The sequence below is a fragment of the Burkholderia sp. AW33-5 genome (assembly GCF_053427615.1).
In genome coordinates, this window is the sequence record NZ_JBSAXA010000029.1 from 1 (window position 1) to 56,504 (window position 56,504).

The window sequence follows — 56,504 nt, forward strand, 5'->3', positions numbered from 1 at the left end:
CGTCGACGTGGAGGTCGACAACGAAGCCACCGAGCTGTCGGTCGAGCTGAGGCCCGTGGACAGCGAGTTAATGCCGGTCGAGGTCGAGGTCGAGAGCGACGAAATCGAGCTGGTTGCCGAGGACAGGCCGGTCGACGTGGAGGTCGAGAGCGAAGCGACCGAACTGTTGGTCGAGCTCAAGCCCGTGGACAACGAGTTGATGCCCGTCGAAGTCGACGTCGAGAGCGAGCTGATCGAGCTATTGGCCGACGACAGACCCGTCGACGTGGAGGTCGACAGCGAAGCGACCGAGCTGTCGGTCGAGCTGAGGCCCGTGGACAACGAGTTGATGCCCGTCGAGGTCGACGTGGACAGCGAGCTGATCGAGCTGGTTGCCGACGAGAGGCCGGTCGACGTGGAAGTCGAGAGCGACGCCACCGAGCTGTTAGTCGAGCTGAGGCCCGTGGACAGCGAGTTGATGCCGGTCGAAGTCGAGGTAGACAGGGAGCTGATCGAGCTGTTCGCCGATGAGAGGCCGGTCGACGTGGAAGTCGACAGCGACGCCACCGAGCTGTTGGTCGAGCTGAGGCCCGTGGACAGCGAGTTGATGCCCGTCGAGGTCGAAGTGGACAGCGAGCTGATCGAGCTGGTTGCCGATGAGAGGCCGGTCGACGTGGAGGTCGACAGCGAAGCCACCGAGCTATTGGTCGAGCTCAAGCCCGTGGACAACGAGTTGATACCGGTCGAGGTCGACGTGGACAGCGAAGCGATCGAGCTGTTCGCCGACGACAGACCCGTCGAGGTCGAAGTCGAGAGCGACGAAATCGAGCTATTCGCCGACGAGAGGCCGGTCGACGTGGAGGTCGACAGCGAAGCGACCGAGCTGTTGGTCGAGCTGAGGCCGGTCGACAGCGAGTTGATACCGGTCGAAGTCGAGGTCGAGAGCGAGCTGATCGAGCTATTCGCCGACGAGAGGCCGGTCGACGTGGAGGTCGACAGCGAAGCCACCGAGCTATTGGTCGAGCTCAGGCCCGTCGACAGCGAGTTGATACCGGTCGAGGTCGACGTGGACAGCGACGCAATCGAGCTATTGGCCGACGACAGACCCGTCGACGTGGAAGTCGAGAGCGACGAAATCGAGCTATTCGCCGACGAGAGGCCGGTCGACGTGGAAGTCGAAAGCGAAGCGACCGAGCTGTTGGTCGAGCTGAGGCCGGTCGACAGCGAGTTGATGCCCGTCGAAGTCGATGTGGACAGCGAGCTGATCGAGCTGGTTGCCGACGAGAGACCCGTCGACGTGGAAGTCGAGAGCGAAGCCACCGAGCTGTTGGTCGAGCTAAGCCCCGTCGACAACGAAGTGATGCCGGTCGACAACGACGAGATCGCGCTGCTGGACGACGACACCGTCGTCGACAGCGAATCCACGACGGAATTGGTCGCGAAGAGCTGGGAGCCGTTGATCGCGTCGGTGCTGGTCGGCGTGATCTGACCTGCCGCGACATTGGTGATTTGACGCGTGGTGCCCGTGCTCGCATTGCCGACGCTCACCACGCTGCTCGGATTGCCGCCCGCGAACGTGGTGGTCACGCCGCCGACGGTACCCGTCGGCGTCGCGTTGGGCGCTGCGGTGACGGAGCCGCTGCCGAGTGCGACGTCGCCGGCGTTGTTGGCGATGGCATTCGGGCCGATTGCGACCGAGTCGGTGCCGAGCGCCTGGCTGTCGGCTGCCGTCGACTTCGCGTGGAAGTACTTGATGCCCTGGCTGTTGATGCTGTCGATCGCCGAGCCGACGCTGCTGGCGGTCGACGTCGTGCCGTTCGCGTTGTACGTCGTGTACGACGGAGCGGAAACCGTGCCGGTTGCCGGGTTGTAGCTCGCGCCGCCGCCGAGGGCTGCGGCGGTGCTGTTGCCGAGATTGTCGGTCTTGGTCGTGACCGTGCTGAGGCCGGTGGACAGCGAGCTGATACCCGTCGACGTGGAGGTCGACAGCGAAGCGACCGAGCTGTTGGTCGAGCTCAGACCCGTCGACAACGAGTTGATACCCGTCGAGGTCGAGGTGGACAGCGAGTTGATCGAGCTGTTCGCCGACGAGAGGCCGGTCGACGTAGAGGTCGAGAGCGAGTTGATGCCCGTCGAGGTCGACGTGGACAGCGACGAAATTGCGCTATTAGCCGACGACAGACCGGTCGACGTGGACGACGACAGCGAGGTCACCGAGCTGTTGGTCGAGCTGAGGCCCGTGGACAGCGAGTTGATACCCGTCGAGGTCGACGTGGACAACGACGAAATCGAGCTATTCGCCGACGACAGACCGGTCGACGTGGAAGTCGACAGCGACGCGACCGAGCTGTTGGTTGCGCTGAGACCCGTAGACAACGAGTTGATGCCGGTCGAGGTCGACGTGGACAGCGACGAGATCGAGCTGTTCGCCGACGACAGACCGGTCGACGTGGACGACGACAGCGAAGCCACCGAGCTGTTGGTCGAGCTGAGGCCGGTCGACAGCGAGTTGATGCCCGTCGAGGTCGAGGTGGACAGCGAGCTGATGCCGGTCGAGGTCGACGTCGAGAGCGACGAAATCGAGCTGTTCGCCGACGACAGACCCGTCGACGTGGAAGTCGAGAGCGAGGCGACCGAGCTGTTGGTCGAGCTGAGCCCCGTCGACAGCGAGTTGATGCCCGTCGAAGTCGAGGTCGAGAGCGAGCTGATCGAGCTGTTCGCCGACGACAGACCGGTCGACGTGGAAGTCGAGAGCGAGGCGACCGAGCTATTGGTCGAGCTGAGGCCGGTGGACAGCGAATTGATGCCGGTCGAGGTCGAGGTGGACAGCGAGCTGATCGAGCTATTCGCCGACGAGAGGCCGGTTGACGTGGACGACGACAGCGAAGTCACCGAGCTGTTGGTCGAGCTGAGGCCGGTCGACAGCGAATTGATGCCGGTCGAAGTCGAGGTGGACAGCGACGAGATCGAGCTGTTCGCCGACGAAAGACCCGTCGACGTGGAGGTCGACAGCGACGTAACCGAGCTGTTGGTCGAGCTGAGGCCCGTGGACAGCGAGTTGATGCCGGTCGAGGTCGAGGTCGAGAGCGACGAGATCGAGCTATTCGCCGACGACAGACCCGTCGACGTCGAAGTCGACAGCGAAGCCACCGAACTATTGGTCGAGCTCAGCCCGGTCGACAGCGAGCTGATCCCCGTCGAAGTCGACGTGGACAGGCTGGCAATGCTCGACGTCGTCGTACTGGCGACCGCATAAAGCTGGCTGCCGTTGATCGCGTCCGTGCTGGCCGCGCTGACCAGGCCGGCGGCGACGTTCTGAATGCGCCGCTCCGCCCCGGCCGCGCCGACGCTGACCACACCGGCGGCGGAACTCGCGCCGGCGTAGGTGCCGAACGTCTGGCTGCCGATCGTCGTGCTGCTGACGGAACCCGTGCCGCCGGTCGCCGTGTTCGCGGTGCCGTTCGTGACGGCATTGGAACCGAGTGCGACCGAACCCGCCACGCTGGCGTTGGCGTTGGTGCCGAAAGCCTGGGCGTTGGTGGCGCTGGAGACGGCGCCATCACCGATCGCGGTACCGAAGGCGCCATTGACTGTCGAGCCACGACCGACGGCGATACCCGACGTGGCGGTCGATCCGACGGACGATTGTCCGCCGATCGCGATGCCGTCCGATGCGGCCGATTGCGCACCCTTGGTTGCGTTGCTGCCGATCGCGATCGAACCCGCACCGGATGCGATGGTCGAGTTTGCCTGCGACAGCGGCGTCGTGCCGTTGCCGCCCGCGCCGCCGATTGCGACCGAGTTCAGCGCGTTTGCGGTCGAGCCGAAGCCGAGCGCGGTGGAGCCGGTGCCGCTGGCGGTCGTTTCGAGACCTGTCGCCACACCCCACAGGGCTGCGGAGGATTGCATGCCGGTCGCGACGGCGCCGTTGCCAGTCGCTTGCGCAAACGAGCCGTATACCGTGACGCCGGTGAAAAGGTTGCCGTTGGAGTTACAGCCTGCGACGACCGAATAGGTGCCCGAACCGTCCCCTGCCTGATTCGACGTGCCGCCCGGGTTCACGCGGCCGACCGCGCCGTTGCTTCCCGTGAAACAGGTCTGCTGCGTGTTGAGCGTGTTGGCCTCCGCGAGCGCGGGGAGGCCCAGTGCGAGCACGGCGGCGGCCGCGACCACGATGGCGGACTTGTTCGGCTTGCCCCGTGCCGAATCATGTTCGGATGCAGCGACCCAGGCGCCGAGGGCTTCGTTCCAGATCGAGCGGTATGTGCGGTTCATGTCCTACTACCTCCAAATAAGCACGCCACACACCGGTCTATTTCGTTAGATGAATCTGCCGTGCGTTCGCGCGAATCTCAAAATTGATGGGCGGAGTTTATTTGAGGCGCTATTTTGAGATTTACAAACAGTGATAAATGGAGCATTCGAAAAGTTAAAAGATGGTTAATGCATCGCGTTTTGATGCATTAGACTGTAAGAGATTTGAAAATACGCGAAATGTCGAGTGAAGGTTGCTGTCGGGTGCGAGGGGTGCTAAGAAAATATATAAAAATCAATGGAATACGTGTTTATTGTGTGCCGTGCCGCACATTGGATGTCACGAAAAGTAAGACAAATGAAAAAGCAAACGTTTGCGTCAAACGTTAGTTTTTCTATGCTGTAATGTTTGATGGACGCTGGCTCGGATCGACCGAACAACATTGTTAATTTGTTAATTTTAGATTTAAAGCAGATTTTCAATTGCATTTGCCGGGTTTTCTTAAAAATCAAAAAGCATGAAGAAAGGGTTGTTCGGCTATGCTGGTTTGCGCATTTCGCCGGCCGTGCTGGCCCGTGGGGCGGGCCTTCCCCGGTGGCCAGCGTCACAAAGTTGTAAAAAAGTGCTACAGGCGCATTGACCCGACTATTGGGATTCCTGTTTGGAATCTGCTCTATTGACGAATTTCATGTGATGGGTTCGGAGGCGAATTGGACGACGAGCCGGATCGTCCACGACGACGGTCGGAGACGCCCAAGTTGCGGACGCCGGGAGCAGCGAGCAGGAAACGTCAGATTTGAGCCACGGTCACTCGACTCTGCTGGCCAGGATGGGCATTCCGCGGGAGGAAAAACGACGACGCAAGCGCGTCGGACGAGCGCTTTCGCGTGGATGGGTGCGCGTTGGCCGGCGTGACGCCGCGCGCGAACCGAGAGACGCGAGCTGGAGGGTTGCTCGTTTTCGTCCGAAAGGGGGTGTCGCCGTGCGGATCACGGTCGTGGCCGTACGGCGAGGTTGTGCCGCCCGGGTCCGGGCGACGCAGTACATCGTCCCGGACGAGGCGCCGCCTGAAACCTGCGGCCGCGGCCTTATTTCTTCAGGAATCGCAGCGCGAGGCGCGCCATGCGCGGCACGAACATCGGGCGCAACAGCCGTTTGTCGTACCCGGCCATCCGGCGGTCGTTCTCGCTGAGGCACATTTCGATCAGTTCGCGCGGGTTGAGCGCATCGCCGATGTCGGCGGTGCTCGTCGCCGGAAAGTTCGCGTCGTGCGCGACGCCGTCCGCGTCGATCCCGCGCGCGATACCGATGCGTTCCCGGATCAGGAACGCCCACACGGCCGCGACCCGTGCGAAGAACCACGGCCGGCGCCACCACGGCAAACTCCGCCAGTACCACGCATACCAGTTCACGAAGAACAGGATGTGCCGGCCTTCCTCCTGGATCACGGGTTCGAAGGTGTCGACGAGTTCGGGCGGGAAATAGCCGGAGCGCTGCGCGGAGCGGAACAGGCCGAACGCGAAGAAGCTGTCGATGCACTCGCTGAAGCCGGTCACCATCCACGACCACTCGGGGTCGTTCGGCGCCGGATAGGGCGGCTCGGGGGCGAGCGCGATGCCGTATGCCTGCACCAGCTTCGACAGCACGACCTTGTGCCGGGCTTCCTCGGCGCCGTCCATCTCGAGCGCCCGGCGCAGCAGCGGATCGCCGACGGTCGCCGCGAAGGTGGCGACGCGGATCGACGCACGGCCTTCGGTCTGCACGGCGATGTCCCAGATCGGCAGCGACGTGAGCCGCTTGAGTTCGTCGGGCTTGAGCGGCGGCCAGTCGATGACGGCCGGTTTGTACGGGTTGTGCGTATCGAGCAGCATGCGGCAGAACATCTGCCTGTGCGCATCGGAACCGATCCTGACCGGACCCTGAAGCTCGAAGGTCCAGTTGCGCATGGCGTGATCTGCCGCTGCGTGGTCTTCCTGCAGCGTGTCGGACATGGCTGTTGTTATGCGATTACGAGTCGAAAGATTCTTGCATAGCTTTCGTAATCGCGTATTTTCGAGCCGGCCCGCGCTGCCGTGCGCTGCGCTCAGGCCTGCGTGTCGATCCAGAGGCGTCCCCAGCGGGACGCATACGCGAGCGCGTGCTCCTCTTCGAAGAAGAAGTCGATCGCGTCGAACGACACGGCGCGCGGCGACGGACCGCCGCTTGCCTTCTCGATCGTCAGGTTCGCGGCGAACAGCCCGTTCGGCAGCCGGGCGGCAGCGGGGGCGACTTCGTAGCCCTTGTAGCGGATCGTGCGGTTCATGGCGTGCGCATGGAAGGTTCGGGCTTTCAGCGTACGAAAACCCGCGGCGCGCGTGAACCAATCTTTCGGCCAATGCAAATCACGTGGCGGGCAGGATCGTTATCGGCGCGGGGAGACGGCATGAAGCAGGCGGCGACGGTGCGATGCGCACCGCACCGTCGGACACGCGTGCCCGCGCGCGGCGAACGTCGTCGGCCGGGCGCGGGCGGCGGGGAGGCTGGGGTTACTGGTTGGCGATCTTCAGCACGGGCGCGAGCGCGTCGACCGATGCGGCATGCGTGGCCGCGCGATGCGACGCGAACGCGAGCGCGAATTCGGCTGCCTGCGAGCCAACGGTCTCGAGCTGTGCGACGACCTTCGGATCCGAGCAACTGTCGGCGCTGTCGAAGCGCGTTTCGAGCGTGTTCACGGTGGCGCCGAACGGGGTCGGCCAGCCTCGCAGCGCGTGGACGATCGACCGCAGCGACGTCAGCACGGTGCCGGCGGCCTGCCAGCCGTAGGCCGTGACGATCAGGCCGACCGCGCGGCCGTCGAGGTACGGGCGCTCGTCGGCGCGCAGTTCCTCGAGCGTATCGAGCGCGTTCTTCACGAGGCCGGACACGCCGCCGTGATAGCCGGGCGTCGCGATGATGATCGCGTCGGCTTCGCGCACGGTGTCGATCAGTTCTCGCTGCGCGTCGGTCAGCGTCTTGTGTTCGGGGGCGTAGTGCGGCAGCGTATGCAGGAACGGGCCGTCGAACAGTCGCGTGCGTGCGCCGGCGGCCTGCGCGCCGCGCAGCGCGAACGACAGCGCGCGTTCGGTCGACGACGCGGCTCGGGTGGTCCCGCCGATGCCGACCACGAACGGGCGGCGGTGTTGATCGAATGCAGTCAAGGGGCGCTCCTTGGGGATGGCTTGCCCGGCTAAGCACAGGCTTAAAACCAGATGGTAACGACCCCGCCGCCACTCTGAAAACGACTTTTCGTTCTATCGATATGCCATGCACACGGGTCGAGCGTGCGCGCGGCGACGCAGATCGATAGCAGAAATGCTTGGTTGGGACGGCGTGCCGCGCTCGATAAGATGGGCCCGTCTCCTCCATGATGTCTCTACTGACATGGGTTGGCCCCGCCACGCGGATGCAGGCGGGGCTTTTTTTCGTCCGGCGCCGGAAAGCGGGGCGACGCGTGGGCGTTTTGCGGCGTTACGCGAACACCGGCCGGAAAAAGCTGCGCTCGTAGCTGACGATGCAGCGCGTTTCCTCCGCATACCGGAACGCGGCCTGGCAGGCGGGATCGGTTTTCGAGCGTTCGCGGTAGCGCTCGTATTCGGCGAGGCTCGGGAACGAGAACATCGCGAGCGCGATGTTGCTGGCGCCTTCGGAAGGCAGGAAGTAGCCGTGGTGCGTGCCGCCGAATTGCTCGACGAGCGGAATCCACATCTTGCCGTAGGTTTCGAACTGCTCGAGTTTGTACGGATCGATGACGTAGCGAAGGAAGCAGGTGACCATGGGCGCTCGCGGTGCTGTGGAGGATCAGCGAGTCTGGAGCGCGTCACGGGGCGTGTCAACGAGGAGCCGGCCGCGCTCGCGCCGGCTTCGTGCATCGCGGGCAAGGTTTCGCGCGTGCCGGCTTGCGTCGACGCCGATGCGTGCGTCACGAACTGCTTGCGGGCGCAACGATCGGTGAATCCGGTCACTTGGGCGAAGGCGTCGAACCCGTGGGCATGCACGCCGTCGCGCCATCGTTGCGCTTCGGTCTCGCGTGATGTTCACGACATGTTTCTTGCGACGCCTCGCGGCGCGCCGCTGCGGCCCGATTCGTCGTGCCGGCGTGGCCTGTCTCAATCGTCGTGTGTGTGCGTGTCGCTGCCGCCGCGCGCGAGGCGCCATGCAATCGTGCCGAGCACGCCGACCGCAACGACCAACGCCACCCACAGCACGTAACGGCGGATCGCATCCTTATCGGCGGCCGGCTCCGGCGGGGCCGCCGAAACCGGCAGTGCCGCGCCGACGCGCGCGGGCCGCACTTCCGGCGCCATCCCGACGAGCAGCGCATCGCGGCCCACGGCCGACGACGACAGCGACGCATTGCCGACGCCGAGCGTGAACGGCGGCGTGCCGCGCGCGACGAAGGTCAGGGCGGCCGGATGCCAGCCGACCGCGACGGCAGGCTGGCCACCGCCGAGACCGCCGTTGCGCATGTCGACGACGATTCGCCATGCGCGATCCGGATTCGACGCGAACGCCAACGGCGGGTTGCGCTGTTCGCCACCCTTGCCCTGCAGCCGGAACAGCACCGCGTCGGCAACGTCGCGCCACGGCGTCTGCGCGCCGGGGCGACTCTGTAGCGTTGCGCGCGCAACCGTATTCGGTTGTGGAAGGTCGATGCGCACGCGGTCGACCGGATAGGCGCCGTCGGTGTCGAACAGATACTCGCCGGGCGTGCTGCCGGCGCGCACGTGCACGGCTTCGCGCCATTGGCGCGGCACGGCCGCGCTGTCCGCCGTGCGTGCATCGTGCGGTTGCGTTTCGATCTCGATCGACCCGATCGTGGGTGCGCCGTCGAGCCAGTCGAGCCGCAGGTAGCGCGGCGCCGTGCCTTCGAGCGCGATGCGTTCCTGCATCAACATGTCGCCGCCGCGCCCCACCTTCAGCAGTTGCGTGCTGCCGAGCGAGCGCCAGCTGCGCAGATCGTCGCTCGCCGCGACCGCGACACGCCCCTGGAAGCTGTCGTCGCTCACGTGCACGAGCAGTGCGTCGACTTCGCCGTCCGCGTGCGACAGGTCGACGAGATCGGCCGCATGCTTCGCGCGCGCCGGCGCGGTGACGGCCGCGCGCAGCGAGCCGTCCGGCGCAACCGACACGCCGAGCGGCGCAGGCCCGTCGTCGGCGCGCGCCGGCGGCAACGGGAACCAGTGCACCGGCGTGCGCGACGGCGGCACGGCCGCCGCCGCCGGCGCATCGAGCGAGTAAGGCACGGGCTCGCCGGTGCCGTTGAAGATGCGCACGTCGCCAAGATCGTCGCGCCGGCTGGCCGCATAGACGGCCTGCGGCACGGTGAGCTGGTAATACGCGGCGCTGCCGTCGAGATCGAGCGAGAAGCGCTGGGCAACGCGTTCGGCGCCGGGCGAGCCGTCGGCCGCCGCGAACGACGTCAGCAGGCTCAGGCCGAGCAGGGCTGCGAGTCGTTTCATGATTGGCGTTCGTCCCGTTGGGCCGCGGCCTTCGGCGGCAGCGGCGAGAAATAGCCGATCAACAGCAGCAGGATGCCGATGCCGATGAACGACACGATGCGTTCGATGCCGGTGACGTGCGACAAGTCGAACAGGAACAGCTTGATCACCGTGAGCGCGAGCAGCGCGGCGCCGACGAACCACAGCGGACGCAACCCGCGGCGCGTGGCCCAGATCATCGTCGCGAGCGCGCAGAGCGTCCAGTACACGGAAACCGACGCCTGCACGAGCGTCGATTCCGCCATCGCGTCGAATGCGTACGGCACGCCGGTCCAGTGATGCAGCGTGCGCAGCAGGATCGCGTTCAGCCACAGGAAGGCCGTCGCGCCGGCCGCGCCGAGCAGCTCGACGCGGTAGTTGCCGAACGACCAGCCGAGCTTGCGCGCGCGCACGAACCACGACGCCGCAAGCGCATAGACCACCACGAGCACGAGGTCGAGCGGATTGAGCAGCGGGACGCGCGCCCAGCTGCCGCCGTCCTGCGTGAAGTTCGCGTAGAAGGTCCAGATCCACATCACGACGATCAGCGGCAAGGACGCGAGCGCGCACACGCGCGCGATGCCGTCGCGGCGCGTCAGCCACATGCCGGCGAACGCGAACAGGCTCCAGCCGACCATGAACACCTGCTGGATGCCGAACGACGACAGCACGGCGTCGATGTCGTAGGCAAGGTGGAAACGGTGATGCAGCGTGCGCAGCAGCAGCGCGTTGAACCACAGGAACACGGTCGCGAGCGCCGCCAGGTCGGCCGCGAGTGGATGCCAGCCGACACCGAGCGTCTTCAGGCGGCGCAGCCAGGTGGCGAACGCGACGAAGATCAGCAGTTGCGCGACGTCGAGCGGATTGAGCAGCGGCAGCCAGAACAGCGGCGACGCATCGCCGTCGCTCGTCACGCTGGCGATGCTCCACAGCCACAGCAGCGCGGCGAGCGGCGCGGCGCCCCACACCTGATACGCACGCGGGAACGCGGCGACGGGCCAGCGCAGGCGGGAGCCGGGGCCCGAAACCAGCAGAAGCAGCGCGCCGAAGCCGTAGGCCCACGCGCTCCAGCTCCACGCGCCTTCGGGCACGAACGCGCGCAGGCGCCAGAAGCCTTCGAGCGAGAACAGCCCGCACAACGTCCAGAACATCAGCGTGTGCAGCGGCGCGATCACCGGCGTGAGGGTGACCGCCACGGCCGACGTGCCCGACTTGCCCGTCGCGCCCGTGACCTGACCAGCGGCCGCCGTGCCGCGCGACTGACGCAGCAGCAGCGCATAGCAAGCGATGACGGCGATCGGCCACGTGAACGCGCCCATGCCCGACAGTGGGGCCTCATGCGCATCGAACGCGCGCAATGCGAGCAGCGCGAGCACGGGCGTCAGCGCGAGTGCGGGCCATTCGGCGATCGGCCAGGCGAGCTTGCGGCGCGCGACGTGTGCAAGCCATGCGGTGCCGGCTGCGAACAGCGCGGTCGCGTCGACGACGAAGCGGTCCGCATGCAGATCGACGTGGCGGCTCGCATAGACGAGGATCTCGTGCAAGCCGCTGCTCAGCCACCACAGCAGCCCCCAGGCCGCGGCCGCCGCGCCGACGTCCGGCATCCATGCGTGCCACGCGCGCGCTTCGTCGCGCCCGTGCAGCCACCAGCCCGTGAACAGCCCGGCGAGCGCGATTAGCAGCATTGCGATGTACGGGCTGTTGAGCACCGGCAGCGCGTTCGTGTCGGTCGGCCCGAGCAGGCTCGTGAAGAATGCGCCGGCCGCGGCGATCTGCATCAGCAGGCCGAAGCCGAACGGCGCAAGGCGTTTCTCGCGCACGCCGACCCACACGATCGCCGCGCCTTCGATCGCCCACGCGGCACTCGTCGTCGGGCCCGAAAATGCGAGCGGCACCGCGAGCGTCGCGAAGATCACCGCCAGCGCGAGCATCGCCTCGAACAGCAGCGCGAGACGATCGCGGCGCCGCGCGAGCCATGCGGCGACCGCGACGTAGAACGCCGACAGCGCGACCGCGCTCCACGCGAGCCCGAACGGCATGCCCTTCACGAGCGATGCCTGCAACGCCGTGGCGACGATCGGCGTGCCGAACACGAGCGTGCCGTCGACGTAGTGGCGCAGCGCCAGTTCGCGTTTCACCGCGTACAGCAGCGCGATGCCGACGTACATCAGGAAGAACAGGATCAGGAACGGCTCGGTGGTCGCGAACAGCGCGGGGCGGTATGCCGTCACGCCCCACGCGGAGCCGATCGTGAACGTGAACACGAAGCCGAGCAGGTTCAGCGGACGCCACGCCTTGAACCATGCGATCGCGAAGATGCCCGCATTCAGCAATGCGTAGTAGCTGAACAGCGCGACATGGCTGCCGTGGCCGGTCGACAGCAGCACCGGCGCGAGGAAGCCGCCCGCGCTGCCCATGAATGCAAGCGGCAGCGCGTTCTGCTTCACCGCGAGGAACGCGCTCAGCGCGCACACCGCGACCATCAGCGGGAACGCGGCGCCGACCGGCAGCAGCGCGTAGAGCTTGGTCGCGGCGAAGATCGTCAGGTACAGGATGCCGATGCCGCCGCCCTGCAGCACGAGGCCGTATGCCGCGCGGCGCGCACGCACGCGCCAGCCGATCGCGAGCAGCGCGGCCGCGGCGAGCGCCGTGCCGGCGAGGCGGAATTCGATCGGCAGCAGGTTGTTGTCGGCCGCGTACTTGAGCAGGAACGCGACGCCGAAGAACAGCACGATGATGCCGACGCGCACGACCGTATTGCCGCCGAGCAACCAGTCGCGTGCGGCGCGGAACGCGCGTTCGGCGATGCCGGGTTCGCGGGGTTTGGGCGGGGCGGGCGGGGTGGATGGTGAAGTCGTCGCGGGCGGATTCGTCGGCGCGCCGGCAGCGGCGGTCGCTTCGCTCGTCCGCGTGGCGACTGCCGGTGCGGGGGCCGGGATGGACGTCGACGGCGGCACACCGGCGCGCGCACCGGTCGGCTGCACGGACGGCCGCGGCGGCATCGAGGCGGGTGCAGGCGTGACCGAGGCGGGCGTCGCCGGTGGCATTTGCGCGGCGCTGGCCGTGGCGGCACCGGCCTTCGCGCCCGCGAGCTGACCACGCAATACGTCGAGCTCGCGCGTGAGCGCGTCGACCGTCGCTTCGAGGCGCGCGACGCGATCGGCGAGCGGCACGGGAGCGGGCTGCGGTGTTGCGGGATTGGCGTAAATCGCGAACGCGTCGGGTAGCGCGTCGCCGCTCTTGCGCTTGCGTTGCTGCAGCGCGTGACCGATGCAGAACCCCGCCGCCGCGCCGAGCAGCGTGCCGCTGGCGGCGGAGAAATCCCCGAACAATGCGGCGATACCGCCCACGATGAAACCGATTGCGGCAAAAGCCCAATTCATCGCCTTGCTCCCTCTCTCATTTCGTTATCGTCCTTCGATCGGTGCACGGCCCGATCGAGGCTGTTTCAGTATGGCCGGCAGGCGAACCGGCATGCGCACGCCGTCGGCGCGGCGCCACGCCCAAGGCGCGCGGCGACGTCGCGATCAGTGCGATTGCCGGCAATGTATCACAATGGCCATGGGGGATTTTCTGGGTTGCGGGCGGGCGGCGAAACGTGCCTGTCGCACGTTCGCGATGCGGGTTTTCGTACGATCATTCTTTTCGCACGAAGAGGACGGGCGACGCCGTCCGATCGGACGTGGAATTGTCGCAAAGCGACGCGCGGCTTCCGCGGGTTGGCGCAAAACGGCGTCGTTCGCGCGTCGCGCTGCTGCGCACAAGCCGCGCCCGGGATGCCCGCCGTTATTGGCTGAGCGCGTATTGCGCTGCCGCAATCGAGTGCCGCCCGGCGCTGTGCCCCGCGTGGCGGGGCTGCCGGGTGTGTCGTATTTGCGCAAGCGTTTGTCGTAATTCGTCGGCAGGTCGGGGTTTTTTCTGGCAACTATGTAGGCACGCTATGACACGCGTGAGTCCCCGCTACACGAGGAGAAGGTTTCGATGGATGCCCCCAAGGTCGTGGTCGAAGGTCTGTGCAAGGTATTTGGAAGCAACCCGCAGCAGGCGCTCGACATGCTCGCTGCCGGCGCGACGAAAGACGATGTGCTCAAGCGTACCGGTCAGGTCGTCGGTGTGCACAACGTATCGTTCGACGTGCAGGAAGGCGAAATATTCGTGCTGATGGGCCTGTCCGGCTCCGGCAAATCCACGCTGATCCGCCTCGTGAACCGGCTGGTCGATCCGAGCGCCGGCAAGGTGCTGATCGACGGGCTCGACGTCGCGTCGGCACGCCGCTCCGCGCTGACCGCGCTGCGCCGCAAGGACATGAGCATGGTGTTTCAGTCGTTCGCGCTGATGCCGCATCGCAGCGTGGTATCGAATGCCGCGTTCGGCCTCGAGGTCGCGGGCGTCGGCAAGAAGGAACGCGAACGCCGTGCGATGGAGGTGCTCGAGCAGGTCGGCCTCGCACCGTTCTCGCACAAGCTGCCGTCCGAGCTGTCGGGCGGCATGCAGCAGCGCGTCGGCCTGGCCCGCGCGCTGGCCGTGAACCCGTCGCTGATGATCATGGACGAGGCGTTCTCCGCACTCGATCCGCTCAAGCGCCGCGAAATGCAGGACGTGCTGCTGCAACTGCAGAAGGAACAGCGCCGCACGATCATGTTCGTGTCGCACGATCTGGAAGAGGCGCTGCGCATCGGCAACCGCATCGCGATCATGGAAGGCGGCCGCCTCGTGCAGGTCGGCACGCCGCAGGACATCATCGCGAATCCGGCCGACGACTACGTGCGCGCATTCTTCGACGGCATCGACACGAGCCGCTATCTGACGGCGGGCGACCTGATGCAGACGGGCGCCGTGCCGACCATGTCGAAGTGCGATGCCGCGAACGTCGCGGCGACGCTGAACGGCAGTGCCGAATACGCGTTCGTGCTCGACGCCGCCCGCAAGATCCGCGGCTTCGTCACGCGCGACGCGATCGGTCAGGACACGCCGTCCGTGCGGCCGATCGAAAGCATCCGGCGCGATGCGTCGCTCGAACATGTCGTCGCACGCGTCGTCGCGAGCCCGAATGCGCTGCCCGTCGTCGACGACGACGGCTGCTACTGCGGCTCGGTCGACCGCGCACTTATCCTGAAGGCCATCACGCGTTCGCGAGGCTCCCATGTCTGAAATGATTCCGCTCGGTAGCTGGGTCGACCAGTCCGTTCACTACCTGCTCGACCATGACGCGGCGACGTTCGATACGATCGGCCGCGCGATCGAGGGCCTCGCCGCATTCGTCGAGCACAGCCTGCAGGCGATCCCGATGTGGCTGATGATGGCGATCTTCATCGGTGTCGGTCTGTGGCGCGTGGGCTGGCGCTTCGCACTGTTCACCACCGCGTCGCTGCTGCTGATCTTCGCGACGGGCTTCTGGGACCAGACGGTCATCACGCTCGGCCTCACGCTGTCGTCGACGATCATCAGCCTCGTGCTCGGCATTCCGCTCGGCATCTGGGCGGCGAAGAGCAAGTGGGTCGCCGCGATCGTGCGTCCGATCCTCGACCTGATGCAGACGATGCCGGCGTTCGTGTACCTGATTCCGGCCGCGATGCTGTTCGGTCTCGGCCGCGTGCCGGGGATCCTGTCGACGGTGATCTTCGCGATGCCGCCGGCCGTGCGCCTGACGAGCCTCGGCATCCGTCACGTGAACCGCGAGATCGTCGAAGCCGGCCAGGCATTCGGTTGCACGCCGTGGCAGTTGCTGTACAAGGTCCAGTTCCCGAACGCGCTGCCGTCGATCATGCAGGGCGTGAACCAGACGATCATGATGGCGCTGTCGATGGTGATCATCGCGTCGATGGTCGGCGCGGGCGGCCTCGGCAACGACGTGCTCGCAAGTATCCAGCGCCTCGACATCGGCCTCGGCTTCGAAAGCGGTCTGTCGGTCGTGCTGCTGGCGATCATTCTCGACCGCATCACCGAGAGCTTCGGCCGCGCGCCGGGCACCGTGAAAGCACCGCTGTTCTCGGGCCTGAAACAACTGTTCCGCGCGAAGGCCACGCCCGCGCAAGCGTAAGTAACCGGCGGCCGGTTCGCCTTCCGGCCGCCTCCCCCGATTCGATACCGGCTTCCGTGGCGTGTGCCACGGGGCTGGCTGCGTGCAACCTGCTCAATTCGCCAGGAGCCCGATGTGACGTCCGCCGCCGCTGCCGCCGTGCCCGCCGCTTGCGTTTCACCGGTTTCGTCCCTTGCCCATTTCGGCTTCCTGACGCTGCCGAACTTCTCGATGATCGCGTTTTCGAGCGCGGTAGAAGTGCTTCGGATGGCGAACTACGTCGGGCGATCCGATCACTACAAGTGGTCGATCTATTCGCTCGACGGTGCGCCCGTGCATGCCAGCAACGGCATCGCGGTGCGTCCGACCCAGGCGCTCGACTACACGAACCTGCCGGACGTGATGATCGTGTGCGGCGGGATCCACATCCGCAACGTGGTCGACGACGGCGCGCGCGACACGCTCGCGGCGCTCGCCGAACGCGGGCTGCCGCTGGGCGGCATCTGCACCGGTGCGTATGCGCTGATGTCGGGCGGTCTGCTCGACGGCTATCGCTGCACCGTGCACTGGGAGAACCTGTCCGCGCTGCATGCGGAGTTTCCGCAGGTCGGATTCGCAGACGAGCTGTTCGTCGTCGATCGCGACCGGCTCACCTGCACCGGCGGCACCGCGCCGCTCGACCTGATGCTGAACCTCGTCGGCATGCGTTTCGGCCAGCAGCTCGCCGCGCAGGTGTCCGAGCAGTTCATCCTGGAGCGCATCCGCAGTTCGACCGACACGCAGCCGATTCCCGTCGATGCGCGCGTCGGTTTCTCGCGCGCGGAGCTGATCGAGGTCGTGCGGCTGATGGAGGCGAACATCGAGGAGCCGCTGTCGCTCGAGGAACTCGCGCGGCTCGTGCGACTTTCGCAGCGGCACCTGCAGCGGATGTTCAAGGTTTATCTGAACGTGTCGCCCACCCACTATTACCTGACGCTGCGTCTGAAACGCGCGCGCGACCTGCTGCGCACGACCGACGCATCGATTGCGCGCGTGACGACGACGTGCGGATTCCATTCGCCGTGCCATTTCAGCAAGGCGTATCGCGCGCAGTTCGGTCACGCGCCGAGCTACGAGCGACGGTTGCCGGGGCGCTGACACGACCCGCGCGAGACATTCGGTCCGCGACGCCGCCGGGATCTCGGCGCGCGGTTTCAACACTCGATCCCGCCCCATGAAAAACGACGTCACTTTGAGGAGAAGACAGATGAAGCGCCTATTGATCGCAGCGGCATGCGGGATCGGGATTGCAGCACCGATGTCGGCGGTTTATGCGGCCGACCCGCCCGTGTGCAAGAACGTGCGCTTCGCGGACGTCGGCTGGTCCGACATCGCGGCCACCACGGGTCTCGCATCGACGATGCTGCAGGGGCTCGGCTACACGCCGACCAAGACGATCGCGTCGGTGCCGATCACGTTCGCGGGCATCAAGAGCAAGCAGATCGACGTGTTCCTCGGCTACTGGTCGCCGACGATGGATCCGATCATCCAGCCGTTCACGAAGGCCGGCACGATCAAGGTGCTCGCCACGCCCAACCTGACCGGCGCGAAATACACGCTCGCGGTGCCCGACTACGTGTACCAGGGCGGCCTGAAGTCGTTCGCCGACATCCAGAAGTTCGCGGACAAGCTCAACGGCAAGATCTACGGGATCGAACCGGGCAACGACGGCAACCTGCTGATCAAGAAGATGATCGACGGCAACCAGTTCGGCCTCGGCAAGTTCAAGATGGTCGAGTCGAGCGAGGCCGGGATGCTGGTCGAGGTGAATCGCGCGATCCGCGACAAGCAGTGGATCGTGTTCCTCGGGTGGGAACCGCATCCGATGAACGTGCAGATGAAGATCGACTACCTGAGCGGCGGCGACGACGTGTTCGGCCCGAACTACGGCGAAGCGAAGGTGCTGACCGCGACGCCGCCCGACTACGCGCAGCGCTGCCCGAACGTCGCGAAGTTCGTGTCGAACCTTCAGTTCACGACGACGATCGAAAACCACGTGATGGTGCCGATCATGAACAAGGAAGACCCGAACAAGGCCGCGGCCGAGTACCTGAAGGCGAACCCGCAGGCGCTCGACAAGTGGCTCGCGGGTGTGACGACGATCGACGGCAAGCCGGGCCTGCCGGCGGTGAAGGCGTATCTCGGCGTGCATTGAGCGACCGGACGAACGGCGCCCCGGCCGAAGGTGGCGCGCCGGCGTGATGAAACGCGGCCCTCCCGCATCGTGCGGGCGGGCCGCGTCGTTTTCGGGTCGCGAGTCGATTGGCGAATCGCCGCGCCGCGAACCAACGTTACGATTCCTTCGTCGCCGCCGGGACGTCGAACACGCGATCGAACGCCCACTGGAACACGAACGCGTAGCAGAAGAAGAACGCGAACAGCCCGATGTCGACGACGAACGCGTCGAACCACGAGATGTCGAGCCACCACGACACCACCGGCACGAGGATGAAGATCAGCCCGCCCTCGAATGCGGTCGCATGCAGGATCCGCCGCGCGAGCGTGCGCCTGGGCCGACGGCGCGACGCTTCCCAGCGCTCGAACAGCGCGTTGAAGATCATGTTCCACAGCAGCGCGATCGCGGACATCGTCGCCGACAACGCGCCCGAATAGACGAGGCTTTGCTTGAAGATCGCCGCGATCGCGGGCGAGATGCAGGAGATCGCGATCGCTTCGTAGAGCAGCGCCTGCGTGATCCTGCGCGGTAGGCCTTGCACGTTGTTTCTCCGGTTCGACGGTGACTCGACGGTCGCTTGCGCGGCACGGCGCCGCGACGTCCCGCAAGGCTACGTGCGTTGCGCGAGCGCTTCAATTCACCTAATCTCACCCGGATTGAATCGAATTCAACCCGGCCGGACCCGGCCCGAGAGGCCCCGTGTTCTCGAAAATTCCCCTGACCGCATTGCGTGTATTCGAGTCGTCGGCACGGCTCGGCTCGTTCAAGGCCGCGGCGGACGAGTTGTCCGTGACGCCGGCGGCCGTATCGCATCAGATCAAGTCGCTCGAAAGCCGGATCGGCGTGCTGCTGTTCGAGCGCGGCGCGAGCGGCGTGCGGCTCACGGAGGAGGGCGAACGGCTGTTTCGCGCGAGCCACGATGCGTTGCTCGCGCTGAGTCGCGGGCTCGACGCGGTGTGGCCCGAAGCGGCCGACGAGCGCACGCTCGTGCTGACCACCACACCCGCATTCGCCGCGATGTGGCTGATTCCGCGTCTCGGCCGGTTTCGGCAGGTCGATCCGCAATTGAACATCAAGGTCGAAACCGGCAATACGCTCGCCGATCTCGACCGCGACGCGCGAATCGATCTCGCGATTCGCGCGACGTCGCGCACGTTCCCGACGCTGCACGAGATCGCATTGATCGACGAGCATTTCGGCGCGTATGCGGCCACCGGGTTCGATGCGCATCGTTCGGAAGAGCGCCTCGATTTGATCGAGACGGTGTGGGATACACCGCAGCCGATGTCGATCGATTGGGCATCGTGGTGTCGTGCGGCGGGCCGGGAAGCGTGGCTCGAGCGCGCGGTGTTCCGGCATTACGACGACGAGCACTACGCGTTGCAGGCCGTGTTGCACGGCCAGGGCGTCGGGCTGCTCAGCTCCGTGCTGGTCGCCGAGCACGTCGAGCGCGGCGCGCTGATGCCGATCGAGCCGTCGGTGCGGCTCGCCGGCGCACGCTTCGTCGCGCTGTGCCGGCCCGGGCGGGAACGCGAGCCGCAGGTCAGGCGGTTTCTCGACTGGCTCGAAGCGGAAATCGCGCGCACGCGTGGGGCGGTCGCACGGATCGCGCCGCATGTGTGACGCAACGGTCAGGCGCTTCCATTGCGCTGCGACGCGTGCGAATCGTTCGTTACCCGAAACGCACGCAATACACCGGCGGCAAATGCGCGGAGACCTGCCGCCAGTTGTCACCGCCGTCGCCGGACGTCCATAACCCGCCCGTCGTCGACGCCATCGCGAGATGCGTGCCGGAGTCGTCCACCGCGAGCCCGTGCCGATACACGAGGTCGTAGGCCGGCGCGGGCGGCAGCCCGTTCGACAGCGTCTCGAAGCTGCGGCCGCCGTCGCGCGTGCGCGTGACGACGAACCGGCCGTTCACCGGAATCCGGCACGCATCCTTCACGGCCGGCACGAACCACGCGGTGTCGGGATCTGCCGGATGCACCGCGACCGCGAAGCCGAAGCTCGACGGCTGCGCCTCGATCCGCTGCCAGTGCGCGGCGCCGTCGGTCGAGCGGAAGATCGCGCAGTGATGCTGGGTCCACAGCACATCGGGCGCGGCTGCGCACTGGACGACGCGGTGCGGATCCTGCACGTTGGGTTCGCCGCGCCGCTCGGGCGGCATGTAGTCGGCTTCCATGCCGTCGGCGCTGACGCGCCAGGTCGCGCCGCCGTCGAAGGTCTGCCAGACGCCGCCGCACGAAATCCCGATCGTCACGTGCCGGCTGTCGCGCGGATCGATCATCACCGAATGGATGCCGGCGGCATCGTAGCCGCCGCCGAACCACTCGGCGCGCTCCGGGCGGTCCCATAGCGCGCGGTTGAGCACCCACGAATCGCCGCCGTCGTCGGAGCGGAACAGTCCGCCCGGTATCGTGCCGGCCCACAGCACGCCCGGCTCGTCGGCGCCGCCGGCTTCGAGCGACCAGATCTGCTGAAGCGTCCACGGCGGGCGCGGCGGGGCAGGCGCTTCGTCATCCGAATCGCTGGCGCCCGCGTGGGTGCCGGCGTCGGCGCGAGGCGCGTCGGCGGGCTGCGGCGGATAGACGGGCACCGCACATTCCTCCCATGCGGCGGCATCGGCACGCCGGCGATGCAGCTTGACGCCGAAATGGCCGAGATTGAGCGCCGCATACAGCGTGCCGTCGCGCGGGTCGGCCAGCGCCATGCTGACGGGTTCGCCGATGAAGTGCGGCTCGCCGAGCGACCAGCCGCCGTTGCCGTCGGCGTGCAGCACGAACAGGCCCTTGCGGGTCGCGACGAGCAGTCGATCGTTCATGTCGGGTGTCTCCAGTTGGTCCGACCGGGCACTTGCTTCGATGGAGATGCGTCCCTTTATCCGCCGGACAGCGCCTGCACGACATAGACGCGGCTGGCATCGCCGAGCGCATCGGACAGGTGTTGCCGGTCGCGCACCGGCTGGCCGTCGATGAACACCGACAGGTGCTTTCGCAGCGCACCCTGGTCGTCGACGATATAGCCGCGCAGCCGCGGCTGCTCGCCGAAGACGGTTTCAAGCGCTTCGCCGAGCGTCCGTGCGTCGATGTCGCGCTCGGGCGTGTCGATATGGCGCTGGATCGACGCCGCGAAGAAGAGGTGGGCCATGGTAGTGGCTGGCAGGAGCCGCGCGGGGGGACGGTCTGTAGTGTAGGCGATCGATCGGGCCAGCAGCGGCATTTGCGGTACGGCCGGCGGCGCGGCGACCTTGCTGCGCCGCGCAACGATCCGGCTATGCGTACTTGTCGCCGACGGTACTTCGCACCGGATGCGTGTCGTAGATGATGACCATGCGCTCGATGCGCGCGTCGTCGTCGAATTCGAAGACGTCGACACATTCGAACCGCACCTCGGCGCCGTCCTTCAGTCCCCAGTCGTAAACGAAATAGCCGGTGGCCCGACGCGCGCCCGTCGTGCTGACGCAGATGTCGATCGGCGTGATCCGGCTTTGTCCGGATGCCGCCGCGACTTTTTCGAAAAAGGGCTGCGGCGCCATCCAGCCGAGAAACGGCGAGAATATCCGCGCATCCGGCGCGAACAGCGCGCAGATCTCGGCGACGTCGCCGCGTTCGAGCGCTTTCAGGTAGGTATCGACCTGCCGCGTATATAGTGCGTCGGACGACGAGACCATGGTATTTCTCCGTTGATTGATGACGAGCCGTCCGCGACAGCCGTCGCGAGCCGGTTCAACCACGATAGCGATGCAGCGATGACCGAACAAACGAATAATCCGCAACCCGGGTATGCCGCCCGCGCATATCCGCTGGCGGATCTCACGCGTGCGCTGCCGCCGTTGACGGCGTTCCAGGCGTTCGTCGCCGCCGCCGAACTCGGCAGTTTCAACCGGGCGGCCGAGCATCTGTGCCGGACCCAGGGTGCGGTGAGCCGTCAGGTGCAGCAACTGGAAGCGCACTACCGGTGTGCGTTATTCGTTCGTCATCCGTCGGGATTGACGTTGACCGCGGAAGGCGGCGCGTTGCTGACGGTGGCCATCGACGTGCTCGCGCAACTGGCGCGACACGCGCATGCCCATGCGCATGCCGCGTCGACCCTGACGTTGCGCCTGCCATCCACGTTCGCGATCCGGTGGCTGCTGCCGCGGCTGTCGGCGCTCAATCACGCGTTGCCGCGAACCGAATTGCGCATTCACACGTCGGCGGACGACACGCCGGATTTCACCGACGCCGATTTCGATGCCATCGTCGTGCGCGGTACCGGAAACTGGGCGGGAATGGTGGCGGTGCCGCTGTTCGACGAGTGCCTCACGCCGATGTGTACGCGCGGGATCGGTGCGTCGTTGAAGTCGATCGCCGATCTCGCGCACGCGACGCTGCTGCATCCCGCACGCAATCGCGACGAATGGCGATGCTGGCTCGACGCCGTCGGCGCAACGCGGATCGACCCGGACACCGGGCTCGTATTCGATACGCTCGAACTGACGTTGACGGCCGCGGCCGACGCGCACGGCGTCGCGATCGGCGATCCGCGCATGGCGGCGGACCGGCTGGCAGCCGGCGCGCTGGTCACGCCGTTCCCGGAGGTGGTGCGCAACGGCCTCGGTTACTACCTCGTCTACCCGACGCAGCGCGCCACGCAACCCGCGATTCAAGCGCTCGCGGAGGTCCTGACGCGTCTCGCGCGCGAGGATTGACCGCGACGGGCGGGCGCGGTGCGGATGGCTAGACCGGGATCGATCGCCCCCGCATCCGGATTCCGAGCCGCACGACGCCGATCACCGCATTCGACAGCCACGTCAGCAAGCGCGGCATGCCGCGCCGTCGGATATCGAGCAGCAGCACGATTCGCACTGCGTCGCTGTCGTTCCACACCTCGTGCACGAACGTGTCGTCCCACAGCAGGAAGCGGCCTTCTTCGAGCCGGTATTCATGGCCGTCGATCTTCAGCACCGCGGCCGGCGTGCCGTCGGCGCGCTTCGGCATCGACAGCACGAGATAGCCGCGCAGGATGCCGCGGAACGGTCCGCGATGCGGCGGAATGTGTTTGCCGGGCGCGAGGAACGACAGCGACGCGGACAACACGTCCGGCGATGCCGCGACGATCGATTCGACGGTCGGGCAACGCGACAGGTTGCGCGGGAACGGCTGGCCGTACGCCTGCATGATGAACATCCGCCAGTCGCGTGCATCGTTGGCCGAGATGTCGTGCTGCTCGCGCATGATCTCGTGGAAGCGCGGGATGCGCGGCAGGTCGCGCGCGACGGCCAGTGCTTCCGAGCGAATGGCCGGCCACGCGCGGACGAATCGCTCGGCGTCGGGGAACATGGCCGGGTCGAGCACGGCACCGCTGTCGATATGACGGTCGAACAGCGTGCGAAGCAGGCCGGCTGCATAGTCGTAAGCGACGGACATGATCGAGGCGCGATCCACAAGGTGTCGTCAGTCTGCCCCACGCGCGGTGGGGCCTGCGTTACGTCAGGTTACGCCGGCTGACGAAAGAATGACAGTTCGATGAATGTCCTGCGCAAGCGGTTCGCCATTCCGGGAATAAACGGGCACCCCGCGTCGTCATACGGGTGTAGCACGTCGTTTCGTTGACTTCCGAAGGAGTGAGCATGAATACGCATTGGCTGGTGGCCGCCATGGTGGCGGCGATGTCCGTCGCGAGTGTCGCGACGCCTGCGTCGGCACAGGCGCTGACGCGCGCGCAGGTCAGGCAGCAATTGATCGACGCCGAAAACAACGGGCTGCGCTTCGTGACCGATACGTCGTATCCGGACGTGAGTCCGCTATTCCGGCAGCAGGCCGAACAGATGCCTCGGCATCAGGCCGAAACCGCGGTCGGCAGCGATCCGGCCGCGACTTCCGATGCGGGAAGGCCGACGGTACTGCCGTCGCGTCCGCGCTCGGCCGCGTGCGTGGGCCCCGAGAGCTTTTGCACGCCGTATTTCGGAAGCTGAAGAAGCGGGCCACCGCGGCCGGCCCGGCATCCGCGCAGGTTGATCGGCACGCAACATTGAAGGAGTTCATGATGAAAATTTGTATCGCACTACTGATGATGATCGGCGTGGTATCCGGTCAGTCTGCATTCGCGCAATCGAATGCGCCGCTCACGCGTGCACAGGTTCGCGAGGAACTGATTCGTCTGGAAGCGGCGGGCTACGATCCGTCGAAGGGGGACGACGGGGAATATCCGGCGGACATTCAGGCCGCGCTGGCGAAGGTCGCCGAGCAGGATCGGGCGAGGATGGCGGCTTTGCCCGCCGCGACCGCGCCGGCCGCCGTCATGCCGGCGCAGACCGACAACTAGGTGTCGACATGTACGTCTGTGTCTTCGGGCCGACGTGTTCGCGGTACGGCAATACGCACGCCGTTCGCGGCGCGCGGCCTGGCCGAACCGCACGGACGGCGAGGCCGTCGATCGCGCGCCGCTTCGCGCGGCGCCGCGATCAGCGCGTTGCCCGATTCCGATGGGCGCGCAGGTGGATTGCAGGGTGAGCCGCGATGCAGGCGAGCGCGCGATCCGTCATTGCCGGATCGCTGCCTGCGATGGTGCGCCATGGCGCAGGTGGCGAGATTACCAGGGCATCATCCGTTGCATGACGCCGTCGCGCAGGACGAAACGATGCGCGACCGCGGCCGCGACGTGAAGGCAGATGCCGCCGAACAGCACCCACGCGAGGATGCCGTGCACGTCGCCCATCGCGTGCCCGAATCCCGAGCCGGCCGCCGACAGCGCCGGCAGCGGGACGACGCCGAACAGCGTCACCGCCCATGTGCGCGACGACGCATTGATCCAGCCGAGCAACGGCACCGCGATCAGCAGTGCATAGAGCCCGAAGTGCGTTGCGCCGGACACCGCGCGCATCGCGGGCGACAGTTCGTCGGCGGGCGGGCGATGCGTCACACGCCAGAGCACGCGGCAAGCCATTGCGGCAAGCAGCGCGGTGCCCACGATCAGGTGCGCGGCGATCAGGCCGACCGGTTGCGTGTCGCGATGCACGTCGGGCATCGTCCAGCCGATTGCATATTGCGCGACGACCAGCGCCACGATCAGCCAGTGAAGAAGGCGTGCGACTGCGTCGTATCGTGCGGTTGTAGACATGAAAGCTCCTGGCAAGCGGATGAGGACCGTATCTTCCGGCGGATTTTACGGCCGAATCCTTAACGAAACGTTAAGCGTGCGGTCGCGCACGGGCTTCGTCCGATAACGCCTGCGTGCGATCGATCCGAGCGGATTCAGCCGACGGCATCGAGATCGTGACGCCGAGACCGTGGCCGCCGATGCCGGGCCCGAATTGCACGGTGCCGCCGAAGTATTGCGCGATGCGCTGGACGATCGACAGCCCGAGCCCGCTGCCGGGCAACTGCGTGCCCACGCCGCGATAGAAACGATCGCCGAGCCGCTCGTGCTCGCCGGGGGCGACGCCGGGCCCGTCGTCGCGCACGACGATGCGCTGCGCGGCGCCGTCGTCGTGTACGTCGATCTCGATGCGGCCCCCCTGCCGGCCGTACTTGACCGCGTTGTCGAGCAGATTGTCGAGCAGGATGCCGAGCAGGATCGGATCGGCCTGAATCGCTCGCCCCGGCGTGCCGCTGGCGACGATGGCGATGCAGTGATCCGACGCCTTCGCGAGATGCCGTTCGATGGCCGCGTCGACCAGTTCGCGGACGACGACGGCGCGCACCGGAATGCGTTCGTATTCGTCGAGCCGCGCGAGCAGCAGCAACTGTTCGGCGAGACGCGCGCTGCGATCGACGCCTTGCACCACGCGCTGCATGGCGAGCTGTTTGCGCGTCGGATCGTCGGTCGCGAGCGCGACCTGGGCCTGAACCTTGATCGCGGCCAGCGGCGTCTTGAGTTCGTGCGCCGCGTCGGACGTGAATGCCCGCTCGCGCACGATCGACTGCCGCAGTCTGGCGAGCAGGCGGTCGATTGCGTCGACCAGCGTGCGGACTTCTTCCGGAACGGTCGTGACGCCGAGCGGTTCGAGCGAGTGCGCATCGCGCGCGCCGATCAGCGTCGACAGCGTTTTCAGCGGCGCGAGACTGCGCCCGATCAGGAACCAGAGCAGCAACGCCAGCACCGGGAGCGCGACGATCAGCGGCCAGACGATGCCGCGCGCGATGCCCGTCGCGAGATCGCTGCGTATGTTGGCCGGCTCCATCACCCGTATCCATCGGCCCGACGCGTCGTCGCGCAGTGTGTGCGTGCGCCATTGCGCGCCGCGCACGACGATCGTTTCGGGGGTGTCGCTTCGGCCGGCTGCATCGGGCCGGCCGGGGGCGTCGACCGGCAGGCTCGACGCGATGACGTTGCCCCGCGCGTCGCGGACTTCGAACAGTACGTCGCGCGGCAGACGATCGCCGTCGTTGTCCCGCGCGGCGGCCGACGTGCCGTGAGCCAGTTCGATGCGCGCGTCGGGCGGGAAGCGGGCGAGGCGGTCGAGGTCGGCCGGCGCGAGGTCGACGAGCAGCGACGCATATTCGACGAGACGGGCGTCTTCCCATTCGCCGATCTCGCGTGTCGCGTGCCGGAAACTGCCGAACACGGCGACGATCCAGACGACGGTCACGCAGCCGAGCGCCATCGCCGAAACGCGGCGCCGTATCGAGCGCGAGATCATGGTTTGTCGACGACGTAACCGATGCCTCGCACCGTCCGGATCAGTTCCGCGCCGAGCTTCTTGCGCAGGTTCGAGATGTGGACCTCGATCGCATTGCTTTCGATGCCTTCCTGCCATCCGTACAGGCCGTCCTCGAGACGCGCCCGCGACTGGGGCATGCCCGCATGACTGACGAGCTGAACGAGGATGGTCCATTCGCGTGACGTCAGCGCGATGCGCGCCGCATCGCGTGTCACCGTTTGGGTGGTCAGGTCGATCGTGATGTCGCGCCACACGATCTCGTCGCCGGTGCGACCCTGGGAGCGGCGCACGAGCGCGCGGCAGCGGGCGAGCACCTCGGACAGCTCGAACGGTTTCGCGAGATAGTCGTCGGCGCCGTCGTCGAGGCCGCGGACCCGATCGGCCACGGTGCCGCGCGCGGTCAGCACGAGCACCGGCGTGGTATCGCCCGCGTCCCGCATCGCACGCAGCAGTTCCGTTCCCGATTTGCCGGGCAAGCCGAGATCGAGGACGACGAGGGCGAAGCGCGTCGTCGCGAGCGCGGCGGCGGCGGCATGACCGTCGCGCAGCCAGTCGACCTGATAACCGGCCTGACTCAGGCTGATTTCGAGGCCGCTGCCGATGAGGTCGTCGTCTTCGACAAGGAGGAGTCGCATGGTCGATTCGTGTGCAGATACATGCAATTGTACGAGCCGGACTGTGCGCGTCGTGCAACGGATTGTAATTGCGCTCCCTCAAATATCGCCCGATTCTGAAGATCGCTTAAGGTTCGGCACCGGCATTCCGGCTACGATCGGCCACAACGTTTCTCGGGTCGAACTCCGCTTCCCCTGATCCCCGAACCGGGTTCCGCGCGTCATGCACGCGCTTGCCCGTCCACCCCCGCGACCGTGTCGATCGACGCAGGATCGATGCGGGTCGTCCGCACGGGAGGTTCATTCCTGATGGCACCCTCGACGATCGAGCGATGGCGCGCCTATCTGTTGATCGCCGCGCTCGCCGGCATGTTCATTCAGTGTTTCGTGCTGGTTTCGTTGTTTGCGCTGCGCGTACCCGAAGCGTTTTTCACGACGATGACATTCCGCATCTGGGCCGTCGTCGCGGTCGCGACCGCGATCCTGTCGGCCCGTAAGGTGGCCGACGCGGCGTTCAGGGCCGCGGATGTCTGCGGCTATGTGCGCGTGTCCGGAATCGATCGCCGCACGGTAGCCGTGTCATCTGATTGCGCGTACCGTCGGCTGGTCGTCCTGCATATCCGGCTCAACGGGAATCGATACGGCGGCGTGTACGGGTGAGCGCGCGTTCGCGCGTGCCGGCCCCGGGCGTCGCCGTCATTGGGCCACCACTGGGGAGAAGCATGGTCTTGCTGCATGTGCTGTACGCGCTGGCCGGCGCGATGTCGATCGCCTGCGGGCTGGGCGTGTTGCTCGGCATTGCCTACACTGTCACGGCCAGCGTGCTGGTCGGCCGGTTCTTTTCGCGCGCGCGGGCGGTGCCGCGCGACTATCCGGGCGTCACCGTCGCGAAACCGCTGCACGGCGACGAATGGAACCTCGTACAGCATCTTGAAAGCTTCTTCGTCCAGGATTATCCGGGGCCGGTACAACATCTGTTCGGCGTGCACGATGCGGGCGACGCGGCGCTCAAGGCCGTCGAGACGCTGCGCGCGCGCCATCCGGACGCGAACATCAAGGTCGTCGCCGATGCGCGGTTATACGGGCCGAATCGCAAGATCGCGAATCTCGTCAACATGCTCGAACACGCGGAACATTCGGTGCTGTGTCTCGCCGACAGCGATGTGCTGGTCGAGCGCGATTATCTGCGTGCCGTCGTCGGCGCGCTACAGCCGCCGGAAGTCGGCATCGTGACGAGCGTGTATCGCGGCGTCGCGTCGCCGGGCTTCTGGCCCGGTGTCGCCGTCGCGATGACGAACTACCATTTCCTGCCGGGCGTCATTACCGGGCTTTTCATCGGGCGTGCCCGTCCGTGCTTTGGCCAGACGATTGCGATCACGCGCGCGACGCTCGAACGCATCGGCGGGCTCACGCGTTTCGCGCACCACCTGGCCGAGGATCACGCGCTCGGCGAAGCGGTGCGGCAGGTCGGCGCGCAGGTCGTCGTCCCGCCGTTCGTCGTCGGACATGCCTGTGTCGAAGAGACCTTCGCCAGGTTGTACGCGCACGAATTGCGCTGGAGCTGCACGATCCGCGCGGCGGACCGGCTCGGTCACGCCGGGTCGGTGCTGATGCATCCGCTGCCGCTTGCATTGCTGGCCGTGCTGTTTTCCGGCGGCACGCTCGTCGCCTGGTGGCTGGCGGTCGCGGCACTCGTCGCGCGGGCGCTGCTGATGTTCCGGACGAGCCGCGCCACCGGCGCGGGTCTGCGCGGCGCGCTCTGGCTGCCGTTCGTCGATTTGCTGCAGTTCGCGGTGTTCGTGTCGAGCTTCTTCTCGTCGCACGTCGTCTGGCGCGGCACGCGCTTTCGCGTCGACCGCGAGGGCTTGTTGTCGCCGGCGGGGAAATCATGATGCACGACGCGCATTCCGATGTCGAAGGCGCGGACCGGCCGTCCGCGCGTCGCGACGCACGGTTGCGGCATGCGGGGCGCGCGGCGGCGCTGGCCGGGCTGGTGCTCGCGGTGTGGCTGATCTGGCGCGAGCATCCGCTGGAGATCCTGCATCGGTTGCGGATTGCCGGCGCCGGGTTGCTGGTCGCCGCGCTGGCCCACATCCTGCCGATGCTCGCGAATGCGTGGGACTGGCGGATGCTGATCCGTGGCCCACGCCGGCCGTCGTTCGCGACGATGCTCAAGCTCGTATGGATCCGCGAATCGATCAACGGGCTGTTGCCGGTCGCGCGGATCGGCGGCGAGATCGTGTCGTTCAGCCTGCTGCGGCAGGCGGGCGTGCGCCCGGCGACTGCCGTGGCGAGCCTCGTCGCGGACATGCAACTGACGCTGATCAGCCAGCTCGTGTTCGCGCTGGTCGCGATCGGCTACGTGCTCGAACACGTGTCGTCCGACGCCGCGCAGGTGGCCGCGCGCCTCGCCATCGGCATGGCGGCGCTCGTGCCGGTGCTGCTGCTGTTCGCGCTGGTTCAGCACGCGCGGCCGTTCGAGCGCGCGATGCGCGTGGTCAACCGCGTCACGAGCGGCAAGGTGGTGGCGCTGGTCGGCGAATCGGCACGCACCGATCAGTCGATCCGGATGATCTGGAGAAAGACGGGTGTCGTCGTCCGCTATCTGGCGATCTGGCAGACGCTGCAATTTGTCGGCTATTCGCTGGAAATCTGGCTCGCGCTGCATTTCCTCGGCGCCGATCCGACGTTCGCGCAGGCGCTCGCGATCGAAGCGCTGATCCAGCTCCTGAGCAGCATCGCATTCCTGATGCCGGGCGGGCTGGGCGTGCAGGAGGGCGGGTTCGTGCTGATCGGCGGGCTGCTCGGGTTCGACGCGCCGACCTGTCTGGCACTCGCCGGCGCGCGGCGCGTGCGCGACTTGCTGTTCTATCTGCCGGGCTTGCTCGCATGGCAGCATGCGGCCGGCGCGGCGCGCTCGCCGTACGAGGCGAAGCGCGCATCGATGCCCGTCGGTGAGTCCGCCGGGCCGCGTTGATGCGGCACGACGTTGCCGGCCAGCCGGGCGGGCAGCGGTTCGCCGACGCGGCCGCTTGCCTCGCAGGCCGGCGCGGCGATCAACGTCGTTCGTCGGCGATGTAGCTGCGGATCACGTCCGCGAACGACGTGTCGCCCTTCAGGCCGAGCGCTTCGGCGCGCGTAGTGTCCCAGCGGCCCGGCCAGCTGCCGACGATCTTCTCGACGCGTTCGTCCGGCGCATGACGGATCAGCTTCACGACGTCGTCGCCCGCGACTTCGCGCAGCGCCGCGATCATTTCGTCGACCGACACCGACAGGCCGGGCAGGTTGATCACGCGCTTGTTGCCGAGCTTCTCGCTGTCGATCTCGCAACCCGCGACGAGCGCGTCGATCGCGCCGCGCGGCGACAGCAGCCACAGCCGCGTCGAACCGGGCACCGGGCACACGCTTTCCTCGCCGTTCAGCGGTTCGCGGATGATGCCGCTCGCGAACGACGACGCCGCCGCGTTCGGGCGGCCGGGCCGCACGCTGATGGTCGGCAGCCGCAGCACGCGTCCGTCGACGAAGCCGCGCCGTGCGTAGTCGCACAGAAGCAGTTCGGCGATCGCCTTCTCCGCGCCGTACGACGATTGCGGATTCAGCGCGGTGTCGTCCTGCACGACGTCGGGCAACACGCCGCCGTAGACGGCCACCGAGCTCGTGAACACGACGCGCGGACGATGGCCACGCGCGCGGCACACTTCGAGCAGCGTGCGCGACGCGTCGAGATTGATCCGCATGCCGAGATCGAAATCGGCTTCGGCCTGCCCGCTGACGATCGCCGCGAGATGGAAGATCGCGCCCGTTTGCGCGTCGATCGCGCTTTCGAGCACCGTGCGATCGGCGATGTCGCCGACGATCGACGTCACGCGCGCGTCGCCGAAATCGCTGCCCTTCACGACGTCGAGCAGCACCAGCTCGTCGATCTTGCCGGTCCGGCCGTCGGGGCCGGTCAGTTCGCCGCGCTCGAGCAGCTTGCGCGCGAGACGCTGGCCGAGAAAGCCGGCGCCGCCGGTGATCAGTACTTTCATGTTGTGAGCCCTCTTCGGAATGCGTGGATTACAGATAAGGCTTGAGCCAGCCGAGCCCTTCGGACGTGCCGGCCTTCGGGCGATACTCGCAGCCGATCCAGCCGTCGTAGCCGAGCGCGTCGATCAGCTCGAACAGATACGGGTAGTTGAGTTCGCCGATGTCCGGCTCGTGACGCTCGGGCACGCCGGCGATCTGGATGTGGCCGATGCCCGCGAAATCGCGCTTGAGCTTCATCGCGAGATCGCCTTCGACGATCTGGCAGTGATAGCAGTCGAACTGAACCTTCAGATTCGGCGCGCCGACTTCCGCGCGGATGTCGTGCGCATCGTCCTGGCGGCTCAGGAAATAGCCGGGCATGTCACGCTGGTTGATCGGCTCGATCAGGATCGTGATGCCATGTGAGGCCGCCGCCTGCGCCGCATGCCGCAGGTTCGCCACGTAGGTATCGCGATGGCGCGCGCGGTCGGCGCCCGGCGCGACCATCCCGGCCATCACGTGCAGCTTCTTGTTGCCGAGCACGCGCGCATAGTCGAGCGCCTGGTCGATGCCGCGCCGGAACTCGTCCTCGCGGCCCGGCAGCGACGCGATCCCGCGCTCGCCGGCGGCCCAGTCGCCCGGCGGCGCGTTGAAGAGCGCCTGCTCGAGGTTGTGCGCGTCGAGGCGCGCGCGAATGTCCTCGGCGGCGAAGTCGTACGGGAACAGGTACTCGACGGCCTTGAAGCCGTCGTACGAGGCAGCGGCGAAGCGTTCGAGGAACGCGTGCTCGGTGTACATCATCGAGAGGTTGGCGGCGAAGCGGGGCATGGCAGCGGGTCCTGTGAATGAATGGGGCAGGGCGCACGGCGCCCCGCGTCGAATGACGGATCAGCGGTTCACGAGTTTCGCGGGCGTGAGCCACACGGCGATCGCGCCGATCACGAGCATGGCGGCCAGCACATACATGCCGGACGCCGTGCTGTGCGTGACGTCCTTCAGGTAGCCGATCACGTACGGGCTCGCGAACCCGGCGAGGTTGCCGACCGAGTTGATGATCGCGATCCCGGCGGCCGCGGCGGAGCCGGCGAGGAACGCGGTCGGCAGCGACCAGAACAGCGGTGCGCAGGTCAGCACGCCGCCCGCCGCGAGCGACAGGAACACGATCGACACCGCCGTATTGTGCGAGTACGACGCGGCGACCGCAAACCCGACCGCGCCCATCAGCGCCGGCACGATCAGGTGCCAGCGGCGTTCGCGGCGCTTGTCCGCGCTGTGGCCGAACAGGTTCATCACGACGATCGCGACGACGAACGGAATCGCCGACAGCAGGCCGATCTGCAACGTATCGGTGATGCCGGTCGACTTGACGAGCGTCGGCATCCAGAACGTGAGACCGTACTGACCGGTGACGAACGCGAAGTAGATCAGCGACATCCACCACATGCGCGGATCGGAGAACACGGCCTTCAGCGAATGGCCGTGCTGTTGCTGTTCCTGCGGCTGCGCGGCGATTTCATCCTCGAGGATCTGCTTCTCGCGCTCGTCGAGCCACTTCGCGCTGCGGATGCTGTTGTCGAGATACAGGATCGTCGCGATGCCGACGAGCACGGCCGGCACGGCCTCGATCATGAACATCCATTGCCAGCCGTGGAAGCCCGAGCCGCCGTGGAAGCGCTCCATGATCCAGCCCGACAGCGGGTTGCCGAAGATGCCCGACACCGGAATCGCCGACATGAACACCGCGATGATCTTCGCGCGGCGATGCGACGGGAACCAGTACGTGAGGTACAGGATCACGCCCGGATAGAAGCCGGCTTCCGCGAGACCGAGCAGGAAGCGCAGCACGTAGAACTGCGTCGGCGTCTTCACGAATGCGAACAGCGCGGACAACAGGCCCCACGTGATCATGATCCGCGCGATCCAGATGCGCGCGCCGATGCGGTGCATCAGCATGTTGCTCGGCAGTTCGAACAGGAAGTAGCCGAGGAAGAAGATGCCGGCGCCGAGGCCGAACACGGTTTCGCTGAACGCGAGGTCCTGCGACATCTGCAGCTTCGCGAAGCCGACGTTGACGCGATCGAGATACGCGACCACGTAGCAGAGCATCAGGAACGGCACGATGCGCCAGAACACTTTTTTGTAGGTGCGGTCGAGTTCGGCCGATTGGGCGGGCGCGGCGGGCGAGCGGCCTGCGGCCGCGTCGAGAGCAGTCATCGTCGTCTCCTGGGATGTCATGTGCCGGCGGCGCGCACGCCGTCGGATTGTGTCGTGTGTGCTGATGGAAGGGCCCGCGCACACGGCGGGCATGGGAATCGGTACGTAGTCCTGCGAGATCCGGGCGCGATACGTTGCGTTACCAGCGTGCGCCGAAGGTCTGGCGCAGCTCGTCGAGCGCGGCGTCGGACAGCGGCTCGGGCTTCGGGTTCGTCATCAGCCAAAGCCGCGCGGTTTCCTCGAGTTCCTCGAGCGCGTACGACGCGTGCGACACCGACTGCCCCCACATCACCGGGCCGAGGCGGTCGAGCAGCACGCCGCGAACCTGATCGGCGAGTGCCGCGACTTCGGCCGCGACGGCCGGGTCGCCGGGGCGGCGATAGCGGATCAGCGGAATGTGGCCGACCTTCATCACGTAGTACGGCGTGATCGGCGGCAGCACGTCGGTGTCGCGCCATACGCCCGCGAGCGTCAGCGCGACGAGGTGCGTCGAATGCGTATGGACGATGCCGTGCGCCTGCGCGTTGCGCGCGTAGATTCCGCGATGCAGCGCGAGCGTCTTCGACGGCTTGCCGCCCGAGCGCGGCTGGCCGTCCAGGCCGACCTTCGCGATGTCGTTCGGGTCGAGGCGGCCGAGGCAGGCATCGGTCGGCGTGATCAGCCAGCCGTCGTCCAGACGCGCGCTGATGTTGCCGGCGCTGCCGACTGCGTGGCCGCGCGCATACAGGCTCGCGCCGACGACGCAGATCTCTTCGCGCAGTTTCGCTTCGTGGCTCATCATGCGGCTCCGTCGAGCGCGCGCAGCGCCTTGTCGAAAAAGTCCACCGTGCCGAAGTTGCCGGATTTCAGCGCGAGGCCGAGCGGCTGCGCGTCGATGGTGGCCGTCGCCGGCACGCCCGGATCGATCTGCGCACCGATCTGCAGCGACTTCACGTCGAGCGCCTGCACGACCGCGCCGGACGTCTCGCCACCGGCGACGACGAACTTGCGCACGCCGAGCTCGCGCAAGCCCCTGGCGATCGCCGCGAGCGTGCTCTCGACGAGATGGCCGGCTGCCTCGACGCCGAGCGCCTGCTGGACGGCCTTCACTTCGTCGGGTGTCGCGGTCGCGTAGATCAGCACGGGTTGCGGCAGGTGCGAGCGTGCGAACGCGAGTGCGGCGTCGACGACGGGCTCGCCGCGCGAGGCCGCGAGCGGATCGATCCGGAAGCTCGGCCGGCTTTCGCGCCACGCGGCGACCTGGGCGTTGGTTGCCTTCGACGCGCTGCCGGCGAGCACCGCCGACAACCCGTCGATGCGCGGCAGCGAGGCCGCGTTGTCGCGCTCGGGCAGCTGATCCGCGCGACGGAAATTCGCGGGCAGGCCGAGGGCGACGCCCGAGCCGCCGGTGACGAGCGGCAGGCCCGCGCACGCTTCGCCGAGCACGTAGAGGTCGCGATCCGACAGCGCGTCGGCGATCGCGAAGCGCGCGCCTTCCGCGCGCAGATGCTCGATCCGCGTGCGCACGGCGGCCGCGCCCAGCGCGATCGTGTCGTAGCGGATCAGGCCGACCTGCGATTTCGTTTGCCGCTGCAGCACGCGCACGAGGTTGGCGTCCTTCATCGGCGTGAGCGGGTGGTTCTCCATGCCCGATTCGTTCAGCAGCACGTCGCCGACGAAGAGGTGGCCGCGGAAGATCGTGCGGCCGTTCTCCGGGAACGCCGGACACGCGATCGCGAAGCCGCCGCCGGCCGCATCGAGCAGCGCATCGGCGACGGGCCCGATGTTGCCCGCGTCGGTCGAGTCGAACGTCGAGCAGTACTTGAAGAAGAATTGCCGGCAGCCCTGCGCGCGCAGCCATTCGTGGGCGGCGAGCGATTGCGCGACGGCGTCGGCGGCGGGAATCGTGCGCGACTTCAGCGCGACGACGATCGCGTCGGCGTCGACTGCGGCGTCGCCGGCGGGCACGCCGATCGTCTGCACGGTACGCATGCCGCTCTTGACGAGCATGTTCGCGAGATCGGTCGCGCCGGTGAAATCGTCGGCGATGCAGCCGAGCAGGGGACGGGAAGCGGAAGCGGTCATGGCAGGAACGTCGTTCGAATCAGCGGGCGGGCGGCAGCGTGATGCCGGGGAAAGTCTTGATCACGGCGGAATCGTCCTCGCCGCCGTGGCCGGCGCTCGACGCGCTCATGAACATCTGGTGCGCGGTGGCCGACAGCGGCAGCGGGAACTTGCTGCGCCGCGCGGTATCGAGCACGAGGCCGAGATCCTTCACGAAGATGTCGACGGCCGACAGCGGCGTGTAGTCGCCGTTCAGGATGTGCGGCACGCGGTTCTCGAACATCCACGAGTTGCCGGCGCTGTGCGTGATCACGTCGTAGAGCGCGTCGGCATCGACGCCTTCGCGCAGGCCCAGGGCCATCGCCTCGGCGGCCGCCGCGATATGCACGCCGGCCAGCAGCTGGTTGATGATCTTCACCTTCGAGCCGATGCCGTGCGCGTCGCCGAGGCGATACACCTTGCCGGCGATCGCGTCGAGCACGTCGTCGCAGCCGGCATACGCGGCGGCGGGGCCCGACGTCATCATCGTCATCTCGCCGGAGGCCGCGCGCGCGGCGCCGCCGGATACCGGCGCGTCGAGCATCTGCAGGCCCGCGGCCTCGATGCGCGCGCCGAGCGCGACCGCGAAGTCGGGCGCGACGGTCGCGCTCGCGATCACGACGCCGCCCGGCTTCATCGCCGCGACCGCGCCGTGTTCGCCGAACAGCACCGTTTCGGTCTGCGCGGCATTGACGACGAGCGTGACGACGACATCGCATCGCGCGCCGAGTTCGGCCGGGCTCGCGCAGGCCACGCCGCCTTCGGCCGCGAACGCCTGCAGCACGGTGTCGCGCACGTCGCATGCGTGCACGCGGAACCCCGCGCGCAGCAGCGAGCGGGCGACGCCGAGGCCCATCGCGCCGAGGCCGATGACTCCAACATTTCGTGACATGGTCAACCTTGATCGATTCGGGAAAGGTTCGGGACAACGACGGCACCGGTTCGGCCCGGGCCGCCGCATTCAGCAATCGTTCATCAGCAGATGCCGGCTTCCGCGAGACGGCGGGCGGCGTTGTACATGTGCGTGCGCGCCGCATTGCGCGCCGCCATCGGGTCGCGCGCGCGGATCGCGTCGGCGATCGCCGCGTGTTCCTCGCGCACCTGCCGCGAGAAATCCTCGCGCGTCGCTTCGTTGCGCCGCGTGACCTTCACGCCGGCCTCGAGGTACTGGTTCAGAAACTGCAGCGTCTTCAGGAAATACGGGTTGCCGGTGACGGCCGCGATCGTGCGGTGGAAGGCGACGTCTTCCGCGACGCCGTCGCGCCCTTCGGCCGCCGCGTCGTCGATCTTGCGCAATGCGTCGTCGATGTCGGCCATGTCGTCGGCCGTGTGGTGCAGCGCGGCTTCGGCCGCGACTTCAGCCTCGATCGCGCGGCGCACCGCGAGCAGGTGCGGCAGCGAGCTCGCCTCGACGGCTTCCGCGTAGTCGATCCGCAGCGGCCGGATCGCGCCGTGCTGGTTCACGTATACGCCGCTGCCCTGGCGCGGCTCGACCACGCCTTCGTTCTTCAGCCGCGAGATCGCCTCGCGGATCACGGTGCGGCTCACGCCGAATTCCTGCGCGAGCACGGCTTCCGTCGGCAGCTTGCCGGTGGCCGAGAAACTGCCGACTTCGATCTGCTTCAGCAGCTGCTGCGCGACGTGGTCGCTCATCGCACGGGCGGGAATCTTCTCGAACATGGCGCTCTGGTTTGTAAGGTGATGTGGTCATCATACAAATTTGAAGGTGCGTCAGCATCCGGGATAACCCTCGGTCAACGGGCTGCAACGTCGGTCAAGTTGATTGGAACCGGTTCCAAGTGGCGGGAAAATGCCGCGATCGTGCGACGTCCAAGCGCGGGCAGGAGAAGGAAAGGGCGGGAAAGGGCGCGCGCGGGCGACGCGCGCGATCGTCAGTCGGCGATGTCTTCGACGGGATCGGAATCGGCGGTCACCGGCACGCCGGCTTCTGCGCCGTCCCCGCCGCGCTCGCGATAGGTCGCCGGCGGCACGCCGAACTGCTTGCGGAACTCGCGGCCGAGGTGCGACGCGTCGGCGAACCCGCAACTCGACGCGATATCGGCGACGGTGCGGTCGGAGCTGGTCAGCAGCCACGCGGCCGTGCGCAGCCGCACCTGCTTCGCGAACGCCTGCGGGCTCTTGCCCGTCTCGGCCTTGAACAGCCGCTCGAGCTGGCGCGTCGACATGTCGAGCTTGCACGCGAGTTCCTCGAGCGGCAGCGCGCGGCCGACATGCTGTTCCATCAGGAGAATCGCGCGCTTGACCTTCGGGTGCGTGGCCGGCTCGAGGCCCGGCGGATGCGGCTGCGGCGCATTGCCCTTCTGCATCTCGCCGACGAGCAGGATGCGCAGTGCCTTCTGCACGGTCGCATGATCGAAATGGCGCAGCAGGATCGCGGCGGCGACGTCGATCGACGCGCGGCCGCCCGAGCAGGTGATCCGGCGCCGGTCGATCACGAACAGGCGATCGGCGATCAGCATGTCGGGATCGGCGTTCGGGAAGCGCTCGATGAAATCCCAGTAGTGGAACCAGCTCACGCACGTGCGGTAGCCGTCGAGCACGTTCGCGCGCATCAGCGTGAACACGCCCGTGCAGATCCCGACGACCGTCGCGCCGCCCGTCGCCGCGCGGCGGATGAAGTCGAGCGTCTCGGGGCCGGCTTGCGGCCCCGAATGCAGCAGCCCGCCGACCACGACCACGTAGTCGAACGGTTCGGCGCTCTCGAAGGTTTCCCACGGCGTGATCTGGATCCCGCAACTCGCGCGCACCGGCGCCAGCGTTTCGCCGATCACGCTCCACGCGCAGCGCACCGGCTTGCTGTAGTCGCCGTCGTCGGCCGACAGCCGCAGCATGTCGACGAAACCCGAAAAGGCCGTGAGCGTGAAGTTCGGCAGCAGCACGATGCCGAAACGGATGCGCTGCGGCGCGGGTTCGGCGAGGGGGGAAGCGGGTACGTCGGGTGTCATCGCGGTCAATCTCGTCACGCCGGGAAGGCGGGTCTCACTCGTTGCAGTCTGTTCGCGGGCACGGTTGCCGGCTGGCGCGCGCGCCGGCCGACTTGTGGTTTTTCGTCGTCAATCATCGTCAAAACGCACTTTCCGACCGTCCTGCGCGGGGCTTGGCGGCGGTATCCCACGCCGATGCCGTTTTTGTTCTATCGGCCAATTTTACGCTTTGATGTACTGATGCCAACGACATTTCACGTACGCCCACCCAGAGGAAGTCAGATGAACGTCAGCGCGTTCGACCTGTTCAAGATCGGTATCGGCCCGTCCAGCTCGCATACGGTCGGCCCGATGATCGCCGCGTGCCGCTTCGCGTCGCACATCGAGGACGCGAACCTGCTCGGCTTCGTGCGCCGCGTGCGGGTCGAACTATACGGCTCGCTCGGTGCAACGGGCAAGGGCCACGGCACCGACAAGGCGGTGCTGCTCGGCCTCGAGGGTCATTTGCCCGACACGATCGATCCGGACCTGATCGAGCCCCGGCTCGCGGCGATCCGCGCGGAGAAGTCGCTGGCGCTGCTCGGCAAGCAGACGATTCGCTTCGACGAGAAGGAGAACATCGGTTTCTATCGCAAGCTGATGAGCGGCACCAGCATCGTCCATCCGAACGGGATGCGCTTCCAGGCGTTCGACGAGCACGGCCAGTTGCTCGTCGAGAAGGAGTATTACTCGATCGGCGGCGGCTTCGTCGTGAACCGCGACGGCGATCGCGTGAACGGCGTGCGTGCTGCGGCCGACGTGCCGTATCCGTTCCGCACCGGCGACGACCTGATGCGCCAGTGCCGCGAACACGGGCTGTCGATCGCCGAGCTGATGCTGCGCAACGAATGCACGCTGCGTCCGGAAGACGAGGTGCGCGGCGGGCTGCTCGCGATCTGGCGCACGATGGCCGCGTGCGTCGAGCGCGGCTGCAAGGTCGAGGGCGAACTGCCGGGCCCGATGCGCGTGAAGCGTCGCGCGGCCGAACTGAACGGGCGCCTGCGGGCGCGTTCGGAGGAGTCGCTGCGCGATCCGCTGTCGATGCTCGACTGGGTCAACCTGTATGCAATGGCCGTCAACGAGGAGAACGCGGCGGGCGGCCGGGTCGTCACCGCGCCCACGAACGGCGCGGCCGGCGTGATCCCCGCGGTGCTGCACTACTACGTGAAGTTCGTGCCGGGCTCGAACGAAGCCGGCATCGTCGAATTCCTGCTGACGGCCGCGGCGATCGGGATCATCTACAAGGAAACGGCGTCGATCTCGGGCGCGGAAGTCGGCTGCCAGGGCGAAGTGGGCGTCGCGTGCTCGATGGCCGCGGCCGCGCTCGCCGCGGTGATGGGCGGCACGCCCGACCAGGTCGAGAACGCGGCCGAGATCGGGATGGAGCACAACCTCGGCATGACCTGCGATCCGGTTGGCGGGCTCGTGCAGATTCCGTGCATCGAACGCAACGCGATGGGCGCGATCAAGGCGCTGAACGCATCGCGGATGGCGCTCAAGGGTAACGGCCAGCACTACGTATCGCTCGATTCGGTGATCAAGACGATGCGCGAGACGGGTGCCGACATGAAGACGAAATACAAGGAAACGTCGCGCGGCGGTCTCGCCGTGAACGTCATCGAATGCTAACGAAGGATCACTAACATGAGCCGCTACTCGATATTCAGCCTGTTCCGCAACGGCCTCTCGTATCACGAGAACTGGGAAAAGCAGTGGAAGAGCCCGGAACCGAAGAAGGAATACGACGTCGTGATCGTCGGCGGCGGCGGCCACGGCCTCGCGACCGCGTATTACCTCGCGAAGGAACACGGCATCACGAACGTCGCGATCCTCGAGAAAGGCTGGATCGGCGGCGGCAACACTGCGCGCAACACGACGATCGTGCGCTCGAACTACCTGTGGGACGAATCGGCCGCGCTGTACGAGAAGGCGATGAAGCTGTGGGAAGGGCTGTCGCAGGACCTCAACTACAACGTGATGTTCAGCCAGCGCGGCGTGATGAACCTCGCGCATACGCTGCAGGACGTGCGTGACACCGAGCGTCGCGTGAACGCGAACCGCCTGAACGGCGTCGACGCCGAGTTCCTGACGCCCGCGCAGATCAAGGAAATCGAGCCGACGATCAACCTGAACAGCCGCTATCCGGTGCTCGGCGCATCGATCCAGCGCCGTGCGGGCGTCGCGCGTCACGACGCGGTGGCCTGGGGCTTCGCCCGCGGCGCCGACCGCGCCGGCGTCGACATCATCCAGAACTGCCAGGTGACGGGCATTCGTCGCGAAGGCGGCGCGGTGGTCGGCGTCGATACGGTGAAGGGCTTCATCAAGGCGAAGAAGGTCGCGGTGGTCGCAGCCGGCAACACGACGACGCTCGCCGACATGGCCGGCGTGCGCCTGCCGATCGAGAGCCACCCGCTGCAGGCGCTGGTGTCGGAGCCGATCAAGCCGGTGGTCAACTCGGTGATCATGTCGAACGCGGTGCACGCGTACATCAGCCAGTCCGACAAGGGCGACCTCGTGATCGGCGCGGGTATCGACCAGTACACGGGCTTCGGCCAGCGCGGCAGCTTCCACATCATCGAAAGCACGCTGCAGGCGATCGTCGAGATGTTCCCGGTGTTTTCGCGCGTGCGAATGAACCGCCAGTGGGGCGGCATCGTCGACGTGTCGCCGGACGCGTGCCCGATCATCACCAAGACCGACGTGAAGGGCCTCTATTTCAACTGCGGCTGGGGCACCGGCGGCTTCAAGGCGACGCCGGGCTCGGGCTGGGTGTTCGCGCACACGATCGCCCGCGACGAACCGCATCCGCTGAACGCGCCGTTCGCGCTCGACCGCTTCTACACGGGCCACCTGATCGACGAGCACGGCGCCGCCGCCGTCGCGCACTGACCCCCGCACTGAACGAGGAGAAAGAAACATGTTGCTGATCGAATGTCCGTGGTGCGGGCCGCGCGCCGAATCCGAGTTCACGTGCGGCGGTGAAGCCGACATCGTGCGCCCGGTTGCGAACGAGAACATGACCGACCGCGAATGGGGCGAATACGTGTTCATGCGCGAGAACAAGCGCGGTATCCACCGCGAGCAGTGGCTGCACACGCAGGGCTGCCGCCGCTGGTTCAAGGTCACGCGCGACACGGTGACCTACGATATCAAGGGCTACGAAAAGTTCGGTGGCGCAGCCGCCGGCAACGCACACGAAGAGGGCACGAGCAAATGAGCCAGAAAGACCGCCTCGGCACCGGTGGCCGCATCAATCGCGCGATTCCGCTGACGTTCACGTTCAACGGCCGCACGTATCAGGGCTTCCAGGGCGACACGCTCGCGTCCGCGCTGCTCGCGAACGGCGTGCACTTCGTCGCGCGCAGCTTCAAGTACCACCGTCCGCGCGGGATCGTGACGGCGGACGTCGCGGAACCGAATGCCGTCGTGCAGCTCGAGACCGGCCCGTACACGGTGCCGAACGCGCGCGCGACCGAGATCGAGCTGTACCAGGGCCTCGTCGCGACGAGCGTGAACGCGGCGCCGTCGCTCGAGAACGACAAGTACGCGATCAACCAGAAGTTCTCGCGCTTCATGCCGGCCGGGTTCTACTACAAGACCTTCATGTGGCCGCGCAACATGTGGCCGAAGTACGAGGAGAAGATCCGCGAGGCCGCCGGCCTCGGCAAGGCGCCCGAGGTGCTCGACGCCGATCGCTACGACAAATGCTACGCGCACTGCGACGTGCTCGTGGTCGGCGGTGGCCCGTCGGGCCTCGCCGCCGCGCATGCGGCCGCGACGGCCGGCGCACGCGTGATTCTCGTCGACGACCAGCGCGAACTCGGCGGCAGCCTGCTGTCGTGCCGCGCGGAAATCGACGCGAAGCCGGCATTGCAGTGGGTCGAGAAGATCGAGGCCGAACTGCGCAAGCTGCCCGACGTGACGATCCTGTCGCGCAGCACCGCGTTCGGTTATCAGGACCACAACCTGGTGACGGTCACGCAGCGCCTGACCGATCACCAGCCGGTGTCGATGCGCAAGGGCACGCGCGAGCTGCTGTGGAAGGTCCGCGCGAAGCGCGTGATCCTCGCGACCGGCGCGCACGAGCGTCCGATCGTGTTCGGCAACAACGACCTGCCGGGCGTGATGCTCGCCGGCGCGGTGTCCACCTACGTGCATCGCTACGGCGTGCTGCCGGGCCGCAACGTGGTCGTGTTCACGAACAACGATCGTGCATACCAGACCGCGCTCGACCTGAAGGCGTGCGGCGCCAAGGTGACGGTCGTCGATTCGCGTGCGTCGTCGAGCGGCGCGCTGCCCGCGGCCGCGAAGCGGCAGGGCGTGACGGTGATGAGCGGTGCGGTCGTGACGGCTGCTTCGGGTAAGTGGCGCGTATCGTCGGTCGACGTCGCGTCCTACACGAACGGCCAGACCGGCGGCAAGCTGCAGTCGCTGCCGTGCGACCTCGTCGCGATGTCGGGCGGCTTCAGCCCGGTGCTGCACCTGTTCGCGCAGTCGGGCGGCAAGGCGTGCTGGAACGACGAGAAGGCCTGCTTCCTGCCGGGCAAGCCCGTGCAGGCGGAAGCGAGCATCGGCGCGGCCGCTGGCGAGTTCGGTCTCGCCCGTGCGCTGCGGCTCGCGGTCGACGCGGGCGCCGAAGCGGCGAAGGCAGCGGGCTTCACGGCCGCGCAGCGCCCCGTCGCGCCGCAGGTCGCGGAAACCGTCGAAGGCGCGCTGCAGCCGTTGTGGCTCGTCGGCAGCCGCGAGGCCGCCGCACGCGGGCCGAAGCAGTTCGTCGACTTCCAGAACGACGTGGCGGCCGCCGACATCCTGCTGGCCGCGCGCGAAGGCTTCGAGTCGGTCGAGCACGTGAAGCGCTACACCGCGATGGGCTTCGGCACCGACCAGGGCAAGCTCGGCAACATCAACGGGATGGCGATCCTCGCGCAGGCGCTCGGCAAGACGATTCCGGAAACGGGCACGACGACGTTCCGCCCGAACTACACGCCCGTGTCGTTCGGTACGTTCGCGGGCCGCGAGACGGGCGACTTCCTCGACCCGATCCGCAAGACGGCCGTGCATGAATGGCACGTCGAGCACGGCGCGATGTTCGAAGACGTCGGCAACTGGAAGCGGCCGTGGTATTTCCCGAAGAACGGCGAGGATCTGCATGCGGCCGTGAAGCGCGAATGCCTGGCGGTGCGCAATGGCGTCGGCATCCTCGACGCGTCGACGCTCGGCAAGATCGACATCCAGGGTCCGGACGCGGTGAAGCTGCTGAACTGGATGTACACGAACCCGTGGAACAAGCTCGAGATCGGCAAGTGCCGCTACGGGCTGATGCTCGACGAAAACGGGATGGTGTTCGACGACGGCGTGACGGTGCGCCTCGCCGACCAGCATTTCATGATGACGACGACCACGGGTGGCGCGGCGCGCGTGCTCACGTGGCTCGAGCGCTGGCTGCAGACCGAATGGCCCGACATGAAGGTGCGGCTCGCGTCCGTCACCGATCACTGGGCGACGTTCGCGGTGGTCGGCCCGAAGAGCCGCAAGGTCGTGCAGAAGGTGTGCCAGGACATCGACTTCGGCAACGACGCGTTCCCGTTCATGAGCTACCGGAACGGCACCGTCGCGGGCGCGAAGGCGCGCGTGATGCGGATCAGCTTCTCCGGCGAACTCGCCTATGAAGTGAACGTGCCGGCCAATGCGGGCCGCGCGGTGTGGGAAGCGCTGATGGCGGCCGGTGCCGAGTTCGACATCACGCCGTACGGCACCGAGACGATGCACGTGCTGCGCGCGGAGAAGGGCTACATCATCGTCGGCCAGGATACCGACGGCTCGATCACGCCGTACGACCTCGGGATGGGCGGGCTCGTCGCGAAGTCGAAGGACTTCCTCGGCAAGCGTTCGCTGTCGCGCTCCGATACGCAGAAGGAAGGCCGCAAGCAGTTCGTCGGCCTGCTGACCGAGGACGAACAGTTCGTGCTGCCGGAAGGCGCGCAGATCATCGCGAAGGACACGCAGGTGTCGGCGGTCGATCCGACGCCGATGATCGGCCACGTGACGTCGAGTTATTACAGCCCGATCCTGAAGCGCTCGATCGCGCTGGCGGTGGTGAAGGGCGGCCTGAACAAGATGGGCGAGAGCGTCGTGATTCCGCTGGCCAACGGCAAGCGCGTCACCGCGAAGATCTCGAGCCCGGTTTTCTACGATACCGAAGGGGTGCGCCAGCATGTGGAATGAAACCAGAAACCAGTCGCAAGTGGCGGGCGCGGGCGTGACGCTTGAATCGCCGTTCGTCGGCGCGGCCGATGTGCTGAAGCCGCACCAGGCGCGCGCGTCGAAGAAGTTCATGCTGCGCGAGCGGGCGTTCCTCGATCTCGTGAACGTGCGCGGCGAACTGAGCGACCCGGCATTCGTCAGCGCGTTCGAGCGCGTGGTCGGCTGCCGGCCGCCGTCGGCACCGAACACGGTGGCGCGCGGTGCCGAGTACGACGTGCTGTGGCTCGGTCCCGACGAGTGGCTCGTGCGTTCGAACGGGCCCGTGCAGGCGGGCGTGCTCGAGGCGCAACTCGCGGAGGCCGTGCAGGGTTCGTATGCGGCGGCCGTCGACGTCGGCAGCGGCTACACGGTGGTCGAGGTCAGCGGCGAACGCGTGCGCGACGTGATCGCGCGCGGCTGCCCGCTCGATCTGCATCCGCGTGTGCTCAAGCCGGGTCAGTGCGCGCAGTCGCACTACTTCAAGTCGCCGATCACGCTGATCCCGACCGGCGACGATACGTTCGAGATCGTCCTGCGTCGCAGCTTCGCCGACTATTTCGTGCGCATCATGCTCGACGCCGCGGCGCCGCTCGTATCATGAAGCCGTTCGACGAACCGTTCGTGGCGATCGACGCGCCGCGCCTGCGCGGGCGTGGCTGGAGCGTGTTCGTCGACGAACTGAAGGTGCCCGCGCGGATCGGCATCCACGCGCACGAGCACGAGGCGCCGCAGCCGATCGTGATCGACGCGCGGCTCGGGTATCGCTGCGAGCCGAGCGAGCAGGGCGAGTGGATCGACTACGACGGCTACTGCGCACGCGTCGCGTCGTTCCTGTCGCACAAGCCGCATACGCGGCTGCTCGAAACGCTCGTCGCCGATCTCGCGGTGATGTCGTTCCGCGAATGGCCCGCGCTGGAGTCGCTGACGCTGTCGATGTACAAGCCGAAGATCCGGCCGGGGACGAAGCGCGTCGGCGTGTCCCTCGACTGGACGCGTGGGGATTACCTGCGGTGGACGGGAGCGGCGGGACAGCTGTGACGGGTTGAGCAGTCCGTATCGTCTCAAGGCGGCGCGTCATGACGAAGTCACGACGCGCCGATTCCCGTCCATGCGATGACCGAAACGCGTTTGCTGTCTGCGAAAACACAGCATTTCATCGAGTTTCTGCGTGCGCATTTCGCGCGCGAGTGATGGACGGTCGATGTGTAATGTCGCGCGTCGTGCCGCTTCAGGATCCCACGTGCGGTGCGCAGTGCGCTTACTTCGCGTTGCGGCTCGCGGCGGGTGCCGCGGTCGACGGATCGCTGACCGGCACCATGCGCGCGTTCGTATCGTTCGCGCGCTTCGCGCCGTCTTCGGGTTCGAGCACGAAGCGGAACGTGTCGACCCGCTGCATCACCTTCGCCGCATACGCATTCGATCCGCCGTAGCTTTTCAGCCCGGCCTGCACGTTGCCGCCGGCCGCCCGCACATAGCCCGACAGGATCTTCGAGCCGGCTTCGACGTTCGCATTCGGTTCGGTCAGGTCTTTCACGTTGCGCAGCATGCCGCGGTGCGCGGAAGGCACCACCTGCATCAGCCCGGTCGCGCCATGCTGGCCGCGCGCCTTTTCCCGGAAGCGCGATTCGATCGAGATGATGGCGTAAACGAGTGCCGGAGGCAGCGAATATTTCGTCGCGGTCATGCTCACGATATCGGCGAGCTTCGCGGCGCGCTCTTTCGCGACACCGAATTTCTTCGTCAGGTAGGACGTGATGCGGCGGTTTGCTTCGTTAGGCTGATCGTTCGCGAGCGGGGCGGAGGCCTCGGCCGGCGCGGATGCGGCCGCTTCGGGCGCGGAGGCAGGCAATGCGGGCGCCTGCTGCGCCGAGGCCTGGTGCGCGATGCCGAGCGAAAGCACGATCAGCCAGAGAAACCGTCGTCGCATGGTGGAGTGCGGGGAAATGAGAGGCGCATAGTATATCGGCCAATCGTCGGACGTGTGCGAGCGCGGGCTTGAATGAAAGCGTGATGTAGGCTTTTGTCGGCGCGTGCTCCGGACAGGTTCGATCGTTGCACCAACACGTATCGGAGTCCGGATGAAGCGCGGCTGGATTTTCTCACGCGTCCCCCATTTCATGCACGGGATAGCGATCGCGGATGCGTGCTACGCCCGCCGCGCGCTCGCCACCCGTGCAAGCGCGCCGATCGCATCGCTGACCAGCACCGCGAGCAGCCCGACGATCACGCCGCCCTGCAGCACGAACGCCGTGTTCGACGTCTGCAGGCCCGCGATGATCACGTCGCCGAGCCCGCGCGCGGCGACCGTCGACCCGATCGTCGCGGTGCCGAGATTGATCACGACCGCGAGCCGGATTCCGTTCACGATCACCGGAAACGCGAGCGGCAGCTCGACCGACACCAGTTGTTGCCAACCGCTCATCCCCATCCCGCGCGCGGCGTCGACGACATCGCGCGGCACGTCTTCGAGCCCCGCGATCGTGCTCTCGAAAATCGGCAGGAGCCCATACAGAACCAGCGCGATCAGCACGGGTTTCAACCCGAAGCCGACGGCCGGCACCGCGAGCGCGAGCACCGCGACGGGCGGAAAGGTCTGGCCGATGTCGACGACGCTGCGCGCAACCGGCAGGAAATCCGCGCCGGCCGGCCGCGTCACCGCGATGCCGGCCGCGACCGCGACCACCGTGCCGATCAGGCTCGACAGCGCGACGGTGCCGAGATGCGCGAGCGTGAGGTCGAGCAGGCTCGCGCGATCGTAGATGACTGGCGCGCCGTTGTCCGCGAACGGCGCGAACACGCCCTGCAGCCACGCGGGGCGCAACAGCAGCACGAGCAGCAACGCGAACGCGGCCGCGCGCGCGACATGCGCGGGCAGCCGCTGCGGCAGGGGCGAACGCGCGAGCCGCGTCGTCATGCGGGTTTTCTCGCGTGTGTGCGGATCGCGTCGAACGTGATGCGGCGCGGCGCATCGCGCCCATTGCCGTCATCGACCGGCAATGCGTCCGCTCCGCGCCACAGCAGCTCGGACACCGCGTCGCGCAGCGTGCGCGTCGCGGCGATCGGTTCGCCCTCGGCGTGACCGGGCTCGGCGACCGCGTCGATCGGCGTCAGCGCGAGCAGGCGCAGCGGCCGGTCGACGCCGGCGACGAGCTGCTCGACGACACCCGCGGCCGGCTTGCCGAGAATCTCGGCCGGCGACGCGACCTGCAGCAGCCGTCCGCCGTCCATCACCGCGATCGTGTCGCCGAGTTTCAGCGCTTCCTCGATATCGTGCGTGACGATCACGACCGTGATGCCGAGGCGGCGCTGCAGCGCGTACAGATCGTCCTGCGCCTTGTTGCGGATGATCGGATCGAGCGCGCCGAACGGCTCGTCCATCAGCAGCATTGCGGGCTCGGCCGCGAGCGCACGCGCGACGCCGACGCGCTGCTGCTGGCCGCCCGACAGTTCGTGCGGCAGCTTGTCCGCGAATTCGGCCGGTGCGAGATGAAACAGGTCGAGCAGTTCGCGCACGCGCGCGTCGATGCGCTCGGCCGGCCAGCCGAGCAGGCGCGGCACGGTCGCGATGTTGCGCGCGACGCTCCAGTGCGGAAACAGGCCGTGCCCCTGGATCACGTAGCCGATGCGCCGCCGCAACTGCTCGGGCGGCACGCTCGCGGTGTCGACGCCGTCGATGCGGATCGTGCCGGCGGTCGGCGCGATCAGCCGGTTGATCATCCGCAGCAGCGTCGACTTGCCGCTGCCCGATGCGCCGACGAGCGCGGTGATCGTGCCTTGCTTCATCGTCATCGATACGTCGTCGACGGCGACGACGTCGCCGAAGCGTTTGCCGATGCGTTCGATCTCGATCATGCGGTACGTCCCTTCGCGAGCGTGGTCGCGGCTTCGAACACGACGGCGGCCGCCAGCGCGAGCGCGATCGTCGGGATCGCGCCGAGCAGCACGAGATCGGCGGCCGATTGCCCGATCCCCTGGAAGATGAAGGTGCCGAAGCCGCCGCCGCCGATCAGCGCGGCGACCGCGGTCAGCCCGATGTTCTGCACGAGCACGATGCGCACGCCGCTCAGGATCACCGGCAACGCGAGCACGAGGTCGACGCGCAGCAGCCGCTGCGCGCGCGTCATGCCCATCGCGCGAGCCGCTTCGGTCACATGCGGCGGCACCTGCTCGAGCCCGACCACGACGCTCGACGCGATCGGCAGCAGCGAGTACAGAAACAGCGCGAGCACGGCCGGCGCGACGCCGATCCCGCGGATGCCGAGCGCGGCCGCGAGCGGCACGTGCGCGGCGAGCAGGCCGAGCGGCGCCATCATCAGCCCGTACATCGCGATGCTCGGAATCGTCTGCACGATATTGAGCACCGGCATCACGACGGTGCGCACCGGCGCGACCCGCGCGCACGCGATGCCGAGCGGCAGGCCCGCGACGAGCGCGGCCGCGACCGATCCGCCCGCGAGCGACACGTGCCGGATCGCCTCGCGCCAGAAGTCGTCGCTGCGCACAGCGTATTCGCGCATCACGGACAGGCCGTCCCACCAGCCGCTCGCGAGCGGCAGCGATATCGCTGCGACCGCGACGACGAGTGCGACGAGGCGGCGCCAGGGGCCGAATGCGAGCCGCGCGAGTGCGTCGGCCACCAGCACGGCCCACGCGAACAGCAGCAGCCAGACGCCCGCCGCGGGCGACACTCGTGCGAGCACGTCGTCGGGTGCGACGACGTGCGTCGCCGCGGCGCCGACCGCGTAAGCCAGCGTCGCGAGCCACGTGCAGCCGGCCGCGAGCCGCCATGCAGGACGGCTCGCCGTCATCGCCCACAACGCGCCGACGACCCACAACGCGGCGAGCGCGGCCCCCTGCACGGCGGGCAGCGCGGCGAACGCCGACAGCCCCGTGCCGGCCGCGATGCGGTTCGGCCGAAGCACCATGAACGGCATGCAAAATACCGCCACGATCGTCAGGACACCGATCAGGATGCCGACCTTGTCGAGCGTGACGCGCCGCGCGGACGGCACCGCGCGACCCGTCACTTGACGAAGCCTTTCGACTTCAGGTAGCTCTTTGCCACGCCGGCGGCCGGTTCGCCGTTGATTTGAATGCGCGCGTTCAGCGCCTGCAGCGTCTTCAGGTCGAGGCTTGCGAACACCGGCTTCAGGTATTCGGCGATTTGCGGATGCGCTTTGAGCACGACTTCGCGAATCACCGGTGTCGGCGCGTAGACGGGTTGCACGTGCTTGTCGTCGTCGAGCACGACGAGGCCGCTCGATGCGATCCCGCCGTCCGTGCCGTACACCATCGCCGCATTCACGCCGTCGGTCTGGTTCGCGGCGGCCTTGATCGTCGCGGCCGTGTCGCCGCCCGACAGCACGACGAGCTGCTCCGGTTTCAGCTTGAAGCCGTACGCCTTCTCGAACGACGGCAGCGCGGACGCGCTGTTCACGAATTCGGCCGACGCCGCGAGCTTCAGCTTGCCGCCGCCCGCGATCCACTTGCCGAAATCGGAGAAAGTCTTCAGGTGCTGCGCTTGCGCGACCGGCGCGAGCACGGCGACGCCCCACGTGTTGTTCGCGGGCGCCGGTTCGAGCCAGACGAGATGGTTCGCCGCATAGTCGAGCTTCTTCGCGGTGTCGTAGCCCTGGCTCGCGTTCTTCCACAGTGGATCGTCGGCCTTGTTGAAGAAGAATGCCGCGTTGCCCGTGTATTCGGGGTAGATATCGATCTCGCCGCTCGTGAGCGCCTTGCGCACGATCGGGGTCGTGCCGAGCGCGATCTTTTCGGTGACGGGGATGCCGTGGGCCTTCAGCACCTGTGCGATGACGTTGCCGAGCAGGTTGCCTTCGGTGTCGATTTTCGACGACACCACGACGGGCGTGTCGGCGTGCGCGCCGGGTGCCACGACAGCGGCGGCGAACGCGAGGCCCAGGATTCGGGCGGGCAGGGCGAGCTTCATCGGGGCCAATCTCCAGAACGGGGACGTTACGCCGAAAGTTACTTGACTGAGTCGGCTTTGGCAAACCATGTGAGGCGGCACGTCCACAGCGCGCGTGGGGGTAACGCGCACGCGTCACGCGCCGTTGTTACACTGGAACGCATTCCCGCCTGTGGACATTTGCTGACATGAAGCCTGAGCTGCTGGTCCTTATCGCGCTGCGCGACGACGCGCAGCGCCAGATCGCCGCGTCATACGACGTCCATCATGCACCGACCGCCGATGAACGCGCGCGCGCGATCGCCGAACACGGCAGCACCATCCGTGCGGTGTTGACCAACGGCAGCACGGGCCTCACTGCCGCCGAAATCGATCGTCTGCCGCAGCTCACGTTCGTCAGCGCGCTCGGCGCGGGCTACGAGCACATCGATGTCGCGCATGCGAAGGCGCGCGGCATCACGGTGGTGACGGGCGCGGGCACCAACGACGATTGCGTCGCCGATCACGCGTTCGCGCTGCTGCTGGCGGCGGTGCGCAACGTCGTGCAACTCGATGCGAACACCCGCGCCGGCGTATGGCGCGATGCGCTGCAGATGCCGCCGAACGTGTCGGGCAAGAAGCTCGGCATCGTCGGGCTCGGCAAGATCGGCGAGAAATGCGCGCGGCGCGCGGCCGGCTTCGACATCGAGATCGGTTATCACAACCGTTCCGCGAAGGCTGTTCCGCATCGCTATTTCGACCGTGTCGATGCGCTCGCGCAATGGGCCGATTTCCTGATCGTCGCGACGCCGGGCGGCGCGGGCACGCGTCATCTGATCGATCGCACGGTGCTCGACGCGCTCGGCCCCGGCGGCTTTCTCGTGAACGTGTCGCGCGGCAGCGTTGTCGATACCGCTGCTTTGGCGGATGCGCTGCGCGAACGGCGCATCGCGGGCGCCGGGCTCGACGTGTACGAAGGCGAGCCGGAGCCGCCGCGCGCGCTCACGGCGCTCGACAATATCGTGCTGACGCCGCACATGGGCGGCTGGTCGCCGGAGGCGCTCGATCGTTCGGTTCAGCAGTTTCTGGACAACGCCGCCCGGCATTTCGCGGGGGAGCCGGTGCTGACGCCGGTGTGAGCGGGGCGGCGCCGGGTGCGGAAGGCGAAAGGGGTGAAAGGCGCACCGGCACGAAGTTGAACCGGCCCCGCCAACAAGAGAAAAAATTGCGTCGCGGCCGCGAATTCAGTGCTGTGAAATGCGCGTCAGCATGGCTGACGCGATCGCGTTGCCGATGAAGAACGGCGCCGTGCGACGGTGAAGCAAAGTCGCACGGCGCCTTCGGTGCGTTCCGCTCGGCGTCACACGCATGCGATCGGGAGCGATCGCATGCGCATGGCGGTCAGTCGTGCCGATCGACCGCGCCGGCTCAGGACGAAACCAGCGGCACCGTCACGGACGTGCCGGCCGGATCGAGCGCGAGCCCCGTGCCCGGTGTCGGCCGCAGCGTCGCCTCGTTGTCGCTCGACAGCACGACGAGGCCGAGCTTGTGACCCGCTTCGAGCTTGTAGTCGCGCGGCATGAACGTCAGCTTCAGGTCATACGGCATCCCAGGCAGTATGGGCTGCGAGAACCAGTCCGACACGCGATTGCGCGGATCGGTCCATGCCCGCGTGACGATCGTTGCAGAGCCATCCGGGGAGCGGTCGACCAGCAATGCCGTCACGTTCGCGACGCCGGTGAAGGTCAGCCGCACGCGTGCGGTCGCGGTGCCCGACAGGCGCGTCGCGGCCGCGAACGGCGCCGTCTCGAAGCGGCTGCGATGCTCGCCGGTCGCGGCGTTCGCCAGCGTGAGCGCGGGGATCGACGCATCGTCGGTGAAGCGCGCGAGCGGACCGCCGCTCGGCAGCCGCAACAGCGTGCCGGTGCCCGTGCCGTCGCCGCCCGCGAAGTACGCGACCGGCGTGGCGTGCCGCGCGGCCCAGTCGGCTTCCTTCAGCAGCGTGCCGTCGGCCTGCTCGACCACCGCGCGCGAATCGCGTTCGACGCCGTTGTCGACACCGATCAGGTAGCGCGTGAACCAGCGGTTCACTTCGGCGGTCCATGCATCGGCCATCGCCGGCACGCGGGTCGGGTCGGTGTGCTTCAGGCGGTGCAGCCACAGCTGCGTCGGCACACCCTGACGCCGCATCGCCAGATACCACGACGTCGACTGGTCGACGCGCACGTTGTCGTCGGTCAGCCCCTGCGCGACGAGGGCCGGCGCGACCGCCTGTGCGGTCGGAATGTCGCGTGCGGCCCAGAACGACGAATAGTCGCCCGTCTTGCGGTCTTCCTGCTGCAATGCCTCGTCGATCAGGTGCGTGCAGCGCTCCGGATGCGCGTTGGTCAGCAGCGCCTTGATGTAGACGTCGACGTCCTCGCCCTGATAGCCCTCCGGCGCGCGCACGAGCCCGCCCGAGCGGTAGTAGCCGTACATGTTCGACAGGCCGGCGATCGGCACGATCGCGTCGAGCCCGCGCGTGCGCAGGCTCGCGACCATCTTCGGCAGCGTGCCGTCGTACGACACGCCGTACATGCCGACGTGACCCGTCGACCAGTTCGCGACGACCGGCTTGCCGCTCGCATCCTTCGCGGCGGCATCGCGGCCGAGCCAGCGGATCACCGACGCCATCGCGACGGATTCGTCGCGCGTGAGGATCGTCGGGCAGCCGTCGGAACCGGCGGTGCCGAGCGAATCCGCATAGACGATCGTGAAGCCGCGCGGAATGAAGTAGCCCTCGATCCACGAACGGCCGGCCGCGGCCGCCTCGAGTTGCTGCAGCATGCGCGTTTGCGGCGCCGCGGCCATGATGCGCGCGGAGGCGCCGGTGGCTGCCGCGGCCGCAGTGGCGGCCGGATGCGGGGTGCCGTCGAGTTCGACGTCGACGTCGTGGTTCGGGCTGTCGGCGAGCCCTGCATAGTACGGGCTTGCGAGCACGATGACCGGCGTGCGTGCGCCGTTGGCGGTTTCCGACGGACGCACGATGCGCACGTGAATGCGGTCGCGCGTGCCGTCGCCGTCGGAGTCGACCGGCGTGTCGACCCACGCATTTTCCTCGATCGTGCCGCCGGATAGCGACGGCTGTACCTGACCGTTGGCGATCACCGGCTTGTAGCGCCCGCCGCTGGCGGGATTCGCGTACGGGACGCCGGACGGCGACACGCGTCCTTGCGCATTGTCGCCCTGCTGATCCTGGTTTTGCCCTTGACCTTGCGCGAGCGCGGACACGCCCGCCACGCTGCCGCCGTCATCTCCGCCGCACGCGGCGAGCGTCGCGGCTGCAACGAGCGCGGGTAGCCATGCGCGGCGCGATCCTCTGAAATGAAATTGCATTGCCGACCTCGTTCTTTTGATTGTGTGGATACGACCGTTCCGCGATACGCCCCCTGCGGGCCGGGCCGATTACTGCATGCGACGACAAGAAAACCGCACCATCGGGACAACGCCGGGCGACATGTGCCCGCTGGAAAACAGCGGCTTCGTACGGAACGTCATGCAGGACTGCAAAGTAAATGTGCGCATGCCGCGCGTCCTTCCAGGTGAGACGGAACGACATCATTCGATGAGACGGGGATGTTGCGAGCTGCGGTGCTGCGCTGCGGAAAAACACGACGCGACGCGCGTGCGGCGACGGAATGAAACGGATCGGCGGTTTCGGCCGCGCCGCGCATCGTGATGGCTTGCCGGTTCGCGTTTGCTTTCCGGAAGCTTGCGCAAAAGTTATCTCAGTGAAAACGGCGTGTCAAACTTTTTTAACTGTGAGTAAAAAATATTTGAAGCGCCATCGATGCGGCGCGTGGGGTGTGCTGGCGGTGCGTGTGTTCGGCGATGCGCCGGCCGCCGATTCGCGCCGCATCGGCCGATGCAAAACGGGCGATGACGAATCGTCTTCGCCATCGCCCGCTCGCTGGTGCTTTCAGCCTTCGTTCCATTCATGAACGCCGGTGAGGATCACCCGTCGTCGGCCTTCGCCTGCAGATCCTTCAACCCTTGAATCACGACCAGCAGCGCGCGCCCGTGCTCGTCGGAGCCGTCCCAGGCGTCGACGATCGCGTCGCGCAGCAGGTCGTTGTACCGGCGGCGCGCCGGGCCGGTATCGACGCCATAGAAACTGCATAGCTTGTTGAATGGCGCGCTGCGTCGCAGCCGGTGCCCGTTCGATAGCCGAAGGCGCGACACGGTCGGCTGGCTGACGCCGGAAAGCCGCGCAATTTCGCTGGACGAGCGCGTGTCCGCCATCAGACGGCGTAACAGGTCTTGTACAGGAAAATCGTGGTCCGGGGCTTCCATGCGATGCATTATACCTATACAGTTACGGTTGTTGAATGGGCTTGCTGTCACCAGCGAGGCTGTATCCCGAGAAAGTTGATGACACTGAAACACCTCCCTCCCACGTTCTGCTGGACGAAGATCGGTACCGAGTCCGGCGAGGAACTGCCGACCGTCGTGCTCCGCAAGGAATGGGAGCGCCGGCTCGGGGGCGGGCGTTTTCTGTGGGGGATCAACCAGCCGCTCGGCAGCAGCGCGCAAGTCGCCGCGCATCGCACGGGCTCGCTGCTCGCGCTGTTTTCGCCGGTCGCGTCGCGCACGCGGCCGGGCGAGCGCAGGCGCGAGGACGCGCTGCTGTGGAATGCATGGGTCGACGCCAGCGGCCAGGTGCGGCCGCTGCCGCCGCACACGTTCATCGCGAGCCGCTCGACGCTGCCGTCGGGCCGGCGGCGCGAACAGCACTACGCACTCGTCTGCGCATCGTCCACCGCACTGACGGTCGGCACGCAACTGCGCGTATTTCCCGATCACCTGCGCAGCGTGAGCACGGGCAAGCCGCTCGGCGTCGCGCAGGGCGCGGCCGTGGTCGACTGCATCGGGCGCGCGAAGGAACAAACCGGCAAGAGCTATCCGCTGGCGCTTTCGGTCGAACTCGAAGCGCCGTATTTCGTGCGGCTCGCGCAGCCGTGCGTGTTGAAGGCGCGCGATCTCGCCGAGGTGAACAAGGCGACGCGCGCCGGTGATTTCGATCGCTTCGTCGAGCTGGTCGCGCGCTTGCGCGGCCGTTCGCCGACGGATGCCGTGCGCGGCGTCACGCGCGACCTGTTCGACGTGCCGCCGATCGAAACGGCGGCCGCCTACGTCGCGCCCGCGCATGGCGCGCGACTGCGCAGCCGGCCCACGGCCGAGCATCCGCGCGAGCTCACCGGCGATCTGTTCGATCTGTCACCCGGCGAAGCGGCCGCGTTCGGTGGTCTCGCGCATCCGCGCATCGGGCGCGCATGACGTTCTCGCCGCGCATGTGCGGCGCGTGACGCGAAGCAGGATCGCTGAATGTGCGTGCAACGATACGCATGCATGTGGCCGCCATCCGGGCGTGCGCAAGAATTTGTTGCAATCTCGCCGTAGCGGATCGGCAAGCGTCGCGCGACAATCGCCACGAAGCGTGCCGCGCGGTCGCGCGTATGTCGACAGGCTGCTCGACGTCGTTCACGCCGCCGACATGCGCACCACGTACGGTGGTGCGTCGGCTTGCTTCACGCTGCAATCCTGAGGGAGAAGTGTCGATGTCGACCCACATCTGTTCGCGGGAAGCCCAGGCGGCTCAACGTTTCGTCGAAGCGACGCGCAACGTCGACCAGGCGTTTCGCGCCGTGCGCGGCGAAAGCGACGACGACGTTTCGTCGGCCGAATATGCGCGTGCGATGTCGCGCCTCGATCGCGCGCTCGACGAACTGGCGCGTGCGCAGGAGTGCTTCGATCGCGTGGTGAGTGCCGACGCGGCGCACGGCAACTGAATTTGATTCGCGGCTTCCACTT

Annotated in this window: 50 protein-coding genes and 1 pseudogene; 21 read left to right on the top strand and 30 right to left on the bottom strand. The window is 67.2% G+C overall.

Features of this window, described 5'->3' with window-relative positions:
* The 7 genes from ACV22V_RS28925 to ACV22V_RS28955 all read right to left on the bottom strand — a co-directional run.
* On the bottom strand, nt 1-4,254 hold a 4,254-nt coding region (locus ACV22V_RS28925; protein WP_448016256.1), incomplete at its 3' end, for an ESPR-type extended signal peptide-containing protein.
* Between the two features lie 1,068 nt (nt 4,255-5,322).
* Complete coding sequence (locus tag ACV22V_RS28930) at nt 5,323-6,225, bottom strand: ferritin-like domain-containing protein (protein WP_448016220.1); 903 nt, start codon at nt 6,223-6,225, stop codon at nt 5,323-5,325.
* Nucleotides 6,226-6,317: 92 nt separating this feature from the next.
* Nucleotides 6,318-6,536 carry a hypothetical protein gene (locus ACV22V_RS28935; RefSeq protein ID WP_059534037.1) on the bottom strand — a complete coding sequence of 73 codons (219 nt, stop codon included), beginning with the start codon at nt 6,534-6,536 and terminating at the stop codon, nt 6,318-6,320.
* Nucleotides 6,537-6,759: 223 nt separating this feature from the next.
* The gene (locus ACV22V_RS28940; RefSeq protein ID WP_059466925.1) at nt 6,760-7,410 is read right to left on the bottom strand and encodes an NADPH-dependent FMN reductase; all 651 of its coding nucleotides are present in this window, start codon (nt 7,408-7,410) and stop codon (nt 6,760-6,762) included.
* Nucleotides 7,411-7,720: 310 nt separating this feature from the next.
* A complete protein-coding gene (locus ACV22V_RS28945; protein ID WP_059598866.1) occupies nt 7,721-8,026 on the bottom strand; it encodes an NIPSNAP family protein in 306 nt (101 codons plus the stop codon).
* A 332-nt stretch (nt 8,027-8,358) separates the two neighbouring features.
* Nucleotides 8,359-9,711 (bottom strand): DUF3999 domain-containing protein, encoded by a 1,353-nt coding sequence (locus tag ACV22V_RS28950; RefSeq protein ID WP_448016221.1) that lies wholly within the window; start codon nt 9,709-9,711, stop codon nt 8,359-8,361.
* Entirely contained in the window at nt 9,708-13,112 is a 3,405-nt protein-coding gene (locus ACV22V_RS28955) for a DUF2339 domain-containing protein (protein WP_448016223.1), read from the bottom strand. The genes ACV22V_RS28950 and ACV22V_RS28955 overlap by 4 nt, the downstream gene beginning before the upstream one ends.
* A gap of 358 nt (nt 13,113-13,470) precedes the next feature.
* Here ACV22V_RS28955 and ACV22V_RS28960 point away from each other — a divergent pair.
* From ACV22V_RS28960 to ACV22V_RS28975, 4 genes and pseudogenes are all read left to right on the top strand, one after another.
* A pseudogene (locus ACV22V_RS28960) lies at nt 13,471-14,880 on the top strand (quaternary amine ABC transporter ATP-binding protein); the annotation flags it as partial.
* Entirely contained in the window at nt 14,873-15,769 is an 897-nt protein-coding gene (gene choW / locus ACV22V_RS28965; RefSeq protein ID WP_059452134.1) for a choline ABC transporter permease subunit, read from the top strand. The pseudogene ACV22V_RS28960 and the gene choW, both read left to right, overlap by 8 nt.
* 114 nt (nt 15,770-15,883) lie before the next feature.
* A complete protein-coding gene (locus ACV22V_RS28970) occupies nt 15,884-16,885 on the top strand; it encodes a GlxA family transcriptional regulator (protein WP_059534051.1) in 1,002 nt (333 codons plus the stop codon).
* A gap of 109 nt (nt 16,886-16,994) precedes the next feature.
* Nucleotides 16,995-17,942: a choline ABC transporter substrate-binding protein gene (locus ACV22V_RS28975; RefSeq protein WP_059534053.1), complete on the top strand. Its 948-nt coding sequence runs from the start codon at nt 16,995-16,997 to the stop codon at nt 17,940-17,942.
* Nucleotides 17,943-18,078: 136 nt separating this feature from the next.
* Here ACV22V_RS28975 and ACV22V_RS28980 read toward each other — a convergent pair whose 3' ends face one another.
* Complete coding sequence (locus ACV22V_RS28980) at nt 18,079-18,504, bottom strand: PACE efflux transporter (RefSeq protein ID WP_448016225.1); 426 nt, start codon at nt 18,502-18,504, stop codon at nt 18,079-18,081.
* 158 nt (nt 18,505-18,662) lie between these two features.
* Between ACV22V_RS28980 and ACV22V_RS28985 the strand changes: the two genes are divergently transcribed.
* Nucleotides 18,663-19,586 carry a LysR substrate-binding domain-containing protein gene (locus ACV22V_RS28985; protein WP_448016226.1) on the top strand — a complete coding sequence of 308 codons (924 nt, stop codon included), beginning with the start codon at nt 18,663-18,665 and terminating at the stop codon, nt 19,584-19,586.
* A 49-nt stretch (nt 19,587-19,635) separates the two neighbouring features.
* Here ACV22V_RS28985 and ACV22V_RS28990 read toward each other — a convergent pair whose 3' ends face one another.
* The 3 genes from ACV22V_RS28990 to ACV22V_RS29000 all read right to left on the bottom strand — a co-directional run bounded on the left by ACV22V_RS28990 (nt 19,636) and on the right by ACV22V_RS29000 (nt 21,633).
* Nucleotides 19,636-20,784: a WD40/YVTN/BNR-like repeat-containing protein gene (locus ACV22V_RS28990; RefSeq protein WP_448016227.1), complete on the bottom strand. Its 1,149-nt coding sequence runs from the start codon at nt 20,782-20,784 to the stop codon at nt 19,636-19,638.
* Between the two features lie 56 nt (nt 20,785-20,840).
* A complete protein-coding gene (locus ACV22V_RS28995; protein WP_006749905.1) occupies nt 20,841-21,110 on the bottom strand; it encodes a MoaD/ThiS family protein in 270 nt (89 codons plus the stop codon).
* A gap of 124 nt (nt 21,111-21,234) precedes the next feature.
* Entirely contained in the window at nt 21,235-21,633 is a 399-nt protein-coding gene (locus ACV22V_RS29000) for a nuclear transport factor 2 family protein (RefSeq protein ID WP_059688996.1), read from the bottom strand.
* A gap of 78 nt (nt 21,634-21,711) precedes the next feature.
* Here ACV22V_RS29000 and ACV22V_RS29005 point away from each other — a divergent pair, with 78 nt between their 5' ends.
* A complete protein-coding gene (locus tag ACV22V_RS29005) occupies nt 21,712-22,653 on the top strand; it encodes a LysR substrate-binding domain-containing protein (protein WP_448016229.1) in 942 nt (313 codons plus the stop codon).
* Nucleotides 22,654-22,681: 28 nt separating this feature from the next.
* Here ACV22V_RS29005 and ACV22V_RS29010 read toward each other — a convergent pair whose 3' ends face one another.
* Nucleotides 22,682-23,371, bottom strand: coding sequence for an aspartyl/asparaginyl beta-hydroxylase domain-containing protein (locus ACV22V_RS29010; RefSeq protein WP_448016230.1), 690 nt, complete (start codon nt 23,369-23,371; stop codon nt 22,682-22,684).
* Nucleotides 23,372-23,574: 203 nt separating this feature from the next.
* Here ACV22V_RS29010 and ACV22V_RS29015 point away from each other — a divergent pair, with 203 nt between their 5' ends.
* Together ACV22V_RS29015 and ACV22V_RS29020 are read left to right on the top strand one after the other, a co-directional pair.
* On the top strand, nt 23,575-23,919 hold the full coding sequence (locus ACV22V_RS29015) for a DUF4148 domain-containing protein (RefSeq protein WP_059534070.1): 345 nt from the start codon (nt 23,575-23,577) through the stop codon (nt 23,917-23,919).
* 71 nt (nt 23,920-23,990) lie between these two features.
* Nucleotides 23,991-24,269 (top strand): DUF4148 domain-containing protein, encoded by a 279-nt coding sequence (locus ACV22V_RS29020; protein ID WP_448016257.1) that lies wholly within the window; start codon nt 23,991-23,993, stop codon nt 24,267-24,269.
* Between the two features lie 267 nt (nt 24,270-24,536).
* On the opposite strand, the gene ACV22V_RS29025 is transcribed toward ACV22V_RS29020, so the two are convergent.
* The 3 genes from ACV22V_RS29025 to ACV22V_RS29035 all read right to left on the bottom strand — a co-directional run bounded on the left by ACV22V_RS29025 (nt 24,537) and on the right by ACV22V_RS29035 (nt 27,242).
* Nucleotides 24,537-25,064 carry a cytochrome b gene (locus tag ACV22V_RS29025; RefSeq protein WP_448016231.1) on the bottom strand — a complete coding sequence of 176 codons (528 nt, stop codon included), beginning with the start codon at nt 25,062-25,064 and terminating at the stop codon, nt 24,537-24,539.
* A gap of 70 nt (nt 25,065-25,134) precedes the next feature.
* Entirely contained in the window at nt 25,135-26,586 is a 1,452-nt protein-coding gene (locus tag ACV22V_RS29030; RefSeq protein WP_448016233.1) for an ATP-binding protein, read from the bottom strand.
* Nucleotides 26,583-27,242 (bottom strand): response regulator, encoded by a 660-nt coding sequence (locus ACV22V_RS29035; RefSeq protein ID WP_059702412.1) that lies wholly within the window; start codon nt 27,240-27,242, stop codon nt 26,583-26,585. The genes ACV22V_RS29030 and ACV22V_RS29035 overlap by 4 nt, the downstream gene beginning before the upstream one ends.
* A 234-nt stretch (nt 27,243-27,476) precedes the next feature.
* On the opposite strand from ACV22V_RS29035, the gene ACV22V_RS29040 reads away from it, so the two are divergent.
* The 3 genes from ACV22V_RS29040 (at nt 27,477) to ACV22V_RS29050 (ending at nt 30,198) form a co-directional block, all read left to right on the top strand.
* The gene (locus tag ACV22V_RS29040) at nt 27,477-27,881 is read left to right on the top strand and encodes a hypothetical protein (RefSeq protein WP_448016234.1); all 405 of its coding nucleotides are present in this window, start codon (nt 27,477-27,479) and stop codon (nt 27,879-27,881) included.
* A 62-nt stretch (nt 27,882-27,943) separates the two neighbouring features.
* Nucleotides 27,944-29,113: a bacteriohopanetetrol glucosamine biosynthesis glycosyltransferase HpnI gene (gene hpnI, locus ACV22V_RS29045; RefSeq protein ID WP_448016235.1), complete on the top strand. Its 1,170-nt coding sequence runs from the start codon at nt 27,944-27,946 to the stop codon at nt 29,111-29,113.
* Complete coding sequence (locus tag ACV22V_RS29050) at nt 29,110-30,198, top strand: lysylphosphatidylglycerol synthase domain-containing protein (protein WP_448016237.1); 1,089 nt, start codon at nt 29,110-29,112, stop codon at nt 30,196-30,198. The genes hpnI and ACV22V_RS29050 overlap by 4 nt, the downstream gene beginning before the upstream one ends.
* 79 nt (nt 30,199-30,277) lie before the next feature.
* Here ACV22V_RS29050 and denD read toward each other — a convergent pair whose 3' ends face one another.
* The 8 genes from denD to ACV22V_RS29090 all read right to left on the bottom strand — a co-directional run bounded on the left by denD (nt 30,278) and on the right by ACV22V_RS29090 (nt 38,488).
* Entirely contained in the window at nt 30,278-31,249 is a 972-nt protein-coding gene (gene denD, locus ACV22V_RS29055; RefSeq protein WP_448016238.1) for a D-erythronate dehydrogenase, read from the bottom strand.
* Between the two features lie 28 nt (nt 31,250-31,277).
* Nucleotides 31,278-32,054: a 2-oxo-tetronate isomerase gene (gene otnI, locus ACV22V_RS29060; RefSeq protein WP_059688986.1), complete on the bottom strand. Its 777-nt coding sequence runs from the start codon at nt 32,052-32,054 to the stop codon at nt 31,278-31,280.
* Nucleotides 32,055-32,114: 60 nt separating this feature from the next.
* Complete coding sequence (locus ACV22V_RS29065; RefSeq protein ID WP_059689008.1) at nt 32,115-33,440, bottom strand: MFS transporter; 1,326 nt, start codon at nt 33,438-33,440, stop codon at nt 32,115-32,117.
* A 139-nt stretch (nt 33,441-33,579) separates the two neighbouring features.
* A complete protein-coding gene (otnC, locus tag ACV22V_RS29070; RefSeq protein WP_059689007.1) occupies nt 33,580-34,218 on the bottom strand; it encodes a 3-oxo-tetronate 4-phosphate decarboxylase in 639 nt (212 codons plus the stop codon).
* A complete protein-coding gene (otnK, locus tag ACV22V_RS29075) occupies nt 34,218-35,504 on the bottom strand; it encodes a 3-oxo-tetronate kinase (protein ID WP_448016239.1) in 1,287 nt (428 codons plus the stop codon). Before otnK ends, otnC begins: the two co-directional genes overlap by 1 nt.
* A 19-nt stretch (nt 35,505-35,523) precedes the next feature.
* Complete coding sequence (gene ltnD / locus ACV22V_RS29080; protein WP_059466901.1) at nt 35,524-36,414, bottom strand: L-threonate dehydrogenase; 891 nt, start codon at nt 36,412-36,414, stop codon at nt 35,524-35,526.
* A gap of 83 nt (nt 36,415-36,497) precedes the next feature.
* Nucleotides 36,498-37,202, bottom strand: a complete 705-nt coding sequence (locus tag ACV22V_RS29085) for a FadR/GntR family transcriptional regulator (protein ID WP_059534092.1) — start codon at nt 37,200-37,202, stop codon at nt 36,498-36,500.
* Nucleotides 37,203-37,414: 212 nt separating this feature from the next.
* Complete coding sequence (locus ACV22V_RS29090; protein ID WP_059534345.1) at nt 37,415-38,488, bottom strand: GlxA family transcriptional regulator; 1,074 nt, start codon at nt 38,486-38,488, stop codon at nt 37,415-37,417.
* Nucleotides 38,489-38,749: 261 nt separating this feature from the next.
* On the opposite strand from ACV22V_RS29090, the gene ACV22V_RS29095 reads away from it, so the two are divergent.
* The 6 genes from ACV22V_RS29095 to ACV22V_RS29120 are packed head-to-tail and all read left to right on the top strand — an operon-like array spanning nt 38,750 to nt 45,787.
* Complete coding sequence (locus ACV22V_RS29095) at nt 38,750-40,135, top strand: L-serine ammonia-lyase (RefSeq protein ID WP_059534094.1); 1,386 nt, start codon at nt 38,750-38,752, stop codon at nt 40,133-40,135.
* A 15-nt stretch (nt 40,136-40,150) separates the two neighbouring features.
* Nucleotides 40,151-41,395 (top strand): sarcosine oxidase subunit beta family protein, encoded by a 1,245-nt coding sequence (locus ACV22V_RS29100; protein ID WP_006480591.1) that lies wholly within the window; start codon nt 40,151-40,153, stop codon nt 41,393-41,395.
* A 28-nt stretch (nt 41,396-41,423) separates the two neighbouring features.
* Nucleotides 41,424-41,723, top strand: coding sequence for a sarcosine oxidase subunit delta (locus tag ACV22V_RS29105; RefSeq protein ID WP_059534095.1), 300 nt, complete (start codon nt 41,424-41,426; stop codon nt 41,721-41,723).
* Nucleotides 41,720-44,731 carry a sarcosine oxidase subunit alpha family protein gene (locus tag ACV22V_RS29110; protein WP_059702402.1) on the top strand — a complete coding sequence of 1,004 codons (3,012 nt, stop codon included), beginning with the start codon at nt 41,720-41,722 and terminating at the stop codon, nt 44,729-44,731. The genes ACV22V_RS29105 and ACV22V_RS29110 overlap by 4 nt, the downstream gene beginning before the upstream one ends.
* Nucleotides 44,721-45,350 carry a sarcosine oxidase subunit gamma gene (locus ACV22V_RS29115; protein WP_059534099.1) on the top strand — a complete coding sequence of 210 codons (630 nt, stop codon included), beginning with the start codon at nt 44,721-44,723 and terminating at the stop codon, nt 45,348-45,350. The genes ACV22V_RS29110 and ACV22V_RS29115 overlap by 11 nt, the downstream gene beginning before the upstream one ends.
* A complete protein-coding gene (locus ACV22V_RS29120) occupies nt 45,347-45,787 on the top strand; it encodes a dihydroneopterin aldolase (RefSeq protein ID WP_059452158.1) in 441 nt (146 codons plus the stop codon). The genes ACV22V_RS29115 and ACV22V_RS29120 overlap by 4 nt, the downstream gene beginning before the upstream one ends.
* Nucleotides 45,788-46,007: 220 nt before the next feature.
* Here the strand turns inward: ACV22V_RS29120 and ACV22V_RS29125 are convergent, their stop codons facing one another.
* The 5 genes from ACV22V_RS29125 to osmF all read right to left on the bottom strand — a co-directional run bounded on the left by ACV22V_RS29125 (nt 46,008) and on the right by osmF (nt 50,696).
* The gene (locus ACV22V_RS29125; protein WP_448016240.1) at nt 46,008-46,676 is read right to left on the bottom strand and encodes a transglycosylase SLT domain-containing protein; all 669 of its coding nucleotides are present in this window, start codon (nt 46,674-46,676) and stop codon (nt 46,008-46,010) included.
* A 219-nt stretch (nt 46,677-46,895) separates the two neighbouring features.
* Nucleotides 46,896-47,663, bottom strand: a complete 768-nt coding sequence (locus tag ACV22V_RS29130) for an ABC transporter permease (RefSeq protein ID WP_448016241.1) — start codon at nt 47,661-47,663, stop codon at nt 46,896-46,898.
* Nucleotides 47,660-48,601, bottom strand: coding sequence for an ABC transporter ATP-binding protein (locus ACV22V_RS29135; protein WP_448016242.1), 942 nt, complete (start codon nt 48,599-48,601; stop codon nt 47,660-47,662). The genes ACV22V_RS29130 and ACV22V_RS29135 overlap by 4 nt, the downstream gene beginning before the upstream one ends.
* Complete coding sequence (locus tag ACV22V_RS29140) at nt 48,598-49,776, bottom strand: ABC transporter permease (protein ID WP_448016244.1); 1,179 nt, start codon at nt 49,774-49,776, stop codon at nt 48,598-48,600. Before ACV22V_RS29140 ends, ACV22V_RS29135 begins: the two co-directional genes overlap by 4 nt.
* Entirely contained in the window at nt 49,773-50,696 is a 924-nt protein-coding gene (gene osmF / locus ACV22V_RS29145; RefSeq protein ID WP_448016245.1) for a glycine betaine ABC transporter substrate-binding protein OsmF, read from the bottom strand. The genes ACV22V_RS29140 and osmF overlap by 4 nt, the downstream gene beginning before the upstream one ends.
* A gap of 167 nt (nt 50,697-50,863) precedes the next feature.
* Between osmF and ACV22V_RS29150 the strand changes: the two genes are divergently transcribed.
* Complete coding sequence (locus tag ACV22V_RS29150) at nt 50,864-51,793, top strand: 2-hydroxyacid dehydrogenase (protein WP_175915940.1); 930 nt, start codon at nt 50,864-50,866, stop codon at nt 51,791-51,793.
* Nucleotides 51,794-52,082: 289 nt separating this feature from the next.
* Here ACV22V_RS29150 and ACV22V_RS29155 read toward each other — a convergent pair whose 3' ends face one another.
* On the bottom strand, nt 52,083-54,029 hold the full coding sequence (locus ACV22V_RS29155) for a Xaa-Pro dipeptidyl-peptidase (protein WP_448016246.1): 1,947 nt from the start codon (nt 54,027-54,029) through the stop codon (nt 52,083-52,085).
* Between the two features lie 302 nt (nt 54,030-54,331).
* Between ACV22V_RS29155 and ACV22V_RS29160 the strand changes: the two genes are divergently transcribed.
* Nucleotides 54,332-54,634, top strand: coding sequence for a hypothetical protein (locus ACV22V_RS29160; protein ID WP_448016247.1), 303 nt, complete (start codon nt 54,332-54,334; stop codon nt 54,632-54,634).
* Between the two features lie 13 nt (nt 54,635-54,647).
* Here ACV22V_RS29160 and ACV22V_RS29165 read toward each other — a convergent pair whose 3' ends face one another.
* Nucleotides 54,648-54,986 (bottom strand): helix-turn-helix domain-containing protein, encoded by a 339-nt coding sequence (locus ACV22V_RS29165; RefSeq protein WP_044844401.1) that lies wholly within the window; start codon nt 54,984-54,986, stop codon nt 54,648-54,650.
* A 78-nt stretch (nt 54,987-55,064) separates the two neighbouring features.
* Here ACV22V_RS29165 and ACV22V_RS29170 point away from each other — a divergent pair, with 78 nt between their 5' ends.
* A complete protein-coding gene (locus ACV22V_RS29170; RefSeq protein WP_448016250.1) occupies nt 55,065-55,970 on the top strand; it encodes a hypothetical protein in 906 nt (301 codons plus the stop codon).
* 281 nt (nt 55,971-56,251) lie between these two features.
* On the top strand, nt 56,252-56,482 hold the full coding sequence (locus tag ACV22V_RS29175) for a hypothetical protein (protein ID WP_059534347.1): 231 nt from the start codon (nt 56,252-56,254) through the stop codon (nt 56,480-56,482).
* Nucleotides 56,483-56,504: the final 22 nt, after the last annotated feature.

Bases quoted from the DNA above. Each gene is read 5' to 3' on its own strand.
- denD (WP_448016238.1), bottom strand. From the start codon at position 31,249: ATGAAAGTACTGATCACCGGCGGCGCCGGCTTTCTCGGCCAGCGTCTC.
- otnI (WP_059688986.1), bottom strand. From the start codon at position 32,054: ATGCCCCGCTTCGCCGCCAACCTCTCGATGATGTACACCGAGCACGCG.
- otnC (WP_059689007.1), bottom strand. From the start codon at position 34,218: ATGAGCCACGAAGCGAAACTGCGCGAAGAGATCTGCGTCGTCGGCGCG.
- ACV22V_RS29165 (WP_044844401.1), bottom strand. From the start codon at position 54,986: ATGGAAGCCCCGGACCACGATTTTCCTGTACAAGACCTGTTACGCCGT.
- ACV22V_RS29095 (WP_059534094.1), top strand. From the start codon at position 38,750: ATGAACGTCAGCGCGTTCGACCTGTTCAAGATCGGTATCGGCCCGTCC.
- ACV22V_RS29000 (WP_059688996.1), bottom strand. From the start codon at position 21,633: ATGGTCTCGTCGTCCGACGCACTATATACGCGGCAGGTCGATACCTAC.
- ACV22V_RS29035 (WP_059702412.1), bottom strand. From the start codon at position 27,242: ATGCGACTCCTCCTTGTCGAAGACGACGACCTCATCGGCAGCGGCCTC.
- ACV22V_RS28950 (WP_448016221.1), bottom strand. From the start codon at position 9,711: ATGAAACGACTCGCAGCCCTGCTCGGCCTGAGCCTGCTGACGTCGTTC.
- ACV22V_RS29105 (WP_059534095.1), top strand. From the start codon at position 41,424: ATGTTGCTGATCGAATGTCCGTGGTGCGGGCCGCGCGCCGAATCCGAG.
- ACV22V_RS28935 (WP_059534037.1), bottom strand. From the start codon at position 6,536: ATGAACCGCACGATCCGCTACAAGGGCTACGAAGTCGCCCCCGCTGCC.
- ACV22V_RS29155 (WP_448016246.1), bottom strand. From the start codon at position 54,029: ATGCAATTTCATTTCAGAGGATCGCGCCGCGCATGGCTACCCGCGCTC.
- ACV22V_RS28975 (WP_059534053.1), top strand. From the start codon at position 16,995: ATGAAGCGCCTATTGATCGCAGCGGCATGCGGGATCGGGATTGCAGCA.
- osmF (WP_448016245.1), bottom strand. From the start codon at position 50,696: ATGAAGCTCGCCCTGCCCGCCCGAATCCTGGGCCTCGCGTTCGCCGCC.
- ACV22V_RS29135 (WP_448016242.1), bottom strand. From the start codon at position 48,601: ATGATCGAGATCGAACGCATCGGCAAACGCTTCGGCGACGTCGTCGCC.
- ACV22V_RS29015 (WP_059534070.1), top strand. From the start codon at position 23,575: ATGAATACGCATTGGCTGGTGGCCGCCATGGTGGCGGCGATGTCCGTC.
- ltnD (WP_059466901.1), bottom strand. From the start codon at position 36,414: ATGTCACGAAATGTTGGAGTCATCGGCCTCGGCGCGATGGGCCTCGGC.
- ACV22V_RS29120 (WP_059452158.1), top strand. From the start codon at position 45,347: ATGAAGCCGTTCGACGAACCGTTCGTGGCGATCGACGCGCCGCGCCTG.
- ACV22V_RS29090 (WP_059534345.1), bottom strand. From the start codon at position 38,488: ATGACACCCGACGTACCCGCTTCCCCCCTCGCCGAACCCGCGCCGCAG.
- hpnI (WP_448016235.1), top strand. From the start codon at position 27,944: ATGGTCTTGCTGCATGTGCTGTACGCGCTGGCCGGCGCGATGTCGATC.
- ACV22V_RS28995 (WP_006749905.1), bottom strand. From the start codon at position 21,110: ATGGCCCACCTCTTCTTCGCGGCGTCGATCCAGCGCCATATCGACACG.
- ACV22V_RS29050 (WP_448016237.1), top strand. From the start codon at position 29,110: ATGATGCACGACGCGCATTCCGATGTCGAAGGCGCGGACCGGCCGTCC.
- ACV22V_RS29175 (WP_059534347.1), top strand. From the start codon at position 56,252: ATGTCGACCCACATCTGTTCGCGGGAAGCCCAGGCGGCTCAACGTTTC.
- ACV22V_RS29010 (WP_448016230.1), bottom strand. From the start codon at position 23,371: ATGTCCGTCGCTTACGACTATGCAGCCGGCCTGCTTCGCACGCTGTTC.
- ACV22V_RS29125 (WP_448016240.1), bottom strand. From the start codon at position 46,676: ATGCGACGACGGTTTCTCTGGCTGATCGTGCTTTCGCTCGGCATCGCG.
- choW (WP_059452134.1), top strand. From the start codon at position 14,873: ATGTCTGAAATGATTCCGCTCGGTAGCTGGGTCGACCAGTCCGTTCAC.
- ACV22V_RS29065 (WP_059689008.1), bottom strand. From the start codon at position 33,440: ATGACTGCTCTCGACGCGGCCGCAGGCCGCTCGCCCGCCGCGCCCGCC.
- ACV22V_RS28955 (WP_448016223.1), bottom strand. From the start codon at position 13,112: ATGAATTGGGCTTTTGCCGCAATCGGTTTCATCGTGGGCGGTATCGCC.
- ACV22V_RS29100 (WP_006480591.1), top strand. From the start codon at position 40,151: ATGAGCCGCTACTCGATATTCAGCCTGTTCCGCAACGGCCTCTCGTAT.
- ACV22V_RS29020 (WP_448016257.1), top strand. From the start codon at position 23,991: ATGAAAATTTGTATCGCACTACTGATGATGATCGGCGTGGTATCCGGT.
- ACV22V_RS29030 (WP_448016233.1), bottom strand. From the start codon at position 26,586: ATGATCTCGCGCTCGATACGGCGCCGCGTTTCGGCGATGGCGCTCGGC.
- ACV22V_RS29005 (WP_448016229.1), top strand. From the start codon at position 21,712: ATGACCGAACAAACGAATAATCCGCAACCCGGGTATGCCGCCCGCGCA.
- ACV22V_RS29115 (WP_059534099.1), top strand. From the start codon at position 44,721: ATGTGGAATGAAACCAGAAACCAGTCGCAAGTGGCGGGCGCGGGCGTG.
- ACV22V_RS29130 (WP_448016241.1), bottom strand. From the start codon at position 47,663: ATGACGACGCGGCTCGCGCGTTCGCCCCTGCCGCAGCGGCTGCCCGCG.
- ACV22V_RS28945 (WP_059598866.1), bottom strand. From the start codon at position 8,026: ATGGTCACCTGCTTCCTTCGCTACGTCATCGATCCGTACAAACTCGAG.
- otnK (WP_448016239.1), bottom strand. From the start codon at position 35,504: ATGACCGCTTCCGCTTCCCGTCCCCTGCTCGGCTGCATCGCCGACGAT.
- ACV22V_RS29170 (WP_448016250.1), top strand. From the start codon at position 55,065: ATGACACTGAAACACCTCCCTCCCACGTTCTGCTGGACGAAGATCGGT.
- ACV22V_RS29110 (WP_059702402.1), top strand. From the start codon at position 41,720: ATGAGCCAGAAAGACCGCCTCGGCACCGGTGGCCGCATCAATCGCGCG.
- ACV22V_RS29160 (WP_448016247.1), top strand. From the start codon at position 54,332: ATGAAACGGATCGGCGGTTTCGGCCGCGCCGCGCATCGTGATGGCTTG.
- ACV22V_RS28990 (WP_448016227.1), bottom strand. From the start codon at position 20,784: ATGAACGATCGACTGCTCGTCGCGACCCGCAAGGGCCTGTTCGTGCTG.
- ACV22V_RS29085 (WP_059534092.1), bottom strand. From the start codon at position 37,202: ATGTTCGAGAAGATTCCCGCCCGTGCGATGAGCGACCACGTCGCGCAG.
- ACV22V_RS29150 (WP_175915940.1), top strand. From the start codon at position 50,864: ATGAAGCCTGAGCTGCTGGTCCTTATCGCGCTGCGCGACGACGCGCAG.
- ACV22V_RS28930 (WP_448016220.1), bottom strand. From the start codon at position 6,225: ATGTCCGACACGCTGCAGGAAGACCACGCAGCGGCAGATCACGCCATG.
- ACV22V_RS29025 (WP_448016231.1), bottom strand. From the start codon at position 25,064: ATGTCTACAACCGCACGATACGACGCAGTCGCACGCCTTCTTCACTGG.